The 57,671-nt window shown below is 73.6% G+C and carries 44 protein-coding genes (1 of these 44 running past the window's edge); 27 read left to right on the forward strand and 17 right to left on the reverse strand.

Features of this window, described 5'->3' with window-relative positions; all coding sequences use genetic code 11:
• Positions 1 to 280: 280 nt before the first annotated feature.
• The 14 genes from tssA (at position 281) to tssK (VF647_09880) (ending at position 22,626) form a co-directional block, all read left to right on the forward strand.
• Complete coding sequence (tssA, locus tag VF647_09815; GenBank protein ID HEX8452382.1) at positions 281 to 2,137, forward strand: type VI secretion system protein TssA; 1,857 nt, start codon at positions 281 to 283, stop codon at positions 2,135 to 2,137.
• The gene (gene tssE, locus VF647_09820) at positions 2,124 to 2,618 is read left to right on the forward strand and encodes a type VI secretion system baseplate subunit TssE (protein ID HEX8452383.1); all 495 of its coding nucleotides are present in this window, start codon (positions 2,124 to 2,126) and stop codon (positions 2,616 to 2,618) included. The genes tssA and tssE overlap by 14 nt, the downstream gene beginning before the upstream one ends.
• A complete protein-coding gene (gene tssF / locus VF647_09825; GenBank protein HEX8452384.1) occupies positions 2,611 to 4,446 on the forward strand; it encodes a type VI secretion system baseplate subunit TssF in 1,836 nt (611 codons plus the stop codon). Before tssE ends, tssF begins: the two co-directional genes overlap by 8 nt.
• Positions 4,428 to 5,534 carry a type VI secretion system baseplate subunit TssG gene (gene tssG, locus VF647_09830; GenBank protein ID HEX8452385.1) on the forward strand — a complete coding sequence of 369 codons (1,107 nt, stop codon included), beginning with the start codon at positions 4,428 to 4,430 and terminating at the stop codon, positions 5,532 to 5,534. Before tssF ends, tssG begins: the two co-directional genes overlap by 19 nt.
• A gap of 63 nt (positions 5,535 to 5,597) precedes the next feature.
• A complete protein-coding gene (tssH, locus tag VF647_09835) occupies positions 5,598 to 8,318 on the forward strand; it encodes a type VI secretion system ATPase TssH (GenBank protein HEX8452386.1) in 2,721 nt (906 codons plus the stop codon).
• A 26-nt stretch (positions 8,319 to 8,344) separates the two neighbouring features.
• Positions 8,345 to 8,803, forward strand: coding sequence for a hypothetical protein (locus tag VF647_09840; protein ID HEX8452387.1), 459 nt, complete (start codon positions 8,345 to 8,347; stop codon positions 8,801 to 8,803).
• 67 nt (positions 8,804 to 8,870) lie between these two features.
• Entirely contained in the window at positions 8,871 to 10,871 is a 2,001-nt protein-coding gene (gene tssI, locus VF647_09845) for a type VI secretion system tip protein TssI/VgrG (GenBank protein ID HEX8452388.1), read from the forward strand.
• A 52-nt stretch (positions 10,872 to 10,923) separates the two neighbouring features.
• Positions 10,924 to 12,222 (forward strand): hypothetical protein, encoded by a 1,299-nt coding sequence (locus VF647_09850; GenBank protein HEX8452389.1) that lies wholly within the window; start codon positions 10,924 to 10,926, stop codon positions 12,220 to 12,222.
• Positions 12,219 to 16,277, forward strand: coding sequence for a DUF6531 domain-containing protein (locus VF647_09855; GenBank protein HEX8452390.1), 4,059 nt, complete (start codon positions 12,219 to 12,221; stop codon positions 16,275 to 16,277). Before VF647_09850 ends, VF647_09855 begins: the two co-directional genes overlap by 4 nt.
• Position 16,278: 1 nt before the next feature.
• Positions 16,279 to 16,785, forward strand: coding sequence for a hypothetical protein (locus VF647_09860; protein ID HEX8452391.1), 507 nt, complete (start codon positions 16,279 to 16,281; stop codon positions 16,783 to 16,785).
• Positions 16,786 to 17,095: 310 nt separating this feature from the next.
• Complete coding sequence (locus VF647_09865; protein ID HEX8452392.1) at positions 17,096 to 18,415, forward strand: CsgG/HfaB family protein; 1,320 nt, start codon at positions 17,096 to 17,098, stop codon at positions 18,413 to 18,415.
• A gap of 18 nt (positions 18,416 to 18,433) precedes the next feature.
• Entirely contained in the window at positions 18,434 to 19,558 is a 1,125-nt protein-coding gene (locus VF647_09870) for a hypothetical protein (protein ID HEX8452393.1), read from the forward strand.
• Positions 19,559 to 19,560: 2 nt separating this feature from the next.
• Positions 19,561 to 21,192 (forward strand): carboxypeptidase regulatory-like domain-containing protein, encoded by a 1,632-nt coding sequence (locus VF647_09875; protein ID HEX8452394.1) that lies wholly within the window; start codon positions 19,561 to 19,563, stop codon positions 21,190 to 21,192.
• Between the two features lie 81 nt (positions 21,193 to 21,273).
• On the forward strand, positions 21,274 to 22,626 hold the full coding sequence (gene tssK, locus VF647_09880) for a type VI secretion system baseplate subunit TssK (GenBank protein HEX8452395.1): 1,353 nt from the start codon (positions 21,274 to 21,276) through the stop codon (positions 22,624 to 22,626).
• 9 nt (positions 22,627 to 22,635) lie between these two features.
• Here the strand turns inward: tssK (VF647_09880) and VF647_09885 are convergent, their stop codons facing one another.
• Positions 22,636 to 24,177 (reverse strand): hypothetical protein, encoded by a 1,542-nt coding sequence (locus VF647_09885; GenBank protein ID HEX8452396.1) that lies wholly within the window; start codon positions 24,175 to 24,177, stop codon positions 22,636 to 22,638.
• A 188-nt stretch (positions 24,178 to 24,365) separates the two neighbouring features.
• Between VF647_09885 and tssK (VF647_09890) the strand changes: the two genes are divergently transcribed.
• The 9 genes from tssK (VF647_09890) (at position 24,366) to VF647_09930 (ending at position 35,765) form a co-directional block, all read left to right on the forward strand.
• The gene (tssK, locus tag VF647_09890) at positions 24,366 to 25,712 is read left to right on the forward strand and encodes a type VI secretion system baseplate subunit TssK (protein HEX8452397.1); all 1,347 of its coding nucleotides are present in this window, start codon (positions 24,366 to 24,368) and stop codon (positions 25,710 to 25,712) included.
• An 80-nt stretch (positions 25,713 to 25,792) separates the two neighbouring features.
• On the forward strand, positions 25,793 to 26,170 hold the full coding sequence (locus tag VF647_09895) for a L,D-transpeptidase (protein HEX8452398.1): 378 nt from the start codon (positions 25,793 to 25,795) through the stop codon (positions 26,168 to 26,170).
• Positions 26,171 to 26,336: 166 nt separating this feature from the next.
• Complete coding sequence (locus VF647_09900) at positions 26,337 to 27,074, forward strand: DotU family type IV/VI secretion system protein (GenBank protein ID HEX8452399.1); 738 nt, start codon at positions 26,337 to 26,339, stop codon at positions 27,072 to 27,074.
• Between the two features lie 40 nt (positions 27,075 to 27,114).
• A complete protein-coding gene (locus VF647_09905; GenBank protein HEX8452400.1) occupies positions 27,115 to 30,609 on the forward strand; it encodes an ImcF-related family protein in 3,495 nt (1,164 codons plus the stop codon).
• Positions 30,606 to 31,127 carry a hypothetical protein gene (locus tag VF647_09910; GenBank protein ID HEX8452401.1) on the forward strand — a complete coding sequence of 174 codons (522 nt, stop codon included), beginning with the start codon at positions 30,606 to 30,608 and terminating at the stop codon, positions 31,125 to 31,127. Before VF647_09905 ends, VF647_09910 begins: the two co-directional genes overlap by 4 nt.
• Positions 31,120 to 32,880: a serine/threonine-protein kinase gene (locus VF647_09915; GenBank protein HEX8452402.1), complete on the forward strand. Its 1,761-nt coding sequence runs from the start codon at positions 31,120 to 31,122 to the stop codon at positions 32,878 to 32,880. Before VF647_09910 ends, VF647_09915 begins: the two co-directional genes overlap by 8 nt.
• Positions 32,877 to 33,794: a protein phosphatase 2C domain-containing protein gene (locus tag VF647_09920; GenBank protein ID HEX8452403.1), complete on the forward strand. Its 918-nt coding sequence runs from the start codon at positions 32,877 to 32,879 to the stop codon at positions 33,792 to 33,794. Before VF647_09915 ends, VF647_09920 begins: the two co-directional genes overlap by 4 nt.
• A gap of 145 nt (positions 33,795 to 33,939) precedes the next feature.
• Positions 33,940 to 34,467: a hypothetical protein gene (locus VF647_09925; protein ID HEX8452404.1), complete on the forward strand. Its 528-nt coding sequence runs from the start codon at positions 33,940 to 33,942 to the stop codon at positions 34,465 to 34,467.
• A gap of 14 nt (positions 34,468 to 34,481) precedes the next feature.
• Entirely contained in the window at positions 34,482 to 35,765 is a 1,284-nt protein-coding gene (locus tag VF647_09930) for a trypsin-like peptidase domain-containing protein (protein ID HEX8452405.1), read from the forward strand.
• 38 nt (positions 35,766 to 35,803) lie between these two features.
• Here VF647_09930 and VF647_09935 read toward each other — a convergent pair whose 3' ends face one another.
• Together VF647_09935 and VF647_09940 are read right to left on the reverse strand one after the other, a co-directional pair.
• Positions 35,804 to 36,067, reverse strand: a complete 264-nt coding sequence (locus tag VF647_09935) for a hypothetical protein (protein ID HEX8452406.1) — start codon at positions 36,065 to 36,067, stop codon at positions 35,804 to 35,806.
• A complete protein-coding gene (locus VF647_09940) occupies positions 36,064 to 36,813 on the reverse strand; it encodes a CsgG/HfaB family protein (protein ID HEX8452407.1) in 750 nt (249 codons plus the stop codon). The genes VF647_09935 and VF647_09940 overlap by 4 nt, the downstream gene beginning before the upstream one ends.
• A 289-nt stretch (positions 36,814 to 37,102) precedes the next feature.
• On the opposite strand from VF647_09940, the gene VF647_09945 reads away from it, so the two are divergent.
• Together VF647_09945 and VF647_09950 are read left to right on the forward strand one after the other, a co-directional pair.
• The gene (locus tag VF647_09945) at positions 37,103 to 37,366 is read left to right on the forward strand and encodes a hypothetical protein (GenBank protein ID HEX8452408.1); all 264 of its coding nucleotides are present in this window, start codon (positions 37,103 to 37,105) and stop codon (positions 37,364 to 37,366) included.
• A 183-nt stretch (positions 37,367 to 37,549) separates the two neighbouring features.
• The gene (locus VF647_09950; GenBank protein HEX8452409.1) at positions 37,550 to 37,678 is read left to right on the forward strand and encodes a hypothetical protein; all 129 of its coding nucleotides are present in this window, start codon (positions 37,550 to 37,552) and stop codon (positions 37,676 to 37,678) included.
• Between the two features lie 137 nt (positions 37,679 to 37,815).
• Here VF647_09950 and VF647_09955 read toward each other — a convergent pair whose 3' ends face one another.
• The 14 genes from VF647_09955 to VF647_10020 all read right to left on the reverse strand — a co-directional run bounded on the left by VF647_09955 (position 37,816) and on the right by VF647_10020 (position 56,139).
• Positions 37,816 to 38,910 (reverse strand): pyridoxal phosphate-dependent aminotransferase, encoded by a 1,095-nt coding sequence (locus VF647_09955; GenBank protein ID HEX8452410.1) that lies wholly within the window; start codon positions 38,908 to 38,910, stop codon positions 37,816 to 37,818.
• Positions 38,898 to 40,223 (reverse strand): amino acid permease, encoded by a 1,326-nt coding sequence (locus VF647_09960; protein ID HEX8452411.1) that lies wholly within the window; start codon positions 40,221 to 40,223, stop codon positions 38,898 to 38,900. Before VF647_09960 ends, VF647_09955 begins: the two co-directional genes overlap by 13 nt.
• 140 nt (positions 40,224 to 40,363) lie before the next feature.
• Entirely contained in the window at positions 40,364 to 41,092 is a 729-nt protein-coding gene (locus VF647_09965) for an ion transporter (protein HEX8452412.1), read from the reverse strand.
• Between the two features lie 35 nt (positions 41,093 to 41,127).
• Complete coding sequence (locus VF647_09970) at positions 41,128 to 43,182, reverse strand: hypothetical protein (protein ID HEX8452413.1); 2,055 nt, start codon at positions 43,180 to 43,182, stop codon at positions 41,128 to 41,130.
• The gene (locus VF647_09975; protein ID HEX8452414.1) at positions 43,179 to 43,841 is read right to left on the reverse strand and encodes an OmpA family protein; all 663 of its coding nucleotides are present in this window, start codon (positions 43,839 to 43,841) and stop codon (positions 43,179 to 43,181) included. The genes VF647_09970 and VF647_09975 overlap by 4 nt, the downstream gene beginning before the upstream one ends.
• Before the next feature lie 3 nt (positions 43,842 to 43,844).
• On the reverse strand, positions 43,845 to 45,641 hold the full coding sequence (locus tag VF647_09980) for a hypothetical protein (GenBank protein ID HEX8452415.1): 1,797 nt from the start codon (positions 45,639 to 45,641) through the stop codon (positions 43,845 to 43,847).
• The gene (locus tag VF647_09985) at positions 45,638 to 46,447 is read right to left on the reverse strand and encodes a hypothetical protein (GenBank protein HEX8452416.1); all 810 of its coding nucleotides are present in this window, start codon (positions 46,445 to 46,447) and stop codon (positions 45,638 to 45,640) included. Before VF647_09985 ends, VF647_09980 begins: the two co-directional genes overlap by 4 nt.
• Positions 46,444 to 49,851 (reverse strand): hypothetical protein, encoded by a 3,408-nt coding sequence (locus tag VF647_09990; protein HEX8452417.1) that lies wholly within the window; start codon positions 49,849 to 49,851, stop codon positions 46,444 to 46,446. Before VF647_09990 ends, VF647_09985 begins: the two co-directional genes overlap by 4 nt.
• A 1-nt stretch (position 49,852) precedes the next feature.
• Complete coding sequence (locus VF647_09995) at positions 49,853 to 51,415, reverse strand: hypothetical protein (GenBank protein HEX8452418.1); 1,563 nt, start codon at positions 51,413 to 51,415, stop codon at positions 49,853 to 49,855.
• A 5-nt stretch (positions 51,416 to 51,420) separates the two neighbouring features.
• Complete coding sequence (locus tag VF647_10000; protein ID HEX8452419.1) at positions 51,421 to 51,951, reverse strand: hypothetical protein; 531 nt, start codon at positions 51,949 to 51,951, stop codon at positions 51,421 to 51,423.
• 58 nt (positions 51,952 to 52,009) lie between these two features.
• Positions 52,010 to 53,293 (reverse strand): hypothetical protein, encoded by a 1,284-nt coding sequence (locus VF647_10005; GenBank protein HEX8452420.1) that lies wholly within the window; start codon positions 53,291 to 53,293, stop codon positions 52,010 to 52,012.
• A gap of 334 nt (positions 53,294 to 53,627) precedes the next feature.
• Positions 53,628 to 54,287, reverse strand: coding sequence for a hypothetical protein (locus VF647_10010; protein ID HEX8452421.1), 660 nt, complete (start codon positions 54,285 to 54,287; stop codon positions 53,628 to 53,630).
• 24 nt (positions 54,288 to 54,311) lie between these two features.
• Positions 54,312 to 55,166 carry a caspase family protein gene (locus VF647_10015; GenBank protein ID HEX8452422.1) on the reverse strand — a complete coding sequence of 285 codons (855 nt, stop codon included), beginning with the start codon at positions 55,164 to 55,166 and terminating at the stop codon, positions 54,312 to 54,314.
• Between the two features lie 64 nt (positions 55,167 to 55,230).
• Positions 55,231 to 56,139: a hypothetical protein gene (locus tag VF647_10020; GenBank protein ID HEX8452423.1), complete on the reverse strand. Its 909-nt coding sequence runs from the start codon at positions 56,137 to 56,139 to the stop codon at positions 55,231 to 55,233.
• Positions 56,140 to 56,282: 143 nt separating this feature from the next.
• On the opposite strand from VF647_10020, the gene VF647_10025 reads away from it, so the two are divergent.
• Both VF647_10025 and VF647_10030 read left to right on the forward strand, forming a co-directional pair.
• Positions 56,283 to 57,074, forward strand: coding sequence for a sigma-70 family RNA polymerase sigma factor (locus tag VF647_10025; GenBank protein ID HEX8452424.1), 792 nt, complete (start codon positions 56,283 to 56,285; stop codon positions 57,072 to 57,074).
• Positions 57,075 to 57,120: 46 nt separating this feature from the next.
• On the forward strand, positions 57,121 to 57,671 hold the 5' portion of the coding sequence (locus VF647_10030; GenBank protein HEX8452425.1) for a hypothetical protein. Its footprint extends 415 nt past the window's final position; the window shows 551 of its 966 coding nt (coding positions 1–551); its start codon is at positions 57,121 to 57,123; its stop codon lies off the right edge, out of view.

Genomic DNA, 57,671 nt, shown 5'->3' on the forward strand with positions numbered 1-57,671 from the left:
GCGCCACGCGGACGGCGAGGTGCGGCTGGGGCGGGTGACGGACTGGGACGAGGCGGCCGCCGCACCCGTCGGGCAGAAGCTGCTGCTGGTGGATGGCGAGCCGGTGCCCATTCTGGACGTCCGCGAGCTGGAGATCGACCCACCCCCGGCATAAGCCCGCAGTCTCAAAGGACAAAGATGTCACGCAAAGGCGCTGACACGCCAAGGAAAGACAGGGAAACACTTTCTTTGCGCCTTTGCGCCTTTGCGTGAGACCCTCTCCTCCGATGCCCACCGATTCGTGAGCAACGACATCGACCTCCTGGCCCCCATCGGCGGCGACAACCCCGCCGGCCCCAGCCTGCGCGCCGAGGCCGTGTACCAGCAGATCAAGCTGGCGCGCTTCGAGGAAGACGACGTTCCGCAGGGGGATTGGAAGCGCGAGCGCAAGGTCGCGGACTACGTGCAGGTGGTGCGGCTGGCGACGGACGTGCTGGCCCGCCAGTCCAAGGACCTGCAGGTGGCGGCGTGGCTCACCGAGGCGTGGACGCGCCGCGAGGGGTTCGCCGGGCTGGGGCGGGGGATCGAGCTGCTGCGCAACCTGCTGGACCGCTTCTGGGAGCACGTGCACCCGGAGCCGGAGGACGGCGACCTGGAGGTGCGCGCGGCCCCTCTGGAGTGGGTGGAGCTGTACCTGGGCCCGTGCGTACGCGCCGTGCCCCTGACGCTGGGCGGCCACGGCCTGGCCGCGTACCGCGAGTCGCGGTCCGTCGGCTCCGAGGAGGCCGTCAGGTCCGATTCCGCCCGGCACGCGGAGTGGCAGGCCGCCGTGGCCGCGGGCAAGGTGAGCGCCGACGCCTTCGACGCCGGGCTGGAGAAGACGTCGGTGAGCTGGCTGCGTGCCCGCTGCGCCGAGCTGGATGCCGCCATGGCCGGCCTGGATGCGCTCGCGGCGCTGTGCGAGGAGCGCTTCGGCGACGTGGCGCCGCGCTTCGTGAAGCTGCGCGAGACGCTGCAGGAGGTGCGGCACGCCGCCGGCCAGCTTCTGGCCCGCCGCCAGGATACCGCCGGCGCACCCGACGACTCCCCCGAAGCGTCCACCCCCGAAGCGGCGCCATCCGCCGAGCCCGCCGATCCGGAGGGAGCAGACGCGGCGAGTGGAAATCCCGAGATCCTCGGCGCGGACCACGCCCCGGTGGCGGATGGGGCCGCGCCGACCGCCATCGCCATGACCACGGACGCGCCGCGGAACGCCGGGCCGCCCGCCTCGCGCGAGGAGGCGGCGGCGCGTCTGGCGGAGCTGGCGCGCTGGCTTCGCGCGCAGCGTCCGGCGCACCCCGCGCCGTACCTGGTGCTGCGCGGGCTCCGCTGGGGCGAGCTGCGCGCCGGCGGCGCGGAGGTGGACCCGCGGCTGCTGGAGGCGCCGCCCACGGCGGAGCGCGTGCGGCTCAAGACGCTGGCTCTGGACGAGCGCTGGGCGGAGCTGCTGGAGGCCGCCGAAGAGGTGATGGCGGCGCCGTACGGGCGCGGCTGGCTGGACCTGCAGCGCTACGTGGCCGCCGCCTGCGCCGCCCTGGGCCCGGAGTACGACGCCGTGCGCGCGGCCGTCGCCGGCGCCCTGCGCGGCCTGCTGGCGGAGCTGCCGGCGCTCCCCGCGATGACGCTGATGGACGACACGCCCACCGCGAACGCCGAGACGCGCGCCTGGCTGGAGCAGGCCGGCATCGTGCCGGCGGACGGGGCGGAGCTCCCCGCGCCGGTGCTGCCGGCGGGAGCCGCGGAGGAGAGGGCACGCGCCCGGGCCGCCGCCGGCGAGCCCCACAAGGCGGTGGAGATCCTGTCGGCCGCCGCGGCGGGGGAGCGCAGCGCCCGCGCCCGCTTCCTCCTGCGCGCCCGCGCGGCCGAGGTGATGGTGGACGCGGAGATGGAGACGGTGGCGCTCCCCATTCTGCGCGAGCTGGCGGAGCAGTCACAGCGGCACGCGCTGGACGAGTGGGAGGCCGGCGACGTGGCGGCGCGCCCCCTCGCCACCCTGTACCGCTGCCTGGAAAAGACGGGCGACGGCGCCGGCGAGCGCGACGCGCTGTACCTGCGCATCTGCCGGCTGGACCCGCTGCTCGCCATCCGGCTGCGCGAGGAGGCCCATGCAGCCGCGTGACCCGGAGCGGACCGTCCGCCTGTCGGTGCTGGACCGGCTGCTGGAGGACGACGAGGCCGCCGGCGCCGCGGGCACGCCCTGGTCGCGCTCGGTGGAGCGTCTCAAGGCGTCGCTGCTGCGCGACGTGGAGTGGCTGCTGAACACGCGGCAGACCCTGGAGCCGGCCGGTCCCTCGCACCCCGAGGTGCAGCGCTCCGTGTACCATTACGGGCTGCCGGACCTCACCTCCCTCTCCGCCGGGTCGGACGGCACGCGGCGCCGGCTGCTGCGGCAGGTGGAGGACGCCATCCGCCTCTTTGAGCCGCGGCTTTCGCGCGTGCGGGTGTCGGCCCCTGAAGACACGCCGGCGGGCGGGCGAGACGTGCGCTTCGTGGTGGAGGCGCTGCTGGAGATGGATCCCGAGCCGCAGCGGGTGACCTTCGACACGGTGCTGGAGCCGGCCAGCGGCACTTTCCGGGTGAACGGAGGGTCCCGTGCGTGACCCGCTGCTGGACCTGTACGAGCGCGAGCTCACCTTTCTGCGCCGCACCGGGGCGGAGTTCGGCAGGCGGTACCCGCGCGTGGCGTCGCGGCTCATGCTGGAGCCCACCAAGTGCGACGACCCGCACGTGGAGCGGCTGCTGGAGGGGTTCGCCTTCCTGGCCGCGCGCGTGCACCTGCGCCTGGACGACGACGCGCCCGAAATGGCCGAGGCGCTGCTGGACGCGGCGTATCCGCAGTACGTGCGCCCCATCCCGTCCATGTCGCTGGTGCAGCTGCACCCCGACCCCGAGCGGGCCGTGGCCGGCGGGCACCCTGTGCCGCGCGGGTCGCTGCTGTATTCACGCGACGTGGGCGGCGCGCCGTGCAAGTTCCGCACGTGCTACGACACCGTGCTCTGGCCGGTGAGCGTGGCCGGCGCGAAGTGGATGGCGCCGTACGAGCTGAGCCCGCCCGTGCGCGCGGCGGACGCGGTCGCCGCGCTGCGGGTGGAGTTGCGCTGCCTTCCGGGCGCCACCTTCGCCCAGGTGGCGGCGGACACGCTGCGCTTTCACCTGAGCGCGGAGCCCAACCTGGCGGGAGCGCTGTACGAGCTGCTCTGCAACAGCTGCGCGCAGGTGCTGGTGCGCGACCTCGCGCCGGGGTCCCGCGCGGAGCCCGTGATCCTTCCCGGCTCGGCGGTCACGCCGGTGGGCTTCGGGGAGGACGAAGGGATGCTTCCGCTGCCGCGCCGCGCCTTCACGGGATACCGGCTGCTGCAGGAGTACTTCACCTTCCCGGAGAAGTTCTGGTTCGTGGACGTGGCCGGCTTCGACCGGGTGCGCGCGGCGGGGATGGGGTCCGCCGTGGAGCTCGTCTTCCTCGTCTCCCCCTTTGAGCGGCCGGAGCGGCGCCACGCCCTGGAAGCCGGCGTGACGGCCGACACCTTCCGGCTCGGCTGCACCCCCATCGTCAACCTCTTTCCGCAGACGTCGGAGCCCACGCCGGTCACGCAGCGCACGTGGGAGTACCGCATCGTCCCCGACGCGCACCGGCCCACCACGGGGATCTACTCGGTGGAGGAGGTGCTGGCCGTGTCGCCGGGGACGCCGGAGCCGGTGCGGATGGCGCCGCTGCACGCCTTCCGCGCCCGGATGGAGGGCGACGGGGCGGAGGTCTACTGGTACGCGCGCCGCCGTCCCTCCGGCTGGCGGCCTGACGAGGGCACGGACGTCTGCCTCCAGTTCGTGGACCGGCAGGCGCGCCTTGCCCGGCCGGGCCACAGCGCCGTGACGGCACGCCTGCTGTGCCACAACGGCGACCTTCCCTCGCGGCTGGAGCTGGGCCGCGCGGACGGTGACTTCTCCCTTCCGGGGGGCGGACCCGTGAACCGCGTGAGCATGCTCTCCAAGCCCACGCCCCTGGTGCACCCGCCGGCCGGCGGCGCGCAGCTCTGGCGGCTCGTCTCGCAGCTCTCGCTGAACTACGTGTCGCTCGCCGAGGGCGGCGCCGAGACGCTGCGAGCCCTGCTGCGCCTGCACAATTTCGCCGACGCGCGATCGGCGGAAAAGCACATCCTGGGGATCGAGTCGGTGAGCGGCACGCCCATGCACGCGCGCATCGGCAGCGAGGCGGGGGTGGCGTTCGCCCGCGGGCACCGGGTGGAGATCGTGTTCGACGAGGAGATGTACGCGGGCGGCGGCGTGTACCTGCTGGCCGCGGTGCTGGAGCGGTTCCTGGGGCTGTACGTGTCGATGAACAGCTTCTGCGTCCTGGCCGCGCGCACGCGGCAGCGCAAGGAGCCGCTGCGCGAGTGGGCGCCGAGGGCGGGATGGAAGCCGCTGCTCTAGCCGATCCTGTCGAGCCGCCGCCGATCTTCCCCGTCGTCGCCGCCGCCGCGGAGCCGGAGCGCGAGGAGGGGGCGGCGGCGGGGCCGGCGCCCCTGGAGGCGGCGGAGCGGGTGCTGGGGGACGCCCCCGCGTCGTTCGGCTTCTTCCAGGCGGTGCGGCTGCTGGAGCGGCTGCGCCCCGGCCGGGCGCGGGTGGGGCGCTTCGCGGACCCGGCGGACGAGGTGGTGCGATTTTCCGCCAACCCCAGCATCGCGTTTCCGCCGGGCGAGGTGCACGGGCTGGCGATGGGGGCGGACCGCCCCGCGCGGATGAGCGTGAACTTCATGGGCCTCACCGGCCCGCTGGGCGTGCTGCCGCTGCACTACACGCTGCTGGTGCGCCAGCGCAACCGGGCCCGCGACGAGGCCGCCGGCGAGTTCCTGGACCTGTTCCACCATCGCGCGCTCTCCCTGTTCTACCGCGCCTGGGAAAAGGCCCGCGTGACCATCGCGGCCGAGCGCGGAGAGAGCGACGCGCTTCGCCGCCACCTGCTGGACGCCACGGGCGAGGGACCGGGCGCCGCGGGTCCGCGCGCCGCGCCGGAAGAAGCGCTGGTCTTTTACGCCGGGCTGTTCGCGCCGCTGCCGCGCAGCGCCGCGGGGCTGGAGCAGCTGCTGGGCGAGGTGTTCGGCGTGGAGGCGCAAGTGGAGCAGTTCGTGGGCGGCTGGTATCCGCTGCCGGAAAGCGATCAGTGCCGCCTGGGCGAGGACGACTGCGGCGCGGCGGATCAGGTGGGGCTGGGCGCGGTGGTGGGCGACGGCGTGTGGCATCCGCAGTCCGGCATCCGCGTCCGCCTGGGCCCATTGGGCAAGCGCGAGTACGACCGCTTCCTCCCCACGGGCGACGCGTACCCCCTTCTGCGCCGTCTGGTGCGCTTCTACACGCACGACCAGTTCGAATGCGAGCTGCGGCTGGTGCTGGCGCGCGAGGAGGTCCCCGCGTGCGTGATCGGCGCGGAGGAGGGGCAGGGGCAGCCGCTTGGTTGGAGCACCTGGGCGCGGACGCGGGACTTTCCGCGAGACGCGGACGACACGCTGCTCCGGCTGTAGAAGGCGAACGGCGCCCGCGGTACCCGAATCACAGGCACTTCCTTTCATCCAGAGGCCCGTTGCATGAACGCCAACGTCCGCTCCCTGATCGCGAAGCTGAACCACCACACGCGCGCCGCCGTGGAATCGGCGGCGGGGCTGTGCCTGTCGCGCACGCACTACGACGTGGAGGTGGAGCACTACCTCCTGAAGCTGCTCGACGCGCCCGACGCCGACCTGGGCTTCATCCTGCGCCACTACGAGGTGGACCGCTCGCGCCTGTCGCGCGACCTGGCGGCGGGGCTGGACCGGCTCAAGACCGGCAACGCCCGCACGCCGTCGCTCAGCCCCAGGCTGGTGGAGATGCTGGCCGCGGCCTGGACCGCCGCCTCGCTGGACTACGGCGCGGGCGAGATCCGCAGCGGCCACACCCTCGTCGCCCTGCTGGCGGACGACGAGCTGGCCCGCCTGGCGCGCTCCATCAGCCGCGAGCTGGAAAAGATCCCCGCCGCCGATCTGCGCCGCGACCTGCCGCAGGTCGTCGCCGCCTCGGCCGAAGAGGCTGCCGCACCCGCGCGCGGCGGCGGCGCGGACGAGCCGGGGCCGGTGCCGGGAGGCCGAACGCCCAACCTGGACCAGTACACGGTGGACATCACGGAGCGCGCCCGCGGCGGCCAGCTGGACCCCGTGCTGGGGCGCGACGCGGAGGTGCGGCAGGTGGTGGACATCCTCACCCGCCGCAGGCAGAACAACCCCATCCTGGTGGGCGAGGCGGGCGTGGGAAAGACGGCGGTGGTGGAGGGTTTTGCCCTGCGCATCGCCCAGGGCGACGTGCCGCCCGTGCTGCGCAACGTAGCCGTCCGCACGCTGGACCTGGCGCTGCTGCAGGCGGGCGCGGGGATCAAGGGCGAGTTCGAGAACCGCCTCAAGGGGCTCATCGAGGAGGTGAAGAGCTCGCCCGTGCCCATCATCCTCTTCATCGACGAGGCGCACACCATGATCGGCGCCGGGGGGCAGGCGGGGCAGGGGGATGCCGCCAACCTGCTCAAGCCGGCGCTGGCCCGCGGCGAGCTGCGCACGCTGGCCGCCACCACCTGGTCGGAATACAAGAAGTACTTCGAAAAGGACCCGGCCCTCGCGCGGCGCTTCCAGGTAGTCAAGGTGGAGGAGCCGTCGGAAGACGCCTGCCTGGTGATGATGCGGGGCGTGGCCCCCGCCCTGGAGCGCCACCACGGCGTGCGCATCCTGGACGACGGGGTGCGCGCCGCCGTGCGCCTGTCGCACCGCTACCTGCCGGACCGCCAGCTCCCCGACAAGGCCGTGAGCGTGCTGGACACCGCCTGCGCGCGGCTGTCGCTGGGGCAGAACGCCACCCCCGGACCCGTGGAGGACGCGCGGCGGCGGCTGGACGACCTGGACGTGCAGGCGCGGGTGCTGGAGCGCGAGCAGGCCACCGGCGCCGACCACGCGGAGGCGCTGGCCGCCATCGCTTCCGCGCGGCTGCGGACGGAGACGGAGCTGGCCGCGCTGACGGAGCGCTGGGAGCGCGAGCGCGCCCTGGTGGCGGAGGTCCGCGCCGCCCGCGAACGGCTCGAGGCCCTCGCCGGCCACGGTCCCGCGCCGGACGGCGCCGCGCCCGCGGACGCCGCGGCGCTGCGGGCGGAGCTGGACCGGCGGAACGGCGAGCTGCAGGCGCTGCAGGGCGGGGCGCCGCTGGTGCCGGTGTGCGTGGACGCCGTGCTCGCCGGCGAGGTGATCAGCGGGTGGACGGGGATCCCCGTGGGCAAGATGCTGCGCGACGACCTGGGAATGGCGCTGGAGCTGGAGACGCACCTGGAGCGGCGCATCATCGGCCAGTCGCACGCGCTGGGGGCGATCAGCCAGCGCATCCGCACCTCCAGGGCGGGGATCGAGGACCCGGGCAAGCCCGTGGGCGTGTTCCTGCTCGTGGGCCCCAGCGGCGTGGGGAAGACGGAGACCGCGCTGGCGCTGAGCGACCTGCTGTACGGCGGCGAGCACAACCTGGTCACCATCAACATGTCCGAGTTCCAGGAGCCCCACACCGTGAGCACGCTCAAGGGCTCCCCCCCGGGCTACGTGGGCTACGGCGAGGGCGGGGTGCTCACCGAGGCCGTGCGGCGGCGCCCGTACAGCGTGGTGCTTCTGGACGAGATCGAAAAGGCGCACCCGGATGTGCTCGAGCTCTTCTTTCAGGTGTTCGACAAGGGGGTAATGGAGGATGGCGAGGGGCGGCAGGTGGACTTCCGCAACTGCATCCTGATCCTCACCACCAACGCGGGGACGGAGAGCATCATGAAGCTGTGCGCCGACCCCGAGACGCTGCCCTCGGCGGACGGGCTGGCCCGCGCCCTCAAGCCGGAGTTGGACGGCGTGTTCAAGCCCGCGTTCCTGGGCCGCACCGTCATCATCCCCTACTTCCCCATCCGCGACGAGGCGCTGCGCCGCATCATCGGCCTCAAGGTGGACAAGGTGCGCCGCCGCCTGCGCGAGACGCACCGCGTAGACCTGGTGCTGGACGAGGCGGTGTCGGAGGCCATCGCCGCGCGCTGCACCGAGGTGGAGAGCGGCGCCCGCAACGTGGACAACCTGCTCACCAACACGCTGCTGCCCGAGATCTCGCGCATCCTGCTGCGCGCCCTGGTGGACGGCACGCCCCCCGTGAGCATCCGCGTGGGCGTTGACGAGCGCGGCGCCTTCACCTACGCCGCGCACCCCGCCACTGTGCCCGTTCCGGGGACGTTGCTGGCGGAGACCGCGGACGTCGCGGAGGCTGCGGCCGCGTAAGAGGCGAGGACAGAAAGAGGCGACTCATGAAGGCATCGCTCACGTACTACATCTGGGAAGGGCTGCTCGTCGGGATGCTGAACGACGAGTTCATCCAGATGCCCGCAATCTGCGGGGGCGGTGGGGGAAGCACGAAAAACCCGTCGGCCAAATCCGTCAACAACCCCTATAGCACGGGGCTGAAGACCACAGGGAGCGGGGCGGGGCACGTGCACGGCGGGCCGCTGCCAACGGGCAAGTATGCCGTTGCCACGCCCTCGATCCACCCCAAGCTCAAGCTCTCGGCCCGGCTAACGCCAACCGGGGGCCAGCCGATGTTCACCCGCAGCGGCTTTCTGATCCACGGAGCCGGTCCGCACGGGAGCGACGGGTGCATCGTGCTCAAGGACCGCAATCAGCTCAAGACGTTGATGAATGCGCTGACTGCGTGCGGTGGGGGAACGCTGTTCGTGGAGGAGACGATGAGCGGCGGACGGTTCGTATGATGGTTTCGCAAACGTCCAGCGTCCGGCTGCGCGTCCGGGGCCGGCTACGCATCACCCGCACGACGCCATGAGCTACACGCAGGCCAACCGCCCCATACGGGTAGAGACGGTCCTGGGACCCGACGTGCTGCTGCTGGAGGGCGTGTCCGGCGTGGAGGGCGTTTCCACTCCGTTCTCCTTCGGGCTGGACCTCGTCTCGGAGGACGACGCCGTGGCCGCTGCCAGCCTCCTGCGCACCCCCGCCGTGGTCACGCTCACCCTCTCCACGGGCGAGGAGCGCGTCTTTCACGGGCTCATCCGCCGCTTCGTGCAGGAGGGGCGCGACGAGGAGCTGACCACGTACCAGGCCGAGATCGTTCCCTGGATCTGGTTCCTCTCCCTGTCGCGCGAGAGCCGCATCTACCAGAACCTGAGCGTCCCCGAGATCCTGGAGGAGCTGTTCCGCCGGCTGGGCCACGCCGACTTCGAGCTGCGCTGCACCCGCTCGTACCCCAAGCGCGAGTACTGCGTGCAGTATCGCGAGACGCACCTGGAGTTCGTTTCGCGGCTCATGGAGGAGGAGGGGATCTTTTACTTCTTCGAGCACACGCCCGAGCGGCACCTGCTGGTGGTGGCCGACGACAACGGCGCCGTGCAGCCCTGCCCCGTGATCCCCGCCGCGCGCTTCCTGGGCCACGAGGGCGGCGACGTCGTGGGGATGCTGCACAGCGAGGAGCAGGCGTGCACCGGCAAGGTGATGCTGCGGGACTACGACTTCCTGCAGCCCTCGCTCAAGCTGGAGAGCGCCATCGCCGCCGATGACCCCGAGGAGGACTACGACTACCCCGGCGACTTCGCCGCGCCGGACGACGGCGACCGCTACGCGCGCATCCGGCTGGAGGAGGCGGCCGCGCTGCGCCAGGTGGTGCGCGGGCAGAGCACCTGCCGCGCCTTCCAGAGCGGCTTCCGTTTCGAGCTGACGGACCACTTCCGCCCCGCGGCCAACCAGCCGTACATGCTGCTGCAGGTGCAGCACGTGGCCAGCGCCGGCGACTACCGGGCGTGGGAAGGCGCGCCCATGGAGTACCGCAACCACTTCCTCGCCATCCCCCACTCCGTCCCTTACCGCCCCCGCCGCGCCACGCCGCACCCCGTGATCCACGGCTCACAGACGGCGCTCGTGGTCGGCCCGGCCGGCGAGGAGGTGTGGGTGGATTCGCACGGGCGCATCAAGGTGCAGTTCTACTGGGACCGTGTGGGCCGCAAGGACGAGAACTCGTCGTGCTGGGTGCGGGTGGCGCAGCCGTGGGCGGGGAAGGGGTGGGGCGCCGTGCAGATCCCCCGCATCGGCAACGAGGTGGTCGTGGAGTTCCTGGAGGGCGACCCCGACCGCCCGCTGGTTACGGGGAGCGTGTACAACGCCGAGCAGACGCCTCCCTTCGACCTTCCCGGCGCCGGCATCCAGATGGGGATGAAGTCGCGGTCGTCGAAAGGCGGCGGCGGCTACAACGAGATCACCATGACGGACACCAAGGGCACGGAGCAGGTGACCATCCATGCCCAGTACGACATGGGAACCACGGTGGAGCACGACGACACCCAGACGGTGAACAACGACCGCACCATCACCGTGCAGGGCAAGCACACCGAGACGGTCACCGGCGACACCAGCATCACCGTAAGCAGCGGCAAGTACAGCCACGACGTGGCGGCGGGGACGGCGACGTACCACGTGGCCGGCGCCGTCTCCGAAACCTTTGACAGCACGCTCTCCACCACGGTGGCCAGCAAGGTCACGCTCGATTCCACCGGCTCCGAGATCGCCGTCACCGCGGCGACGAAGATCAGCATCCAGGTGGGCTCCAGCAGCCTGACCATGGACGCCGGCGGCAACATCGAGCTGAGCGGAGTCAACATCAAGATCAACGGCGTCACGATCGCCGTCAGCGGCGACGCCGAGGCGTCCATGGCCGTGGCCGCGTCGTCCGTGAAGTGCACGCCTGCCAGCATGGAAGTAGCGGGCGCCATGGTGAAGTCCGCCGCCACCGCCATTAACGAGATCACGGGCGCCACGGTCAAGCTGAACTGACCCTTCCCGCGCCTCGTCCCGCCCCCCGCTCCACCCTCCACCCCGAGTCTCCGTGAGCGCTGGAAAGAACGCCGTCGAGCGCCGCCTGGACCTGCTGCACGACCAGTGGAACGAGTTCGCGCAGGCGCCGGAGCCGCGGCTGCTGCGCTGGATGATCCGCGCCGACGAATGGCGGATGATCGAGGCGTTCCTGGCGGTGGAAAGCGACGAGCGCACGGGCGAGACGCCGGACCTGTTCGTTCGCCTGGCGGAGCCGTTCCGGGACGTAGACTCGTACGGGGCCGCCCTGCTGGACGAGCTGCGCCGGCAGTATGCCGAGGCCGCGGACGCGCTGGCCGAGGAGGGCGTGCCCGGCCACCCCTGGGAGCCACCCGCGCCCGCGCCCGGCACGCACTCGCTGCTGGCGTTCGCCGACGGCTGCGCGGCACTGCAGGCGCACTACACGGAGCTGATGGAGCGGCTCGCGCTGGTGCTGGCGCCGGCGGAGGTGGCGGATTACGCGGAGTGGAAGCGGTGGCTGCTCGCGGCGGCGGAACGGCTGCCCGAGGGCGTGCGGCTGGTGGTGGTGGACTCCGTGGAGGCGCCCGCGCTGGAAGGGCTGGCGGCGGCGGACCCGGAGCGCGTGCGCACGGTGGCCGCGGGGCTGGACATGCCCGCCGCCTACCAGGAGCTTGCGCGTGCCGGCGGCACGGCATCGCCCGGCGGGCAGTTCCGCGTCGCCTTCGCGGCTCTGGCGGCGGCGCTAGGCGCGGGCGATCTGGCGGGCGCGGAGCGGGCGGGGCAGGGCGCCGTGGCCGTGGCCACCGAGCACGGCTGGCCGCAGCTGTCGGCCGCCGTCCACATGGCGATGGGCGGCGGGTTCATGGGGGCGGGCCGCACGGCCGACGCCGTGGCCGCCTACGCCCGGGCGGACGCGGCCGGCGCCCAGGCCGAGGCGCACGGAGACGAGGCGGGCCCCGGGCTGCGGCTGCAGGCGGCGCTCGGCAGCGCCGGGGCGCGGTTTGCCGCGGGCGACTTCGCGGGGGCGGCGGCGGCCTACGAGGGCGCGCTCCCACTGGCGCAGCGCGCGGGCGACCGGCGCATGGCCATGGAGTGCTGGCGGATGTCCGCGTACTGCCACGAGCAGCACGGCGACGCCGAGCGGGCGTGGCTGCACGGCTCCCGCGCCCTGGACGCCGGCGAGGCGCTGCCGCCGGAGGAGCGCGCCCTCTCCACCCTTCCGTACGCGGGCGAGGGGATGCTGCGCCTTGCCCTGCACTCGCCCGCGCACGCGGAGGGCGTCGAGCGTCGGATGGCGGCGCTGCTGGGCACCCGGGCCTGGCGTCCGGCCGCCGCGGCGGGGGCCCCGTGATCGCCGCCAAGCAGTTCGACCCCGTGCTGGGGGTGGACATCCACATCGTCCAGCCCCCCGGACCCGTGCCGCCCATCCCCATCCCGCACCCGTTCATCGGGATGGTGCTGGACCCCATGGACTTCATCCCCGTCGTCGGCGGCACGGTGATGGTGAACGGGATCCCGCGCGCCACGGCGGGCTCGGCGGGGATCGCGGCGCCGCCGCACATCCCCATCGGCGGCATGTTCGTGAAGCCGCCGGGGAACGAGTGCGAGGTGTTCATGGGCTCCGCCACGGTGCTGGCGGACGACGAGCCCCTGAGCCGTCTGGGGATGCCCGCCCTCAGCTGCCACGACATCGGCATGCCGTCGCCGCCGCGGATCAAGAAGAAGAGCAAGGCAAGGTCCCTCTTCCTCCCCACCAGCGTCGTCCTCTCCATTCCCGCCGGCCCCCCCGTGCTGGTCGGCGGCCCGCCCACCGTGTCGATGATGGCGATCGGGATGCGGCTGGGGATGTCCGCCCTGGGCAAGGGGCTGAAGAAGCTGCGCAAGCTGCGGAAGAGCAGCCGGCGGATGAAGGCGCTGTCGAAAAAGGCGCACGCGGCCGCAAAGAAGGGGATGGACAAGCTGGGTGTGCCGCCCAGCGTGCGAAACCGGGTGCATCGCTCCATCTGCACCGTGACGGGCCACCCGGTGGACGTGGCGACAGGCAAGGTGCTGACGGAGGAGGTGGAGCTGGAGCTCGCCGGGCCCGTCCCCTTTCGCTGGGAGCGGGTGTGGTACAGCACCTCGGTGTATGACGGGCCCCTGGGGCACGGCTGGCACCACAGTTATGACCTGGCGCTGCTGGAGGAGGAAGGCGCCGTGGCCGTGCGCCTGGCCGACGGCCGCCCGTTGCCCTTTCTGCCGCTGGCGGAAGGCGAGGAGCACTTTGACCGGGGCGAAAAGCTCACCCTCTTTCGCGACGCCCGGGGGTACGCCCTGCGGGACGCGCACGGGCTTGCGTTCCGGTTCGCTTCCGCTCCCGCTGGCACCGTGTGCCCACTGGCGTCGGTGGAGGACCGTTGCGGCAACGCCATCCGCTTTCGGTACGACGCTCGAGGCCGCCTGGCCGGCATCACTGACAGCGCCGGGCGCGAGCTGTCCGTTGAGAGCGACGAGGAGGGGCATATCATCGCCCTTGTGGCGCCGCACCCCGACCGCCCGGGCGAGACCTTTCGCGCGGTGACCTACCGGTACGACGGCCACGGGGACCTGGTAGCGGCGCACGACGCGCACGCGCATTCCATCCGCTACGCCTGGCGCGAGCACCTGCTGGTATGCGAGACCGACCGTGCGGGGCTCAGCTTCCATTTCGAGTACGACGGGGCCACGCACGAGGCCCGCTGCCTCCGAACCTGGGGCGACGGAGGATTGTTCGGCCGCGAGCTCGCGTACGACCTCCCGGCCCGGCAGACCACCGTCACCGACACTCGCGGCGGCCGCACCCTGTACCAATGCGACGAGCTGGGGCTGGTCACGCGCATGGTGGACGCGCTGGGGAACGCGTGGCTGACGGAATGGAACGAGTACGGCGAGCACGTTTCGGAAACGGACCCCCTGGGCGGCGAGAGCCGCTACGTGCACGACGGACGCGGGAACCTGGTGGAGGTGCTGGACCCGGCGCGGTGCCGGCGGCGCATTGCTTACGACGCGGCCGACAACCCGGTGGAATTCGCGGACGAGCTGGGCAACTCCTGGAAGCACGAGTACGACGGGCGCGGCTGTCTGCTGGCCCTCACCGATCCCGCGGGCGCCACGTACCGGTACGAGCGCGACGCGCGCGGTCTGTTGCTGGCCGTTACCGATCCCCTGGGCCGCGAAAGCCGCATCGAGTGGGACGATCAGGGGAATCCCCGCTGGATAGTAGACCGCGCCGGTGCCGTCACGTACCTGGATCACGACGCGCTGGGGCGGATGGTACGCCGGACCGATGCCGAGGGCGGGGAAATGCGATTGTCCCGCGACCTGGTGGGCCGTGTGGTCGGGCTGCGGGACGAGGCCGGGGACACATGCGCCTTCACGTACGATGCGCGGGGCAACGTGGTGCGCGAGGTGGACGAGCTGGGGCGCGTGACGCGGAGCACCTACGGGATGCTGGACCGCCTGCTCGCGGAAACGGACGCGGAGGGCGCCACCTTCACCTGCGAATACGACGGCGAAGGCGAGTTGGCGCGGGTTCGGGATGCGACGGGGCGCGCGTGGACGCTGCACCGTGACCTGCTGGGGCGGGTGGTGGAGGAGCGGCAGTTCTCCGGCCGACGGCTGCGCTACGCGTACGACGAGTCGGGGGAGGTGGTGGGGCTGGAGAACGGAGCGGGGGAGGCGACTCGCCTGAGGCGCGACATGCTGGGGCGGCTCACCGGGCGTGTGCTCCCCGGCGGTAAGGAGGAGCGGTTCGCTTACGACGCCGCGGGCCAGTTGCTTTGCGCCGAGAACGCGGCCGCGCGGGTGGAGTTCGAGTACGACCCCGCCGGTCGGGTGGTGCGCGAGGCGCTCAACGGCACCGTGCTCACCAGCCGCTATGACCCGCTGGGTAACCGCGTGGAGCGCGCGGGCCCGTTCGGCCGCGTGCTGCGCATGGCGTACGACGCCGAAGAGCGGCTGGCCGAGGTGGCGGATCCCCAGGGCACTCTGCTGGAGTTCCGCTACGACCGCGTAGGGCGCGAGGTCCGCAGGGCACTCCCGGGGGACGTGGTGAGCGAGCGCGAGTACCTGCCCACCCACGACCTCCAAGCGCAGCGGACCTCCTCGCCCGTGGCCCGGCTGCTGGACCGGCGCTATCGCTGGGACGCCGCCGGACAGATGGTGCTCGCGGGGACCCCCGAACGGGGAGTGACGCGGTACGAACACGATGCGGCAGGGCGGCTGGTGGCTGCGCGCGCCCCCGACGGAACGGTCAGCCGGTACGCGTACGACCGGGCGGGCAACGTTCCCGCGGCGCCCCTGGACACCGGCCCGCAGTCCGCCGCGGCAGGGGGCGTGGATGGATGGACGCTTCGGTTTGACGCGGACGGCAACCTGGTGGAGAAGCGCGGTGTCCGACAGGCGTTCCACTACGGCTACGACGGGGCGGGGAACCTGGCGCGCGTGGAGCGCGGCGACGGGCAGGTGGTGGAGTTCGCGTACGATGCGTTGGGCCGCCGCGTGCAAAAGCGTGTCGGTGGGCGCGTGGTGGACCTGCTGTGGGACGAAGATGTGCCTCTGGGCGAGCGGGTGCGCGGGTCCGGGCCCGACGCTTCGCGCGGGGCGGCGGACGAGCGGGAGTTCGTGTTCTGGCCAGAGTCGTTCGAGCCGTTGGCGGTGCTGGAGGCGGGCCACACGCTGCTGCTGGAGGGTGACGCGCTCGGCACGCCGTGCCTTGCGGTGGATCGCGATGGGCGGTCGGTGTGGCGGGCCGGCTACGGGCCATTCGGCGAGCCGCCGGCGGGGAGCGGAACGGACGAGATCCCCTTCCGTTTTCCCGGCCAGTTGGAGGACCGAGAGACGGGGCTGTTCTACAACCGCTTTCGCTACTACGACCCGGAGCTGCGGATGTACACGCAGCCGGACCCCGTGGGGCTGTGTGGCGGGCTCAACCTCTACAACTACGTTCCTGGCCCCACGGAGTGGATCGACCCGTTCGGCTTGGCCGGGACTGAGGGCGCGGGGACGCAGCGGTGGAAGAACAAGGTCACCAAGTCGGGGCGGCCGTACCGCAAGCCGGGTCCCAAGACCAGTGCCAACGCCGCCCACAACAAGAAGATCCGGCAGATCATCCGTCAAGAACGGGCGGCGGGGCTGGAGCACATCGGGGGTGGGAGCAAGACCGAGATCGTCATCAAGACGCCCGGCGGCGACAAGCCTTATCGGCGGGCCGACGCATCCTTCAGGGATCCCGCGACTGGCAAGATCACGCACCACAACGTGGGGCTGCAGAACCTGAACGGCACCCCCATTGCACGCGAGCGGCGAGCGCTCGACGACATCCGCGACTACGCGGCCAGAAAGCATCGCAGCATCAAGTTCCACCCGTACAAGAAACCGTGCCGTTGACATGGCCGAAACCAGCTTTTTCCTTCACCCCGACACCCTCTGCGGAATCCTGCGGGACGAAGCCGAGTCGCGTGGCTTGCGTGTGATCGTACGCCGCTGGGGCCACCCCGGGGAATGCCGCGAGGTGGCGCCCGGGGAACTCTGCGAAATCCTGCGGGAGCACAAGTACGACGAGATCTACCTTTCGGTTGGCGCCGTCCCGCGGCGGGCGGGCGACACGTCCTTCCTGGACAGCGGCGAAGAAGACATCCTGGTGGTGTCTGGCGGTCGAATGCGCGGCACCGTGCTGGAACAGGGGACGCTGCGGGAACTCGCAAAGAACACACGGGCCCGCCCAGCCTACAGCGCTTTGCGAAAGTCAATCAGCCAGCGCAGCGCCGGGCAGGGGGTCACCGCCAGGGGCAGCCGGTACGCCGGCGTGTTCTACGACGAGCCCGCGCGCGGAATGGAGCTGCGCGAGGACCTCGACGACGATTCCATCGTCTACCAGGTGGAACCCGGCGGCTGACGGCACCGGTGCGTGAGGTAACTCCGCGTACCTCGAAGGGTCTTCCCACCAGGCCAGCAGAGCCAGCAGAGGACGGACGTCCTCTGCTGGCTCTGCTGACTCGTTGTGTGGAGTCTTCGTCCTCCCGGTTTGCGCTCGCCCAAGATGGGCAGAACTGCCCATGTCCCGCCCCTGATCCCCCTTTAGAGTGCCAGCCGGAGCCCGGGCAGCCTCCACGGACAACGGTCCCCGCCCGCTCCCGCCTTCCCCTTTGATCGCGCCGGCCACACGGCCGGCCCGCACGGCAGCAATCCTCCTCCGGAGACTCCCCGTGTCGCAGACGCAGCCCCCTCGCGCGCCCGCCCACCCCGCGGGCACCCCGCCGCGCCCAGCCCGCCGCGCGCGCGCCGCGCTGCTGGCCGGGCTCGTCACCGCCGGCGCGTGCGCCGGGGCCACGCCGCCGCAGGCCGGGCCCACCGCGGAGATCCCCGCGCTGGAAGCGCGCGTGCAGCGCCAGCCGGACGACGTGCAGTCGGCCGTGCGGCTGGGGGCGGCGTACCGCGAGGCCGGGCGCCTGGACGACGCGCGGCGAGTGCTGGACGACGCCCACGTCCGCGCCCCCCGCGACGACGGCGCCACCCTCTTCCTGGGGCTCACCTGCGAGGACCAGGGCGACCTGGACTGCGCGCGCCGCGTCTACGAATCGTACGCGCGCACCGGCGCCTCGCGGCGGATGCGCACGGAGCTTCGCGGACGGCTGGCGCTGCTGGACCGGCGGGCTCGCGAGGCGGAGGTGCGCCAGGCCGTCACCCGCGAGGGAGCGCTGGCCGGCGCTGAGCCGCGGCCGAACAGCGTGGCCGTGTTCCCCTTCCGCGCCGACTCCGCGGACAGGAGCCTGCGGCCGCTGGAGCGCGCCCTGGCGGAGTTCCTCTCCACCGACCTGGCCGTCACGGGGCGGCTGGAGGTGCTGGAGCGCGCCCGCGTGCAGCAGCTTCTTGACGAGATCGGCCTGGCGGAGTCCGGACGCGTGGATCCCGCCACCGCCGCGCGCGGCGGGCGGCTTCTGGGGGCCGGCAGCGTGGTGCAGGGGCACATCGGCGGGACTCAGGAGGCGCTGGAGCTGGAGGTGCGCGTGGCGCGGGTGACCGCAGGCGGTGCGCAGCCGGCCGGCGAGCCCATGGGGCAGCGTGGCGGCGCGCAGGGGCTGTTCGAGATGCAAAAGGGGCTGGCGCTCTCCATCCACCGGCAGCTGGGGGTGGAGCTGACCCCCGCGGAGCGCGAGCGGGTGCTGAGCCGGCCCACGGAGAACCTGCAGGCGGTACTGGCCTACGGGCGCGGGCTGGAGGCGGCGGACGCGGGCGACTTCGCCCAGGCGGCCACCCACTTCATGCAGGCGGCCACACTGGACCCCGGCTTCGCGGCCGCGCAGCAGCAGGCCCAGGCCTCCGCCGCGGCCGCACGCGCGGGGGGCGTGACCACCACGCAGCTCGCCCGCATGGCCGGCGCGGAGCTGTCGCCCGACGCGGCGCTGGTGCAGGTGGAGCGGCTGGTACCCGGCGCCGGCACGCGCGACGCCGCCGCCGAGGCGACCGGAAGGGAGGGCTTCCGCGATGCGGCGGCCCGTGTGGAGTTCATCATTCGACGTCCATAGAGGTGCGGGATGACGATCATGCGCAAGACGACAATGGCTGGTTGGCCGGTTTCCCTGTTCTTGATGGCGCTGGCGGCCGCCCCCCCGGCCGCGGCGCAGGGCGCGGACGGGCCTCCCTGGACGGCGGGGGGCGGCGTGCGGATTGAAAGCTACGGCTTCGGCGAGGCGGGCGCGGTGGGGATCGACCGCGTGTCGCTCGTCACGGTGCCGCTCTGGGCCGAGGCGCGGGTGGCGGGGCGGGTGCGCCTCACCCTCTCCGGCGCCTTCGCCGCGGCGGCCGTGCGGCGCGCGGACGGCTCGGACGCCTCGCTCGAGGGGCTGACGGACACGGAGCTGCGCGTCGCGGTGCCCGTGGTGGGGGAGTGGATGACGGTCACCGGGGTGGCCGTGCTCCCCACGGGCCGCGCGCGGCTCTCGGCGGAGGAGCTGGAGGTGGCGGCGGTCGTCGCCTCGGACCTGCTCCCCTTCGCCGTCTCCAACTGGGGGAGCGGCGGCGGGATCGGGGGCAACGTGTCGGCGGCGCGGCGCTTCGGGGCGGTGGGGGTGGGCGCGGCCGGCGGGTTCCGCGCCAGCCGCGAGTACCAGGCGTTCGACGAAGAAGGCCCCGCCTATCGCCCCGGCGACGAAACCTTTGTGCGCCTCGCCGTCGACCGCTCGTTCGGGGCGGGGAAGGCGACGCTGCAGGCCAGCGGGCACCGGTTCGCGCACGACCGGCTGGGCGGCGGCAACCTCTACCGCTCCGGCAACCGCCAGCAGCTCATCGGCTCGTACGCGTTCGCGCGCGGGCGGCGCTCCGGCGTGGTGTACGCCGGCGTGCTGCACCGGGAGAACGGGTCCAGCCTGGTGGATGCGTCGGCGGAGCTCCCCGCGCAGAACCTCTTTCTTCTCGGCGCCGGGGCGCGCCTGGCGCTGGGGCGCGCCGCGCTGCTCCCCAGCGTGGACGGGCGTATCTTCCGGAGCGCGGACGGGGTGGGGCAAGGGTACGGCGTGGGCGTAGGCGCGTCGGCCGAGGTGCCGTCCGGCGTCGTGGTGCTGATGCCCTCGGCCCGGCTGCGGCTGGGGAGCGTGCTGGTGCGCGAGGGGGCGGAGAGTCCGTTCACCGGGATCGAGCTGGGCTTCACCCTTCGCCGGGGGAGGCCGTAGCCATGCGCGCATCCATCTTTTTTCGCGCGCGCATCGCGGCCGCGGCGGCGCTGCTGGCCGCCGGCGCGGCGGCGTGCGCCGACTTCCTGGCCGCCCCCGCCGATTCCCCCGCGCGGCTCTCCGTCTCGTATTCCCTGTCCCCGGCGCTGCAGGCGAACGGCCCCGGCCGCGCCTTCGACCGCGTGGACGCGGTGCACGTGCGCCTGCTGCGCGGCGAAACCGTGGTGCTGGCGGATTCCTTTGCCGCCGCCCCCGCCGACTCCGGCGTGATCCGCGGCAGCCTGACCCTGGGCCTGGAGCAGGCGGAAGAGCAGCTGAGGCTGGCGGTGGAGCTGCGCTGGCACGGGCGCGCGGTCTTCACCGGCGCGGAGGACATCCGCCTGACGCGCGGCGCCAACACCGCGGCCGAGGTGGCGCTGCTTCCCGTGCCGGCGGAGGTGTCCTTCGCCGCGGTGCCGTCGTTCCGCTCCCTGGGCGACACCCTCCAGGCCGCCGCCGTGGTGACCTTTGCGACCGGGGACACGGTGCCTGCCCCCGCGCTGTCCTGGTCCGGGCCGGACGGGGCGGTGCTCGAGGTGCTCCCCGACGGGCGCATGGTGGCGCGGGCGGAGGGGCAGGGACGGGTGGTGGTGATGGCGGGAGCGGCCCGCGCGGAGGCGGTGGTGACGGTCCGCGCCGTGGTGGCCTCCGTCGCGATGACGCCCGACACGGCCACCGTGATGCGCGCGGACAGCCTCGCCTTCCGGGCGACGGCGCGCGACGCCCGGGGGAACGCGCTGGCGCGGACGCTGGCCTGGAGCACGGGGAACGCGTCCGTCGCCGCAGTGGGCCCGTCGGGGACCGCGCGCGGAGTGGCGCCCGGGCAGGCGCAGGTCCGCGCCGCGGTCGAGGGGGTGACGGGGGCCGGGCAGCTGACCGTGGTGCCCCGCCGCGGCGCGATGAGGGTGGACGTGGAGAACGCGCTGAACAGTCAGCCCGTGGCGGGCGCGACCGTCACCGCCCGGCAGGGCGCCAACGCGGGGGAGTCCGCACCCGTGGCGGGGATGGCGACCAGCTCCGCGGCGGGCCAGGCGCGCCTCGCCGCGCTGGACGAGGGAGTGTACACCCTGTTCGTCTCCGCGCCCGGCATGATCACGGCGATCGTGCCGAACGTCATCGTGCTGCCCGATGCGGAGGGGCGGCAGCGTGCCGTCATCAGCCCCGTGCTCCCCGCCGGCCAGACCCGCATCGTGCTCACCTGGGGCGCGGAGCCGCACGACCTGGACTCGCACCTCACCGGCCCGGACGGGTCCGGCGGCCGATTCCACGTCTACTACGCGTCACGCCGCTTCACCGTGGATACCACCACGGCGGTGGAGCTGGACGTGGACGAGACCGGCGGCTTCGGCCCGGAGACCATCACCATCCATCGGCAGTTCACGGGCAGCTACTGCTTCAGCGTGCACCTGTACGCCGGAAGCGGCAGCCTGGGGACGTCGGGCGCGCAGGTGCGGGTCTTCCGCGGCAGCCAGCAGGTGGCGGCGTTCCCCGCGCCAAACACCACCAACCGCGTGTGGACGGTGTTCGCGCTCAACGCGTCCACCATCACGCCCGTGAACACCACCGGCTCCACGGTCCCCGGGGTCTGCCCGTAGAGGGCACACCCAGGTCCACCGCTCCCCGGGCGCGCGGCCAGGCAGCGCCGCGTGCCCCTCACCGCCCGGGCAAGGACCTCCATGCGGCAGATGCAAAAGGTGCTGTGGACGCGGGGCACGCTCCTGACCCCGCAGCACCTGCAGGCGCAGGACCGCTTCCTGGAAGAGCTGGTGGGCTTCCAGCTCTCGTCGCTCACCTTCTTTCCCTGGGGCTTCAGCCGGCTGGGGGTGGACGCGGAGGCGCTGGCGGGGGGCACGGTGGCGCTCACCGACGCCGCGGGGATCTTTCCCGACGGCCTGGGCTTCGACCTTCCCGCCGCCGGCCCGCTCCCCCCGCCCAAGCCGCTCAAGGAGGCGTGGCGCACGGACGCGGCTTCGCTGGACGTCTACCTGGCCATCCCCGAGCACCGCCCCGGGGGCCAGAACGTCTCGCTGCACGGGGGTGACGGCGCGGTGCGCTACACGGCGGAGGTGGCGCTGCGGCGCGACGACAACACGGGACTGGCCGAAAAGCCCATCCAGCTCGCGCGCCAGAACGTGCGCCTGCTGGCCGAGGGGGAGGCGCTGGCGGGACACTCGGTGCTGCGGGTGGCGCGGGTGGTCCGCGCGCCCACGGGCACCTTTCAGCTCGACCCCCGTTTCGTGCCGCCGCTGCTGGACCTGGGCGCAAGCGGCTACCTGCTGGCGGTGGCGCGCCGGTTGGTGGAGCTGCTCTCCGCGCGCAGCAACGCGCTCTCGGCCACGCGGCGGCAGCGCACGCGCGGCCTGGCGGAGTTCGGAGGGGCGGACGCCGCGCACTTCTGGCTGCTGTACGCCGTCAACACGCACCTGCCCCGCTTCCGCCACCTGCTGGAGGTGCGCCGCGGGCACCCGGGCGAGCTGTGGACGGCCATGGCCGAGCTCGCGGGCGCGCTCACCACCTTTTCGCCCTCCATCCACCCGCGCGACCTGCCGGCGTACGACCACGGCGAGCTGTCGGAGTGCTTCACCCGGCTCGACGAGACGCTGCGGCGGCTGCTGGAGACGGCGGTGCCGGAGAACGCCGTCACGCTCCCCCTGCGCCCCAGCGGGCGGATGGTGTACGCGACCGCCGTGGAGGAGGACCGCTACCTGTCCGCCCCCGAGCTGTACCTGGGGATCCGCGCGGAGATGAAGCAGGACGAGCTGCTGCGCAGGGCGCCGCAGCTGCTCAAGGTGAGCTCGGCGGACCAGATCGACCGGCTGATCCTGCGGGCGCTGCCGGGGATCGCCGTGCGGCACGCGGCGTCGCCGCCCTCCAGCCTCCCCGCCAAGCTGGGGTGGTCGTACTTCCACCTGGAGCGCTCCGGCGAGGACTGGGACGCCGTCCGCCGGGCGCGCAACCTGGCGGTCTACGCGCCCGCGGAGCTTCCCTCGCCGGAGATGGACCTGGTGGTCCTGCTGCCGGAGCGCTGACGTCGCCGGTCAGCGCAGGGCGAAGAAGGCTACCAGCGCCAGCGCGAGCACCACCACCAGGATCAGGCCCACGATCAGCGGCGTGGTGGAGCGCGCCGGTGCTCCGGTGGGGAGCGGCGCGGCGGGCGGGGGCATCGGCGCCGGCGCGGAGGGAGCGGCCGGCGAGGGGTGCGGCGGCCCGGCGGGGATGTGCGGCGCGGAGAACGCGGGCATCAGCAGCGAGCTCGCGGAATCGGCCGGGGGCTCCGCCGTTGGGCCATCGTGCAGGCGCGGCGACGGGCTGAGCAGGCGGTCCACGTAGTCGTCGTCCGGCTGCGGCAGCGGCTCCGGCGCGTGCTCCAGGCGCAGCGGCTCCGGCGCGGGCGGCGGAGAGGCGGGACGGTCCTGCGCGGGGAGGGCCCACGCGGGCAGGTCCAGCCGCTGGAAGAGCTGGCTGAACTCGCCGCGCCCGCCCGCGTCCGCGGGGGCGGCACCGGCCGGGCCGGAGTCCGGGACCGGAGCGGAGAACACGCCCGTCGCGCCGCCCGTGCCGGTGCCCGCCGGCGGGGGTGTGGGGAACGCCGCGGCCGCCGGGTCGGCGGGGGCGCGCGGCGGATCGGCGGGGGGAATGGTGGCGGCGCGGAAGCTGGCGAGCTCGTCCGTCCGGCTCCGGCTCTCGGCCGCTGGGGCGAACCCCGCAGCCGGGTCCGCCGGCCGCGGCGCCGTCGCCCCAGTCTCCGGCGCGGCGGGAGGGGAAGGCGCCGCCTCCTCCGCGGCGGGAGCCGGCGGGTTTGCCGGGGCGGCTGCGCGCGATGCCGCATCGCTGGCGAGCGGCGCGCGGAACAGCCGCGTGAAGTCGCCCGGCTCCGCGGCCGGTGCGGCGGGCGGCGGGACGGGCGGTGCAGGCGCGGCGGAGGATGCGGGCGGCGGTGCGGGGGCGGGGTCCGTCTCCGCGCGGAGCGAAGCCGCGTCGAGTGAAGGTGCTGAGTCGGCACCGGCCGGCGGGACGGGCCCTGAGAAGGCGGGCGCGCCGGTCAGGTCGGCGGCCATGAAGAGGCGGGTGAACTCGCCGGGCTCCTTTCGCGGCGCATCCACTTCCCCCGGGAGCGCTGGCGCAGCATCCGTATCGCGCCCGGCGACGGGCGACTCCGCCGGGTCCGCGGCGGGCGGATCGGATGGAATGGCGGCCGGCTGCGCGGGCGGAGCGGAACCCGCTGGACCATCCGGCGTGGCGTGCGCGGAATCGGGCGTGGCGGGGGCGGGGGATGCGGGCGCCGGTTCGGCTTCGTCGAGGCCCAGCCAGGCCGGCAGGGATCGGAAGCCGGCGAGCAGCTCCGTGACCACCGTGATGGAGCCGTCCACCGCCGTGACCTCGCGGACGCGGGCGCGGCGCTCCGGCTCCAGCCGCTCCAGCGCACTCAGCAGCGCCAGGTTGTACGGCGTGATCCCCCCGTCCACGAAGTGCACCATGGCCACGCCCGCCGTGGGTGTGACCGCGTGAAAGGTGCGCACGCCGCCGCCGGCGACCTGGTCCAGGAGGGCGTACCGGGCGCGGAACTCGTCTGCGGTCATGATGGGGCCTCGCGGCGGGATGAAAGTGGATTTCGATGAAGGAGAGGGTCCTGGTGCGGCGAAGGGCCCGGGCAATAGTAATCCGCCGCGCCACCGGGGCGCAAAACAAATTCTGACGCGGAGAGGGTCATGCCGAAGGGAAGCCGGGGAGAGCTGCGGGGCGCGGCGCGCGCGTGGCGAGGCGCACCATGAGCGCGCTGTCGCCCGTGGTGTGGAGCGAGGGGATGCACCTCGCGCAGCACCACTTCCAGGCCCAGGCCCGCTGGTTCGAGGAGGTCGCCGCCTTTTCGCTCTCGCAGCTCTTCTTCAAGCCGTACGGCCTGGCCGGCATCGAGCTGGACGCCGAGGCCCTGCTGAACGGCACCGTGGCCGTGCGCCACGCCCGCGGCATCATGCCCGACGGGCTGGCGTTCCGCTTTCCCGAGGACCCGCCGCCGGAGCCGCTGGACGTCCGCGAGCGCTTCTCGCCCGTGCACGACAGCCACGCCGTGCTGCTCTCCCTGCCGCGCGAGCGCCCCGACCGCCCGTCGTTCGGCGAGGCGGAGCGGCTGAACGGCGGCCGCGACGCGGTGCGGTACCTCGCCGAGCCCCGCCGCCTCCCCGACGAGGCCACCGGCGGCGACGCGAAGCCCGTGCTGGTGGGGCGCAAGAATTTTCGCCTGTCGCTGGACGCCGAGCCCATGGACGGGGACGACCGGGTGTGGATGCCCATCGCGCGGGTGCGGCGCGACGGGGCGGGGCACTTCGTCTACGATCCGGACTACGTGCCGCCCTGCCTGCAGATCGGCGCCAGCGAGCGGCTGCTGGGGCTGGCCGCGCGCGTGGTGGAGATGCTGGACGCCAAGATGGACGCGCTTCGGGCGGAGCTGCCGGGGGGCGCGGCGACCGGCGCGGGGCCGCGGCTGTGGCTGGCGCACGCGCTGCACTCCAGCCGCGCGCCGCTGCACCACCTGCACCAGGCGCGGGGGGCGCACCCCGAACGGCTGTTCTCGGAGCTTTCGCGCCTGGCGGGTGCCCTGTGCACCTTTGCGCTGGACAGCGATCCGCGCGCCCTGCCGCTGTACGACCACGACGCCGCGGACCGCTGCTTCGGCGCGCTGGAGCGCCACGTCCGCGAGCACCTGGAGATCGTCCTTCCCACGAGCCACGTCGTGGTGCCCCTGGCGCGGACGCGCGACTGGTACCACCTGGGCACCGTGGCGGACCGGCGCTGCCTGGAGCGCGCGCACTGGTTTCTGGGCGTACGCAGCACGGCGGCGGCGGGCGTGGTCATCGGCGAGGTGCCGCGGCGGGTGAAGCTGTGCTCCGCGCAGCACATCGAGCGGCTGGTACGCGAGGCGTATCCCGGCCTGGTGCTGGAGCACGAGCCGACGCCCCCCGCCGCGCTCTCTCCGCGGCTGGGGACGCACTACTTCCGCGTGCGCACCCAGGGCCCGTGCTGGGCCGCCATCCGCGAGGCGGGCGAGGTGGGCGCCTACGCCCCCGAGTCCATCCCCGGCGCCGAGCTGGAGCTGTCCATCGTCATGGAGGGGTGAGCGCAGGAAGAAAGGGAGCACCGACAGGGAGGATTCAGGCCGACCATCCGGCTGAACTTCAATGAGGAGTGATGGTGACCATGGCGAAGAAAAAGATCGTGGTAAACCTGGCCCTGCAGTCTGTCACCGCGTACGAGGGGGACAAAGTGGTCCGAGAGTGTGAGTGCGTCACGGGCGATTCGGATCATCCCACGCCCAAGGGGGGGTTCTCGGTGAAGCTCAAATACAGGAAGTACACGAGCAGGAAGTACAAGGCACCGATGGACTATGCCATGTTCTTCACCAACAACGGCGAGGCGCTGCACAAGTACCACGGCCGCGCGCCGTGGTGGATGCTGCGGGCCGGGAGAGCCCTGACCGACCAGGTGGGCTCGCACGGGTGCGTGCGGCTGCAGGAAGAAGATGCCATGGCGCTCTTCGAGTGGGCGGCGGAGGGCACTCCGGTCGAAGTGTTCTAGGCCGATCGCCAGCAGCCGCGCCGATCCGCGGACGGCAAAGAAATAGGCAATACTGCCCATCCCGGTGCCACGCGCGGCCGGTAGACTGGCCTGCGAAGCGCGCGCTCGCGCCGCCCTGGACCGCGCCCGCGGCCCCGGCGCCATCCCTCCCGCGGCAGGCCCCCTGATGGTCACCACGCTCGATCCTCCCGTCCGCGCCGCCCCCTCGCCCGTACGCCCGCGCCGGGGCGAGCTGGCGCTGGCGCTGCAGGAGGCGTTCACGGCGGCCGTGCGCCTGCGCACCCACCGCCAGCGCCCCAGCGACGCCGACACCTTTCGCGCACAGGTCAAGCACCTGCTAGCCCTGGCCAACCGCGACGCCACGCAGGCCGGCTACGACCCGCGATCCGTGAAGCTGGCGCTGTACGCGTACGCCGCCTTCCTGGACGAGTCCGTCCTGGGCTCCGGCGAGCCCGCGCTGGCCGGGTGGGCGCGCCAGTCGCTGCAGGAGGAGGTGTTCGGCGAGCACATGGCCGGCGAGACCTTTTTCGCGCACCTGGACGACCTGCTGGCGCGGCAGGACAGCGACGAGACGGCGGACGTGCTGGAGGTCTTTCTCCTCTGCCTGCTGCTCGGCTTCCGCGGCCGCTACGCGGGCACCAACGGGGGCGCGCTGGACGCGCACGTGCGCGCGGCGCGGGAAAAGGTGGAGCGCATCCGCGGCGGGCGCGAGCCGCTGTCTTCCCTGTGGCCGCTCCCGGCGGACGAGGCCGTGCCGCTGGACCACGATCCCTGGGTGCCGCGGCTGTGGCGTGCCGCGGCCGTGGCGTGTGCCGTCGCCGTGCTCCTGTTCCTGGCCTACCGGCTGTCGCTGGGCTCGTGGGTGGGCGAGATCCGCTCGCTCGCGGCGCTCTCCGCCCGCTGACCACCATCCTCCGCTCCCCACAACCCGCGCGGCCGTGCCCATGAACCAGAACCGGCCCTGGCTCGTCGCCTCCGGCGTCTTCGTCTTCTTCGCCATGCTCGCAAGCTGGGCCGGCCGGCTGACGGGGGCCACGGGGCGTGACCTGTGGATCCTGCGCATCGGCCTGGCCCTGCTGGGCGCGGCGGCGGCCGTGCTGGCCGGGATGTTCCTGGCCGCCCGCGCCCGCCGCGAGCCCGCCCCGGCGGAGAGGGAGGCCGACGACGTGGGCGAGGCGCTCGCCGCCGCGCAGCAGCGGCTGGCCGGCAGCGCGCTGGCGGGGGGATCGCGGATCTCGGGGCTCCCCGTGGTGCTGGTGCTGGGGCCCGCCGGGAGCGCCAAGACCTCCGCCGTCGTCCACTCGGGCGTGGAGCCGGAGCTCCTGGCGGGCGAGGTGGAGCGGGCTGGCGCCGTGGCACCCACGCGGACGCTGAACGTGTGGTACGGGCGCGAGACCGTGTTCCTGGAGGCCGGCGGCGCCATGCTGGACGACGAGCCGCGCTGGGCCCGCCTCGTGCGCCACCTGCAGCCCACCCGCATGGCCGCCGCGCTGGGGCGGGGGACGCAGGCGCCGCGCGTGGCCGTGGTCTGCTTTCCCTGCGACGCGTTCCATCAGCCCGGCGCCGTGGACGCCGTCCCCGCCGCGGCCAGGCGGATGCGGGCGCGGCTGGCGGAGCTGGCCGGGGCGCTCGGGGTGCGGCTTCCCGTGTACGTGCTCTTCACCCGCGCGGACCGGCTGCCGTACTTCGCCGAGTACGTGCGCGGGCTGTCGCGCGACGAGGCGCAGGCGGTGCTGGGCGCCACCTTTCCCGCGGCGGACCCGCCGGGCGCCGGGCTGTACGCCGAGTTCGCCGCGCGCCGCGCCGGCGACGCGCTGCGCTCCCTGGCCCGCTCGCTCTCCGTCGCGCAGCTGGACCTGCTCCCGCGCGAGCCCCGCGAGCCGGCGCGCGCCGGGGCGTACGAGTTTCCGCGCGAGCTGCGCAAGGTGTCTGACCTCGCCACGCAGTTCCTGGTGGAGCTGTGCCGCCCCAGCCAGCTGAACGTGAGCCCGTTTCTGCGCGGCTTCTACTTCACGGGGGTGCGGACGGTGGTGGCGGAGGACGGGCCCGCGCCGTCCGCCACCGCCGCGTCGGTGGGAGGGCAGGTGGCGCTGGGCGCTACCTCCGTCTTCGACCCCCGCCGCCTGCGCGAGATGGCGTCCGCGCCGGCGCCCGCCCGCGGCGCCGCGCGCGAGGTGCCGGAGTGGGCGTTCGCGCGGCGCATCTTCAACGACGTGATCCTGCGCGACCGCGTGGCCATGGCGGCCACGGGGGGCGGCACGCGCGTCAACGCCCTGCGCCGCGGGCTGGCGGCGGCTGCGCTGGCCGCGTGCGTGATCTTCGCGGGCGGGTTCACCGTTTCGTACCGGAACAACCGCGTGATGCTCTCCGGCGCCCTGGCCGCCGCGCGCGAGGCCCGCGATGCCCCCGCGGATCCCGCGTCGCTGGCGCAGGCGGAAGCCCTGCGGCGGCTGGACGCGCTCCGCGCGGGCGCGGCGACGATGGCGGCGTACGAGCGCGAGGGCGCGCCCCTGCGGATGCGCTGGGGGCTGTACGCGGGCCACCGGGCGTTCCCGTCGCTGCGGCGCGTGTACTTCGAGAGCTTCGACCGGCAGCTCTGGGCGCGCACCCGGCCGCGCCTGGTGCAGACGCTGCGCGCGCTGCCGGAGGCCCCCACCGACGCCAGCCAGTACGGCGCTACGTACGACGACCTCAAGGCCTACCTGGTGACGACCACGCATCCGCGGTACGGCAGCGCCGCATTCCTGGGGCCGGTGCTGGACCGGCACTGGGCGGACCGGGGAGAGGCGGACCCGGAGCGGCGGGCGCTGGCGCGGCGGCAGTTCGAGTTCTTTGGGGCGGAGCTCCCCCACGGCAACCCCTTCGCTCCCGCGCCGGACGAGGCGCTGATCGTGGAGAGCCGCGCCTTCCTGGGCCGCTTCGCGCAGGCGGAGCGCTTTTACCGCGCGATGCTGGACGAGGCGGGCCGCCACGCCCGCGCCGTCGACTTCGGCGCGCTGTACCCGGCGGCGGCCCCGGTGGCTGCGGCGCCGCACGTGGTGCCCGGCGCCTTTACCCGCGAGGGATGGGCGTACGTGCGCGGCAACGCCCGCGCGGTGGAGCGGCTGTTCGCCCGCGAAGACTGGGTGCTGGGACCCCAGGCCGTGGGCGCGGAGGACCGCGTGCGCATCGGCCGCGAGCTGCAGGCGCGCTACGTGGCGGACTACGTGGCCCACTGGCGCACCTTTCTGGAGGCGGCGCGGGTGCACCCGTTCGGCGGATTGTCCGATGCGGCGGCAAGGCTCGGCCCCCTTTCGGGGAACGACTCTCCCGTGCTGCAGATCCTCTCCCTTGCCTCGCGCCACACCTCCATGGACTCCGTGCGGCTGGGCCCCGCATTCCAGCCCGTGCACCAGGTGGCCCCGGCCGCGGCGGACCGGGTGGCGGCGGAGGGGACGGCGGCGTACGTGGTGGCGCTGGGCGGGCTGCGCAGCGCCCTGCAGCTGGCCGCCGCCACGCCGCCGGAGCTGCGCGGCCCGCCGCTGTCGCAGGCCGCGCAGGCCGCGGGGCAGGCGGACGGAGAGGTTCGTAAGCTGGCGCAGGGGTTCCGCATCGACGGCGAGGCCGCGGCGGTGGGCGCCGCGGTGCAGCGGCTGCTGCGCACCCCCATCGACGGCGCACAGCGGGTGGTGACCGGCGCGGTGGGCGCCCTGCCGCAGCCAGGCGACCAGGCCGCCGCCGCCGCGGCAGCGGCGGCGGACGCGGCCGCTGCCCCCGTCGCCGCCGCGGCCCGGGACTTCTGCTCCGCGCTCAACCGGCTGCGCGCGGGCTTCCCCTTCCGCGGCGGCGGGCGCGACGCGGCGGTGGACGATCTGGCCGGCGTGTTCCAGCCGGGCGCCAGCGCCCTGGCGGAGCTGCAGCAGGCCGTGCAGCCGCTGGTCTCGCGCCAGGGGCCGCGCTACGTGGCCCGCACCGGCGCGTCGCCGCGCCCGGGGAGCGGATTCCTGGGCTCCCTGGGCCGCGCGGCGGAGCTGTCACGCGCCCTGTACGGCGACGACGGGTCCGCGCCCCGGGCGGACTTCACCCTGCGCGCGCACACCTCCGCCGCGGTGCCGGAGGTCACGGTGGTGCTGGATGGAAAGACGCGCCGCTTCACGCGCACCCTGGCCGCGTCGGAGTCGTTCACCTGGCGCGCCTCGGACGCGGGCGGCGCCCGCCTGGTGGCGCAGGTGAACGGCGAGGACGTGGTGCTCGCCGAGGCGAGCGGACCGTGGGCCGCCTTCCGCCTGTTCCGCGGCGCGTCGTGGCAGGACGCAGGCGACGGGCGGTACGTGGTGCGCTGGCCCCTCCCCGGGCAGCCGTCGCCCCTGTCCGCCGACGTGGTGTTCGCCGGCGGCGTCCCCGTCTTCAACCCGGACTACCTCGCCCGGGTCACCTGCGTCCCCCGGATCGGCCAATGAACGCCCTTCGCTCCCTCCGCGCCCCGTTCCTGGCGCTGCTCTGCGCGGCCGCGTGCGGCGGCCCGCCTCCGTCCCCGCAGGCGCCCCCGCCTCTGGGCCTCGTCCCCGCGGCCTCGCTGCTGTACGACGACGACGCGGGCGGGCTGCGCGACTCGCTGCGGCTGGTGGTGCGTGCCCCCGCCGGGCTGGACAGCCTGTGGCGCCGCGCCACCGCCGGCCAGCCCGCGCCCCCGCCGCCGCCCGCCGTGGACTTCGGCCGCGAGATGGTGCTCGCGGTGGCCGCGGGGCGGATGACGCCCAACGACCGCATCCGCGTGGACAGCGTGGGCGTGCGGCGCCTGCCCGGCGCGGATGGGCGCATGCGCGAGGTGCTGGCCGTCCTGGTGCGGACCGTCGAGGCGTGCGAGCGCTACACCGCCGCCGCGTATCCCAGCCAGGTGGTGCGGCTGCGGCGCTTCGACGGCCCCGTGGTCTTCGTGGAGCGGCGCGAGCGCGCGGAGGGCTGCGCGCGTGAGTGAGTCGGGCGTGCTGGGCCCGGGCGCGGCGGACGCGGGTCTGGTGGGCACGGTGCTGGCCGGGCGGTACCGCATCGTCCGGAAGCTCGGCGAGGGCGCCATGGGCGCCGTGTACCTGGGCGAGCACCTGCGCATCGGCCGGCGCGACGCCATCAAGGTGCTGCGCCCGTCGCTGGCCGCGGACCCGGAGGCGATGGCCCGCTTCGCCCGCGGCGCCCGAAACGTGTGCGCCATCCAGCATCCCAACGTCTGCACCGTGTACGACTTCAGCGACACGGAAGACGGGCGGCGCTTCCTGGCGATGGAGTTCGTCCCCGGCGAGACGCTCCAGGACCTGCTGGCGCGCGAGGGGCGGCTCTCTCCGGTCCGCGCCGTGGCCATCGCCGCGCAGGTGGCGGGGGCGCTGCAGGCCGCGCACGACGCGGGGATCGTGCACCGCGACCTCAAGCCGGGCAACGTGATGGTGAGCCCCGGGCGCGGCGGCGCGGACGCGGTCAAGGTGGTGGACTTCGACATCGCCAAGGGCTCGGCCGAGGGGCAGGGCGGGGAGGTGACCCGGCTGGGCTTCGTCATCGGCACCCCGGAGTACATGAGCCCCGAGCAGCTGCTGGGGATGACGCTGGACGGGCGCAGCGACGTGTACTCGCTGGCCCTGGTGCTCTTTCGCATGCTGGCGGGGGCGCTCCCCTTTCGCGCGCAGGACACGCAGGAGCTGATGGTGCAGCGGCTTACGGGAACTCCCCTGCGGCTGCACGAGGTGCTCCCCGCGCTGCGCGTGCCCCCGGCGCTGCAGGACGCCCTGGACCGCGGGCTGCAGCGCCGCGCGGAAGACCGTGTTGCCAGCGCGGCCGAGTTCTCCGCCGCCATCACCGCCGCCGTGGCGGACGCGCCGTCCCACGCCGCTCCGCCGGCCCCCGTGCCGGACGCGGGGCGCGGGGCGTGGGGATTCACGCGGGGCGGTGTCGCCGCGACGGTGCTCACCCCCGACGGCGCACCATCGCCCGCGACGACGCAGGCGCGCCGCGCGGTCCCTCTCGCTGCGGGCCGCGGGGCGGCGGGGGTGCTCGCCCTGGCGCTGCTGCTGGGCGGCGCCTGGGGGATCAGCCGCTTTCTCGGTCCCCCGGACGCGGACGCCGCCGCCTCCGGAACACCCGCGCCCGGCGCCGCGTCGGCTGCCGTGGCGGGCCTCACCGATCCCACGGCGCATCCCGTTTCGGCGGCGCCAGTCGATTCCGCCGCCACCGCCCCCCGCATGAGCGACTCGACGCGTATCGGCCCATCCAGCGCCGCCGCGGCGCCCCTCCTCGATCCGCCCGCGACGAACGGCCAGAGGGAGCGGACGGCGAATGGGCAGAAGGCAGCGAATCGGGTGGCGGAGGAGGAGCAGGGACTCGCGGTGGACGATCCGCGCGCCGAGGTGCCGGCGCCGGAGCCGCCGGCGCCGCGCGAAGGAGGGCTGGCGGCGGAGAACGCGCCCGCCGTGCTGGGCCGTCTCTCCGTGCGGATGGGTGACCTGTCACTCTCCGGGGGGCGGCTGCGCGCGGTGGCGGACTCGGCGAGCGCGGTGTGGCGGCTGGGCGATGCGCTTCCTGACCGGCAGCGCGCCAACGCCGCCTACCTGCTGGGGACGATCGCCTTTCGCGAGCAGGACTGGGGCGGGTGCGTGCAGTGGCTGGAGCGCTCGCTGCAGCTCAACCCCGGCTCGGCCGGCCGCGCCCGCATGATGCTGGACCGCTGCCGGGAACGGGGCGGGTGAGCGCACAGGCGGCGGTCCGGCCCACGGTGCGCGCCACCCTGTTCGCCCTGACGCATCCGGGGCTCCGGCGCGGCGAGAACCAGGACAGCTTCCTGGTGGCGGACCTGGGCGTCCCCACGGGGGAGGGGCCGTGGTGGGTGAGCACCGACCGGGACGAGGTCTCGGGGGCGCGACGCTTCGAAGTAGGCCCGCGCGGGCTGCTGGCGGTGGTCGCGGATGGAATGGGCGGGGCGGCGGCCGGCGCGCTGGCCAGCCGGCTCGCCGTCGCGGAGATCTACGGCGCCATGGCCACGCGCTGGACGGCGGACCCGGACCACTCGCCCGGCCGGTTCGCGCGATGCCTGTGCGATGCGGTGCATGCCGCCAACGCCGTGCTGCACGCCCACGCCCGGCGCGAGCCGGAGTGCGAGGGGATGGGCACCACGGCCACCGTGGCCGGGATCCTGGACGGGTGCGTGTACCTGGCCCAGGTGGGCGACTCGCGCGCGTACCTGGTGCGCGGCGGGCGCGCGGTGCAGCTCACCCGCGACCAGTCGCTGGTGCAGCAGCTGATGGACCGCGGGGCGATGACGGCGGAGCAGGCGGAGGCCAGCGGGCTGGGAAGCGTCCTGCTCCAGGCGCTTGGGCCCGAGCCGCGCGTGGAGGTGGACGTCACCCGCCAGCCCGTGCGCCGCGGAGACGTGCTGGTGCTGTGCTCCGATGGCCTTTTCCGCGTCGTCGGCCCGGAGGCGCTGGCCGAGGCGGCGGCTCGAGAGCCGGACCCCGCCGCGTTCTGCGCCGCACTGCTGGACGCGGCGCTGGCCGGCGGCGCGCCCGACAACGTGACGGTGATCGCCGCCGTCCTGGATGGCCCCGGCCTGGACGACGCGGCGGACGGTGACCCGGCCGGATGGCTGCCGTATTCCCTCGCCTGACTCCCTGCAACTCACTGCCGCCCGCTATCCAGGTACTGCTGCCGCTGCGGTCAGCCATTGGTAAAGACGACGCGGCTGTGCGGCTGCGTACTAAACGTCCACACGTAATCCCGGAAGGTCACTCATGCCAGCTAAGATACAGATCGTGATCACCGGAAAGGGCAAGGGCAACACGTTCGTCGTTCCGTATAGCCATACGGCGGGACTGCAGATGGATGCAAACACTGGGAAGCCGGTCATCTACAAGGTTCCATGGTATGAGGTGAGGATCGGCGGAGGAGGTGCCTACCGCGCGGTTCGCTTCGGGCTCCAGAACAAGGGCCATGCGCCGCCTCCCGCTTTGCGCGCCTGCGACGCGGGACTTTCGTCGGGCCGCATCTGCACTCCCATGTGGGTTCCCGGGTACAGCCCGCACAGCTTCGCGGGCGGGTCCAGGACTGGCGCGTGGCGCCTGCTGCCAGGCAAAGGCTTTCTCATCCACGAGGGCGCCGATGGCGCCAAGGGGCAAGTTGGGGGTTCGCTGGGATGCGTGGAGATCCTGGACGGGGGGTGGAACGCGTTTCTGGGCGAGCTCGAGAAACTCGGCGGCGACTCGTGCGCGTCCCTCGGCGCGGCGGGAAAGGTGAGTGTTAAGATCGAGGCGGCGTCGTTCCCGGTCGCTACCCTCGTCTAGGCACTGCGTTGACAATGCCCGCCGAGCTCCACGTCCTGAACGGAAACCGTGCCGGGCTGGTGCTGGCGCTGGACACCGCCGGCTGCACCGTGGGCCGGCACCCCGGCTGCTCGCTGCGCTTCGGCGCGGACGCGGACGGGGTTTCCGCCCGACACGCGCGCCTCCTGCCGGATGGCGCGGGGTGGATCGTGCGGGACCTGGGGAGCACCAACGGCACCTGGCTCAACGGCCGGCGCGTCCGCGGCGACGCCGTGCTGCGCGACGGAGACCGCATCGCGTTCGGGAAGTCCGGGCCGTCGGTGGAGCTTCGCCTGCCAGGCGCCGTCCGCGTAGCGACCCCGGTTAAGCCGGAGCCCCGCGCCGTCCGTCCGCGGCACCCGTGGGCCGTGGGCGCAGGAGCCGCCTGCGTGCTGCTGGCTGGCACCGCCGCCGTGCTCGTGGCCCGCCGCCCCCCGGCGGCCGCGATGGCCGAGGCACGCGCCTCCGCCGTCGGGACCGGGCTGCGCCCCGCGCTGTCTTCCGCTGCGCCGGCCGCGCCCCGGCCATCCGCCCCGCGCCCTGCACCGGCTGTTTCCGCATCCGCCGCGCCCCGTCCATCCCTTCCATCATCGCCTGGCGCAACCGCACGCCACCCTTCGGCGAAGCGTGCGCCAGCGGCAGTCATCAGGGCGCGGCCGGAATCAGCCTCTGTGCAGGCGCAGGCGCCCCGCCGTGCGCTCCTGGTGGACCGGCTGAATCGGCTGGCGGTGGCGCGCATCTACGTCGAGTCGGAAGACGGTGAGGTGGCGACGGGGACGGCGTTCGCCGTGCGCGCGGACGGAACGCTGGCCACCAACCGCCACGTGGTGGGGGGCAGTCCGCGGCGCATCGCCGTGCAGTTCACCGGGTCCACGCAGGTGTGGCGCGCGCGCGTGGTGGCCGTCTCCGGCGCATGGGACCTGGCCCTCGTCAAGGTGGACGACGTCGAGGGCGCCGTCCCCATCGTGCGCGGCCTGAACCTGCGTCCGGACACTCTGGCGGCGGGCGCCCCCGTGGCGCTGGCCGGCTTTCCGCGCGGCGGGGAGCCGGTGGAGGGCGCCGTGATCCGGGCGACCGTGGTGCAGGCGGAGCTGGCGGGCGTGCGGGGCGGGCGGGTGGAGGTCTTCGCGCGTTCCGGCGTGGGGGCCAGCGGAAGCCCCCTCTTCGATGCGGACGGCCGGGTGATCGGCATCCTGTTCGGCGGAAGCCCCGGCGCCGCGCGTCCCATCCTCTACGCCGTACCCGCCTCCGCCCTGTCGCAGCTGCTGGCCGAACGCTGAACGCCCCGGCTCCGATGGACGGGGCCGGGGCGTTCGAATCAGGAGTCCCGCTTTGAAGTGTCGAAGGGATACTTCGCCAGGATACGCTTCTGCACCTTCTCCAGTGCGTCGTGGTTCCCGTGCGCATCCACGATCTCGTCGAGCACGTCCAGGAACCACTCCTTCGGCTCGAGTTCGTGAATTCCGCGGAGAAGAAACATCAACTCGTGCTTCGCGCCGGGAATCGCCATCTCGTTGCTGGCGGCGGCATGGAGCTGCACGAGGGCGCTGCTCACGGGGTCCCAACCGGGGCGGCCGCTCATCCTTCCTCGATCTGCCGAAGTGCCTCGCGGGCCTCGGTGTAGTCGGGAAAGCGCTGCACGAGCTGCCGGTACAGCTCCACGGCCTCCGTCTGGCGGCCGTTGTCCTGGTGGTCCATGGCAAGCGACAGCAGCATCACCGCCTCGTCGGGCATGTTGCGCTCGCGGCGCTCCCGCTGCGTGGCCTGGGCGAGGGGCGGCAGGTCCACCCCGCGGACGATGCGGTCGGCCAGGTCCACCATCAGCCGGTACAGGTTCTCGCGGCGCTGGTTGTCGATGCGGACGGTGCGGAGGATCTCGCCCGTCTCCACGTCCACGATGCGCCCGTCCAGCCTGAAGTTGCCGTACAGGTCCATGAACGTGCCGGTGATGGCGTACCGCGCGCCCACCAGCCGCCCCACGCGTGCCGCCGTCCCGGGGTCCACCCGGCCCGCCGTGCCCAGGTCCTGCTCGGCCAGCGTTTCGCGCAGGATGCCGCGCTCCACGATGCGCAGCTGCGGGTTCTGCTGCAGCTCGGTGAGCAGCATCCCCTGGATACCCACCTCCAGCGCCGACATGTCCTCTCGCCCCGGCCCGTACGACCCGCCGTTGGTGAAGGGGAACACGGCGATCCCCGGCGGCGCCTGTGCAGGCACGCGGGTGGACGCTGGCTGCGCCGCGGAGATTCCTGCCGCATCCACGACGTGCGGCGACGTGGCGGGAGCCTGCAGACAGCCGGCGAGCGCGAGCGCGATGAGTGGCTTGAGCATGGCGAAAGATCCTCGGAAGGCGGGACGCGGCAGAGGGGAATGGCGGCGATCCGCGCGCGGGCGCGGAGTGCTAGGGATGGATAGGCGGGATGGCGGCGCGGGGGATGGGCAGTTCTGCCCATTTCGTGTATCCGGCGCGGTCGCCTCGATTTACGGCACGTACCGGGAGCAGGGTAGCTCGTTTCCGCCCCCGTTCTGCACCCCTGGCGGTTCTCGGCTCCGGATGCGCCCAAACCTTGCTGGGGCAGGGAACAGGCGGTGAGGAGCCCGAACCGATGGAGGTGCCCGTATGAGTGACCCGCACGCCCTTTCGCCCGAGCAGCGCCGGGTGGCGGCCGACACCCTGTGCGCGCAGATCCGTGCGTGGATGGAGGACCCGGAGAGCACCTTTCAGCTTTCGGTACGCCGCGGAATGGATTCGCGGATGAACCTTGCCGCCGGCGCGCGCGACCTGCACCCCAACGGGACGGCGACGGTGGTGCTGGAGATCAACGGCGGCGCCAGCCACACGGAGCGGCCCGACGCGATCCCCGTTCCCGCCATCCTGCGTTAGCCGCCGCGGCCCACGGGGGTACGGCGCGGCGATTGCGCGGACTTGCAGGCGCTCCCCGAGCCCGACACGAGCAAGCCGCTACTGGTCTCCACATGGGCGACGCGCTCACCCGCTGTGTGGACGACCGGGAGTTCGCCCCTCCTGCGCCAGATCGTCCAGCAGACCCTCCGCACCGAGCTGCCCGTGACCGCTGACAGCGCCGTCGACGAGGGACTCGGAGCGCTGGGACGGCTGCTGGAGCAGGCGGAGCGAGTCAGCCCGCGCGGCTGGCGCAAGGCGAGATCAGAGGCGATGGAGGGGCGGCGGCCTTAGCGCGGATCGAGTGCGGAGAACGGCAAACGCATGGCTCACGCGGAGACGCGGAGACGCCGACAGAACCGCTCGACGACACGTTCCCGCCGATCCCGGAGCTACCGACCAACTCTCTCGATCTCTGATGGAATCGAGGCTCAGCCGAGATGGCGGCGACGCTCCTCCAGCGCACTCTTCAGGCGGTCGAGCCCCGCGCGAAACGTCGCTGGATCCACACCGAGGCCGATGCGCAGGTGGTCCGGCATGCCGAAGAAGCGGCCGGGCACGACGGCCGTCTCGTAGCGCGCGGTCAACAGGTCGCAGAGCGCGTCCGCGTCGCCGGTGCGCAGGCGGGGGAAGGAGACGGTGCCGTGCGCGTGCGCCTGGGCGTGCAGGTGGTCGGCGTGCGCGGCGTAGAACTCGTTGAGGGCGGCGGCGTTGGCGTGGAGCAGCGCGCGCGAGCGGAGGGCGATGGCGTCGAGGTTCCGGAAAGCGGCTAGGCTCAGCCGCTCCGCCGCGTGGACGCCGATGTTGTTGAACAGCTCGGTCAGCCGCCAGGCACGGTCGATGATGTCCGGCGCGGCGACGATCCAGCCGCAGCGCAGGCCGTTGAGGCCGTAGACCTTGGTGAGGCTGTTCGTCGCGATGAACGTCTCGCCGAGGTGGAAGCAGGTGCGCGGCGTGGGCTCCCAGAGCGCGTCGAGGTAGACCTCGTCCACGATGACGCGCGCGCCGATGCGCGCCGCGATCTCGCCGATCTGGCGCAGGGTGTCGTCGTCCGCGAGGGCGCTGCTGGGGTTGTGGAGGTTGGTGATGACGACGGCGCGCGTGCGCTCCGTCATCCGCCGCTCCACCTCCGCGGGGTCCAGCCGGAAGCCATCTTCGGCGGGGCGCGGAAAGGAGCGCACCTCCGCGCCGAGCCAGCGCGCCGCGGCGATCAACGGCTCGTACGTGGGATGCTCGATGAGCACCTCGTCCCCCGGCCGCACGACGGCCGCGAGCGCAAGGAGGTTGGCCATCGACGCGCCCATCGCCGAGCAGACGCACGACTCGTCCACCCGGTACCGCGCGGCGATGGCCTGCTGGAGCGGCTTGTAGCCGTACGCGCCCGTACCACTGATCTCCAGGTCGTCGACGGTGACGGGGAGGTCGCGGAGCGGGAGGTAGGGGACGCCGCTGGAGGTGAGGTCGAAGCGGGCCGGCGGGCGCGTCTTGGCCCACCGCAGGTACTCGGAGCCCGTCACGCCGCCCATCGCCGCCAGAGCGCGTAGACGGGAAGGCCTGCGAGCATGATCCCGAGCCCGACCGCGCTGTTCACCGGCGCGTCCAGCACGGTGCTGACCACGATGAGCGCCGCCGCGGCCACGAAGAGCGCCGTCGTCAGCGGGTGGCCAGGGACGCGCGCGCCCTCATCGCCATCACCCTCACGGCGGCGGAAGACGAAGAGCGCGGCGCCGGTCAACGCAAAGAAGACCCAGTCCACCGCCACGACGTAGCCCAGGATCTGCTCGTACGTGCCGGTAAGGGCGATGAGCAGCGACAGCACGCCCTGCAGCGCCACGGCCACCACAGGCGCCCGCGTGCGCGGCGACACCCTCGCGACGGAACGAAAGAAGACTCCGTCCGCCGCCATGGCGAAGTACACGCGCGGGGCCGTGAGCATCCCCTGGCTCAGGAAGCCGAGCGTGCTGATGGCGATCCCCGCCGCGATCAGCGCCGCGCCGCGCTCGCCGAACGCCAGGCGCATCACGCTGGAAGCGGGCGTGGTGGTCGCCGCCAGCCCGTCAGCCCCGAGCGCATGGACGCACGCCAGCGTGACCCCCACGTACAGCGCGATCACCCCCGCCACGCCGATCAGCAGCCCGCGCGCGAGGTCCCGCCGCGGGTCGCGCATCTCGCCGGCCACGAAGCTGGCCGTCTGCCACCCGCCGTACGAGAACATGACGGGCGTCATCGCCGCGCCGAAGGCAAGCAGCAGGCTCCCCGACGGCACGGTGGCGGGGGCCGTCGCGGCGCCCGCGTCCGGCGCCACGAAGACGAGACCGGCCGCGATCAGCCCGACGATCGCCACGATCTTGAGGATCATCAGCCCGTTCTGCACGGTGCCGCCGGAGCGCACGCCCATGCAGTTGACAGCCACCAGCAGCGCAATCCCAAGCGCCGCGACGACGGGCTCCGCCAGCGGGAGGTGCGTGACCTCGCGGAAGTAACGCGCGAACGTCACGGCCACGGCCGCCATCCCGCCCGTCTGGATCACCAGCAGCAGCGCCCAGCCGTAGACGAACGCGACGGCGGGATGGAATGCGTCGCGCAGATACGCGTACTGCCCGCCCACGTGCGGCCGCCGCGCCGCGAGCTCCGCGTACACGAACGCGCCCGCCAGCGCGACCAGCCCGCCCGCCAGCCACGCGCCCACGATGAGCGCGGGCGTGTGCACCTGCCGCGCGACCACGTACGGCGTCACGAAGATGCCGCTCCCCACGATGCCGCCCATCACGATCATCGTGGCGTCGAACAGCCCCAGCCTGCGCGCCAGCGCGGGCCCTGCGTGCGGTGTGGGATCCACGGGGCGCGGAATGGCGGAGGGGGAGGGGATCTGCCGGGACGCGCACAAGGTCGATGGGATCGGCGTGCGCGGCAAGAGGCTGGGATACACCCGAGGCGGGGGTCCGCGTTATCGAGTTCTAAGCCTCCGCGCGGGGAGAATCACTCGTGCAGGCAGGATGCGACGCCCTCCAGCCGCTCTACCCGCCGTTCCAGCGCCCGGACGACGCTCGCATCCGCGCTGTCGGCGGGTTGCAGGAACGACTTCGCGATGTAGCCGGTAAAGGTTCCGAACAGCCCGACGCCCACCGTCATGAGGAGCGCGGCGATTACGCGGCCTTCGGTGGTCACCGGCACCCGATCGCCGTAGCCCACCGTCGCGATGGTGGCGTACGCCCACCAAACCGCGTCCGCGGCGGTCCGGATGCTGGCCCCGGGCGCGTCCCGCTCCACGTGAAGGATCGCGACCGACGAGAACACCAGCACCAGAAACGTCAGCAGCGCCATCCCCCAGAACGCCGCGCCCGCACGGGTGCTGCGGATGAAGGCGCCGAGATGCCGCGCGGACCTGCAGCCCCGGAGCACGCGGACGACGCGGACCATCCGCGCCACACGCGCGAACCGCAGCGCGTCCAGCATGGGGATGCTCGCGACCAGGTCCAGCCACCCCCACCGAAGGTACTCCATCTTCCGGTCCGCGCGGATCAGGTTCCGGAAGAAATCCAGGAGGAACACCAGACAGATCACGTTGTCCGCCGTGTCCAGCACCTTTCTGCTCTCCGGGTCCAGCGGGAGCACCGTGGACGCCACCAGCGCGGCCAGCACGTACACGCTGAGCCCGAGCGTGAACAGGTCGTACAGCGCGAGCCTTTCGGGCTCGGAAGCAGTCATCGCTGATGCTGAAGCTCGGCGGACGGAGTGCCGGTTCATCCACCGTCGGCCAGCGCCGCGATCTTGAGCACGAGGTCGTCCGACGATCCCGCGGCGAGGCCTTGGACGAGTCCGGCTGCCAACTCGGGTTCACGGAACGCCCGCTGCGGGGCAGCGAGCCAGGCGACGAAGTCGTCCCATTCCCGCGGCGCGCCTTCCGTGGGCGACACGGCGAGCAGATCCAGGGCGTACATCGCGAACAGTGCCGCCTCGGTTTCGCGGCTGGAGGGCGTTTCGGAGGTTTGGGACGGGTGCGGCGGGACGCGGCCGAGGCGGTCCAGCGGGGGGATGCCGGGAGGCAGGAGGCGGTACGGCCTTCCGAGCAGGGTGCCCAGCGGGGCGGCCAACGCCACCGCGTGCAGTGCGCCAGGCTCGGCCACGCGGTAGCCGATGGTGGCGGGGTGGTATAGACCCAGGCCGAGATCGAAGGCCGAGAGATCGCGCCAGAGCCGCGCGGCGGCGACGACCAGCGCGCGGGGATCGTGGTCGCGCCAGGCGCGCAACGGGGCGGAGGACGCGAGGGGGAGGGCGGTCGGCGGCGCGTAGAGATAGCCGGTCCCCTGCATGGAGCGGCCGAGGCAGCGCGGCGAGCGGGCCGTCGTGCGGGTTTCCAGGGCGCGGAAGAAGGCGTGCTCGTGCCGCACCGCGCGCTCTCCGGCCTCGGTGGTGGCGGTGCGCAGCCAGCCGTGCGTCAGGTCGCTCAGGGGGAGCGGCACCACCCGTGTCTCCCAGCCGAACGCCTTGTCGGTCCGCACCGGCTTTCCGGCCGCGAGCACCGCGTCGGAGGCGGCGGTGGCGGAGGGGGAGAGGATGCGGAGGGACGACCGCTTGTGGCGCGGCAGGCGCTCCCAGGCGGGTGAGCTTCCCACACGCAGCGCGCCCCGCGACACGACCTCGGCCAGCCACCGGTCGGTGGTGATGCGGGCGAAGGGGACGATGAACGCCGGGGTGGCGGTCTCCAGCCAGTGGCCGCCTACGTCGGCGGGGAGGTCGAAGAGAGGGCCCGCCCAGGCGTCGGGCGCAAGGGTCACCGCGTCGGCGCCGGGCGGGATGGCGGCCACGCATTCGGCCCGAGCGCCGACGCGCACGCCGCGCCCCCGCACCTGCACGGGCCATCCTTCGCCCATGCGGATGAGGACGTAGGGGCCGAAGAGCGGGACGACGTACAGGGTGGATGCGGGCGCGGTGTTGCGAGTCTCCGCTGGTTGTGGCGGGGCGGGGGAGGGAGCCCGGTTGCGCGATGCGTGGCGGAGCAGGACGCCCCACGCATCGAGATCGGCGACGGCGGGCGCGTGTCCCTCGTCCACCAGCGCCACGGACTCGCGCGCGGCCATCTCGTCCAGCGCGGGGGCCGGGCGCGCCGCTCCCGAGTGGCCGCGCAGACGCTCCAGGTGACGCGCGGAAAGCATCCGCAGCGCTCCAGGCTCGGAGGGGGCCGGGCCTTCCGCACGGCTGGCCTCCTCCACCGCCGCGGCGAGCTCCGCACGCGACACGCCTTCGGGCCAGCGCTTCACCTCCAGCGGCTCGTCCAGGTGCGCGGGCAGGCGGCGCTCGGCGGCGGCGAGATCTTCCTCCACCCGTTCGAGTCGCGCGCGGTGGGCCCGCACCCACGCCGTTTCGCGGGTGCGGAGTCCGCCCTGGTCCACGCCGGCCGTTTCCAGGGCGCGCGCCAGGTGCCAGGGCAGGCGCTCGGCGAAGCGGTCGCGGAGGCGGCGCAGCACGCGTTCGAACTCGGCCGCCGAGTCGTGGCGCTCGATGGCGCGGGTGGCGCGCCCTCGCACCGCGTTCCAGGCGTGGTCGAGCGACCTGCGCGCCAGCCCGCCGGCGGCGAGATCGGCGCCCCGCCGCGTCAGCGCGCGTCGCAGCGGGCTCCTGGCGCCGTCCAGGAAGCCGGTGAGGGCCGCGGCCGATGCGGCGAGCGCGGGGTCGGCGCCGCCGCGCTCGCCGATCCCGGCCAGGAGCGCGCGGGCCTCCGACTCCACGCGAAGAAGGTGGCGGCGCGCCTCGTCGGACACGTCGAGGCGGCCGCGCAGGGCGGTGTCGGTGGTCACCGGCGCATCTCCACGCAGGCGTCGCGGCGGCGGCGCTGCACGCTGTCGCCGGGAAGCTGCGGGCGGATCTCCAGCTCGATGCGGCGGTCCGCGGGGTCGGCCTCGGCGCCGGCGCGGGCGCGGTCGGGACGCACCGGGTAGTAATGGCTGCGCCCCAGCGCCGACACGCGGCAGGCGGGGACGCCGGCGCTGTCGATCAGAAAGAGCGCCACGGTGGCGGCGCGCGCCGCGCTCAGCTCCCAGTTTCGCTCGTCGCTCCCCTCGCTGCTGGTATGCCCGACCACCTGCACCTGGTCGATCTCGTTCACCAGGCCCCCGTGCAGGAAGCGCCCGAAGTCGTGGAGGATCGCCCTTCCTTCGGGCTTGAGGCGGGCGAGCGCGTACTCGTTGCGGGGAAAGGTGGCCTCCTCGGCGATGCGCACCAGCACGTAGTCTCCCACGCGCTGCACGGCTACGCGCCGGTCCGCGGCCCCGGCGAGCGCGGCTTCGATGCGCGCCAGGTTCGACGCCTGTGCATCCGCCTGGCCCGCGCGCTGGATGGCCGGCACCGCGAGCGCCGCGAAGAGGATCAGGAAGAGGAGGGTGGTGGCGGCCAGCAGGTCGGCGAACGCCGGCCACGGGCCGCCATCGCCCTCCTCTTCTCCCATGCCGTATCGCATCCGCTAGCTCCCGAAGCCGAGGAGTGGGAGCAGGGCCCGGACGCCCACGTAGAGCCCGTACGCCAGCCCCAGCGCGGCGAGGGTGCCCGCGGCCTGCGACAGGGCGAGCTGCACCCGCGTGGGGCCGCTCTCCCGCTCCAGCGTCCCCGCGATGCGGCGCAGCAGGGCGCTCACCTCCGGATCGCGCCCGTCGCCCTGGTACGCGGTTACGGGGGCGCGCTCCGAGGCGCGGGCGGCGGCTTCCCGCAGCGCCTCGACGGCCGCGGAGAGGCGGCCGTTGACGCTCTCCGCCGCATGGGCCCACGAGGCGGCGGCGCGCTCGTCCACGCCGGTCACGCGGTCGGCCACCTGCTGCAGCACCTGCTCCACGGTGCCGATGGCGGGCTGCGCGCGGCCTACCGCTTCGGCGACGGCTTCCATGCGCGCTACCACGGCTTCGCTGCCCTCGCGCAGCGCGGCGATCGTCTGCTGGACGCCGGCGGCCGTGCGCTCGGCGCCGGCCTGGTATCCGCTCAGGGAGCCGAGCGCATCGTGCAGCGTGACGGCGCTCTGCCGCATCAGCTCGATGCCCTGCTCCGAGGTGCGGGAGCGCTCCTCCACCGTGTCCACGATCCCGTGGTAGGCCCGCGCGACGCCCTCCACCGTCCCGGCGAGGTCGCCCACGCGGCGCTGCAGCTCGCGCAGCTCGCTCCCGGTCTTCTCGTGCAGCGCCTCGTCCTGCTGCGCGGTCAGCTCCACCAGGCGCTCGTTCAGCCGTTCGAACGCCTCGTGGAAGCTCTCCGACAGCCCATTCATCCCCGACTCGAGCCCCTCGATGGCGCGCCCCGTGTCTCGGACGGACGAGGCGGTCTCGCGCAGCTCGCGGACGGCTTCGGTGAGCGGATCGACCGAGCCGCCGCCGTGCAGCCCACCGTAAAGGAACTCGGTGGAGACCAGCTCCAGCCGCTCCAGCAGGTTGCGGCGCCCGGTGGCCAGCCCCTGCGCCATCAGCCCCACGGCGATGGCGCCCACCAGCGCCAGCGCATTGCCCCCGAAGGCATCGGCCACCGCGCGCAGCGGCGCGGCGATGTCGGCGCCGCCCGGCTGCGCCCCGCCCGTCTGCGACACCGCGTCGATCAGCCCGGGGAGCGCCGTCTTTACGCCGGCGAAGGTGCCCAGCACGGCCAGCAGCAGGAGGAGCGACGAGGCGTAGCGCGCGAACACGCCGTACCGCGCCGTGCGCGTCTCCGCGATCCCGCGCAGCTCGTCGGGCGAGACGCGGAGATAGGGGTCGTGTGCTTTCTCCAGGATGCGCCGCACGCGGTCGTCGATCAGCGTCTCTACCTGCCCGCCCGCCTCGGCCGTGTACTCGCGCTCGCCGCCGCGGAAGAGCGACTCGCGCCGCGACGCGGGGGCAAACACCAGCCCGAGCCCCTCGCGGCCGTGCAGGTGGACCCACTCGACGTCCTCCTCCTCGCGGGCCATCTCGGCGCGGTCCTGGTGCACGGTCCACAGGGCCCCGCCGAACAGCAGGATGCCGAGCGCGATCAGCCCGGTGAGGGCGTAGTTCGGTTCCGGGCCGAGGCCCATGAGCTCGCCGATCGCCCCCAGCAGCGTCCCCCTGGCGCGTGCGAGGAGCACCCCGAACAGGGCCGTGCTCGCGACCAGGTAGAAGATGACCCCCAACCATTCGTAGACGGCGGCCGACCGGTTCCCGCGCGGCGGCAGGGCCAGCCGCCCCAGCGTCTTGGGCGGCGCGGTGGGGAGCGGCGGCGGAGCTGGCGTCGTGTCGGGCGGCGGGGCGGAGATCGTATCGGTCATAGCGGCCTCGCCGTCCCTTTGCGCAGCACGGTGCCGGCCGAGGCCACCACCGCGGGCTGGGTGGCCTGGTACCGGGCCCCCGGCTCGCGGCGCTCCCATCCGAAGAAGGTGCTCCAGCGCTGCAGCGCCGCGTCGCTGAGCGGCACTCGCGGGTTCAGCCACACCTCGCGCTCGCCGCCCCTGTGCTCCAGCCACGCTTCGGGCGGGTGGCGGTCGCTGGGGACGACCGCGTCGTTGCGGGCCTCCACGGGCGCCGCGGTGGACGACGGCTCGTAGGGCTGCGCGGCGGCCGGCGGGGTCACGACCGAATCGAAGGCGAAGGGGGCGGGATCGGACCCCCGGGTGTGCTCGTCGCGCCCGGAGCGCAGGCCCAGTTGGCGTGCATCATCCTGCCACGCGCCGCCGTAGACGGGCGACGGGTCCCGCCTGGCGTCCCGGACCGGGTCGCGGTATGCGTCGCGCGCCGTTCCGCCCATCGGCTCGGGGCGCGACGGGCTCACGCGCGGCTGTTCGGCCGCGAGCGCCCCGGAGAGGCCCTGCTGGAGCAGGTCGGCGACGTGCCGGATGTCGTCGCGGAGCACGTGCAGCCCGCGGATCTCTTCGCGGATCGACCTGAGGTCGTCGCCGTGCAGGCGCACGGTGGCCCCGTCCTCCGCACCCGCGCGATTCACCATCCGCATGACGGGGCTCGGCGGCGGCACGTACTCCGCGGCGCGCGGACCCTCCCGCATCCGCCAGGCACGGGCCAGCAGCAGCGCCCCCGCGAGGACGCCCACGCCCGCCAGGGACCAGAGGAGAGCGTTCATCCGTCACCTCGCGCGTAGGCGGCGACGAACGCGTCCATCAGATGCTCCAGTACCGCCCCGGCCTCCACCATGAACAGCGAGCCGGGAAGGCCGTGCGTCTCCCGCAGCAGCCTTTCCAGCCGCCCCCGCGCGGCCTGCTGGATCCCCTCGGCGCCCATCTCCCGCAGCGCCGCCTCCAGGTGATCGGGGAAGGCGGCCCAGGGTCCGCCCACCCCCGCCAGCCGCTCCCGCGCGACCGCCGCCAGCGTGGTGTGGAAGCGGTCGATCTCCATGGGGCCGCTCTCCCAGCGGATGCCGCTGATGGTGTCGCCGGTCGCCTTGAGGTGCGGCGCGATGCGCGAGGTGGCGGCGTAGCGCACCGCGTCGGCGCCGGCGCGCTCGATGGTCACGGACTCGCCGACCACCGAGCGCTGGGCATCTGCGGCCAGGGTGAGCTTCGTGGCGTCGACTCCCGCCACGAGCCCCAGCGCCACTTCGTGCTTGGGCGCGCGGCTCGGCACCACGCGCGGCGGCTTCGACTGCGGCACCCCGCGCGCGGAGGCAAGCACCGAGAGCAGCACCTCGCGAAACGGATTCGACACGGTGTCGCCCCACTCGCGCTGCAGCCACTCCAGGAAGCGGCTTCCGTTCCCCGCAAGCACCACGGCGTCCAGGCGCAGGTCGGGGTGCGTGGCGTCGAGGGCGCGCAGCAGCAGCCCCGTGTGGTGGAAGGCGGCCGCGAAGAAGTAGAGCACCGCGCCCCGGAATGCGCCGTACGCGGGTGTCTCGCGAAAGCGGAGCGCGCCGTCGCCGCGGTACCATGGGGTGCGCAGCAGGTAGCCGAGCGCCAGCGCGTCGTGCCCCTCGCTCTCGAACTTGCGCAGCGGCTCCAGCTGCGACTCGGGGAGCCCGTTCGCCCTGGCCCACGCGGCGAACGCGCGCACGAAGGGGTTGGTGAAGCCCCTGGTGTCGCCGTGGCGCACGCGCGAGCTCACCAGGTCGCGCCCGCCCCAGCGCAGCGAGTCCAGCACCAGCGCCGTGCCGCGCGCGTACACGGCCAGGTCGGTGGTGCCCCCGCCCACGTCCATGATCACGGACGCGTCGCCGGCCACCGTCACGGCGCCGCGGCCCACGAAGTACTGGAGCGCGCTCTGCCCCTCGTCCACGGCGCGGGCCAGCCGCGGGCGGCCGGGTGCGTCCGCCGCGCCCTCGGCGGAGGCTCCCAGCACGCCGCGCCAGCGCGCCTGCAGGTCGCTGAGCCGATCGGCCTCGAAAGCGCGCGGGTAGGCGTACGAAAAGGTGACGTTCTCCGGCCGCACCCCCGCCTCGCGGGCGCTGGCCAGGGCAAGCGCCGCCACGTTGCGCAGGAAGACGGAGGCCAGGAACTCCTCGCGCTCGCTGGTGGACCACTTCAGGTCGTCGGCCACGCGGTTGCGCCCGTCGTCCTTCACCCACCCCGCGAAGGGAACGTTCACCCGCAGCGCCACCGGCTCGCGCCCCGCGTCGGTGTACGACGGGATCCCGGTGACGTGCACGACCGCGCTGTTGAACGGCTCGGGCGCGATCTTCTCGGGGAAGAAGAACGAGTCGGCGGAGAAGGGCAGGTCGCCTTCCGCCCGCGTGACGGCCAGGAGGAGCCTGTCGTGCTGGAGCACCGCCGGGTCCGGTACCCCGTCCTTGCGGATGGCCAGCACGGTGTTGGAGGTGCCGAAGTCCACGCCCACCGTCCAGCGGTCGGCGGAGGGCGCGGGGGCGGGGCGGTAGCGGGGAAGGAGCACGCCGAGCCCCTGCGGCGCCAGGCCGGGACCGCGGTCGGCCTCGAAGGCCAGCACGGTGGGGGCGCGCTCGAAGGCGTAGGTGGACGCCTCTCCGGACCGCTGCACGTGCCCAGCGCCGGGGAGCTCCGCGCCGTCAGCGAACGCCGTCAGCCGCAGCGTCGTCGAAGGGTGGATCGGCCCCGCGGCGGGGTCCAGGCGGAACACCGCGTAGTGGCGCCAGTCGTCGGCCTCGAAGGCGGGCCACACCACCACCTGCGGCCCCCCCTGTTCCTCCCGGATCTGGGCCCCGGTGTAGCGCCGTGTGATCCGGATCTCCTCCGGGTGCTCGGTCCCCACGGGGATGGTGAGCGTCACGCGCACCTCGCCGGGGCGCGGCACGTCTATGCGCAGCCAGCGCTCCACCTCCGCGGGCTGGAACCAGCGGAAGAAGTCGGGCTTGAGCGGAAGCGCGATCTGCGGCTGCGCGAACGGCCCCTGGGTCACCGAGGGGTCGGCGTGGTAGCACTCGTGCCCATACGCGCCCTGCGAGTCCATCGGGTAGCTGAGGATCACCAGCGCGTCGGCCAGCCAGTCCGTCTCGGGAAGGACCCAGCGGCGCCGGTGCGAGGTGCCGGGAAGAACCTCGCGCTCGCGGGTCCGCTCCAGCCCCGCGGGAAGCTCCGTGCGGGGCAGCCCTTCGCCGTAGATGCCGTCGAAGGTGCCGGGAACCAGCACCAGGGGCCGCGGCTCAGGTCCGGTGGTGGCGCGCAGCTCCCAGCGGCTGGGGGGATGGTCCGCGCCGCCCGTGTGGAGCACGACCCCCGCGAAGGCCTGCTCGCCGGCGGGGCGCAGCGCCAGCTTGCGGATCTGCGCGTCGAGGTTCTCGGGGCGCGCCAGCTCACCCTGCCGGTGCCCGGCGGCCCGCCGCGCGTCGTCCACGGAGTCGGCGAGCCACTTGGCCACCCCGCGGCGCACCGCCTCCACGTCCACGTACTCCGAGGGCGCGGGCCGCGGAGCCAGCATCTGCGGGAGCACCACCGTGGCCACGTAGCGCTGGAACGAGAACTCGCGGTCGCGCAGGGGGCGGGCCGGCATCCCCGCCGCGTAGCGGAAGAGGTCGGGATAGTCCTCGTGCGCGGCGTCCTCGGCCGTGAACAGCACGGTGTAGGGCGAAGACGCGAAGACGGGCCGTCCGTCGACCGTGGCGAGGGTGATGACGGGGAGCGCGCTGGCCTCGCGCGTCTCGTGCTGCGCGGTGCGCGGCGCCAGGTCCACCAGCGCGGACGCGTAGTCGCGCACCCGCGCGGTCACGTCGCTCTCCGCCGCCAGCTCGGGTACGCGCACCCGCGTCGTCTCCAGCCGCAGCGTCTGCGGCCCGCACACCCAGGCCAGCTGCAGCGCGTCGAGCATCTCGTTCTCCACCAGCGCGCGGGCCGGGTGCTGGGGGTCGAGCATGGCGTCGCGGAACAGGTAGAGCCGCGCCCACGGGCTGGGCACGGACTGGACGCGCGTGCGGAACGCGCCGCCGTCGTCGTCGCGGGGCACCTCCAGCTTGCCCAGCTCGGCGGGGCCCTCCACCACGCTCCAGCGGCCGGGCGGAAGGTCGGGAACGTTGGTCTGCGGGCGGAACCGCGGCAGAAGCCGGCGGGCGCGTGAAGGCGTGGCCATCTCAGTCCTCCTCCTGGCCGGGCTGTTCGGCTTCGGGGAAACGGTCTTCGGAAAAACGCTCGCTTCCGGCGCGCAGCACCTCCATGAACGCGCCGAACCCGCCGTTCCTGCGGCGCGCGGCCTCGGTGTTCCAGGCGCGGAAGACGTTGAACACGTCGTCCGAGCGCCGCCCCCGCTCGCCGCCGCGGCCGAAGCCCTCGATCAGCGCGTGGGTCGGCACCCGGCTGGGCTGGTCCTCGGTGGCGGCGGCCAGGCGCAGCGCCGGGGTGGAGCGCCGCAGCTCGCGGAGCCACTCCCAGGTGCTCATCCAGCTCTGCCCCACGGCGTCCAGCGCGTCGGAGCGGTCGGACCAGGTGGCGGGCGGCAGGCGCAGGAGCTCCGCCCAGGTCACGCCGTGAAGCTGCGCCGCCAGGTCGGACGGAGACCTGCCGTCGGGGCGAAAGAAGGTGAGAAAAGTGTGCAGGGCCACCAGCGCCCCCTTGAGCGCGCGCCGCGTCCCACGGTCCACCGGGAGGTCGCCCCACCCGGGTTCGTCGCTCCCCACGCCGGTCGCGCGGTAGATGGGGAGCCGGTCCTCGCGCTCCTCGCCTCCGCGCGCCGTGAAGTCGAGCGCGGCCAGCGCCGCGAAGAGCTCCACGTAGTGCGGCGCGTTGGCCTGCGCCTCGCCGCCCAGCTCGTTGCGCGCCTGCTCGCGCGGAACGCCGTCGCCCACCAGGTAATAGGCGCCATAGCCGGGGTCGCGCGCGCGGTCCAGGTAGGTGGGAAGCGCGCCCGCCGCGTTGTGCGCGAAGAGCGCGTTCTCCGGCCGGGGTCCGCCGTCGGCCGGGGCGCCGCCCGGGGTGGGGAGGGTGAAGTAGGGGAGGAGGAGCGCCGCGCCCAGCCTCGCCCGCGCCGCGCCGCGGATGGCGGACGCGCCGGGCCGCTGCTGCACCCCGTCGCGCAGCGCCCTTCCCACGACGGGGAGCGCGGCCGCCCCGGTGCCGCCGAAGACGGAGCCCGCCGCAAAGAACACGGTGGCGCCCGCGGCTCCGTGGTACTGCGACAAGAGCTGCGCGAAGAACGCCTGGTCGCGCAGGCGGTTCATGAAGATGGTGCCCACCGAGGGGACGCCGCGGAAGCCCATCGACAGGTCCATCTCCCGCACGCGGCGCGAGTTGAGCAGGTCGAAGAGCACGCCCAGCTCGGGCGCGTCGGCGTCCATCACCTGCCGGTCGACTCCCGCGGCGAAGCGGGTGTCCGGCATGTAGCCGTCGTCCGCGATGGGCGACCAGACGCGCGACTCGGGGAGGGCGTCCACCACCTCGGTGCGAAAGAAGCCGGTCGCGGCACCGGCGTCCGCCAGCCGCGCGCGCGCCTCTCGATACTGGTCGAGGACGCGGCCCACGCGTGTGATGGCGGCGTTCCCCTGGTCGGGGTCCACCAGCAGAACCCGGAGCTGCGCCGGACCCAGCCCCAGCGCGCAGAGGTGAAGCAGCGGCTCCAGCGCGCGGGCGCCGCTGCCGCCCAGCGCCAGGTACACCAGCGTCCGCTGGCGGTATTCGGGGGAGAGAAGGTTCGCGCTCATCTCGCTCACCCCTGTCCCGGGATCCACCGCGGCCACGGGCAGCCGCGGTAGTGGAAGAAGCCACCCGTGGCAGGCCACCGGCCCAGGAGCCGCGTGGCGAGCAGCGAGACGGCGGCGAAGGCGAGCGCGCCCCAGAACAGCCCCGCCACCATTCGCGGGAGAAGCAGATCCAGCGGGATATCGACGGGGAACGCCGCGGGGCGCGTGCTGCAGCTTCCGGCGCGCGCGTGCACGGGCGAGAACTGGCCCACCGCCAGCGGCACGAAGAGGCAGAGGAGTCCCGCGAGCCCGAGGGCGCCCCACCAGCGCAGCACGAAGCCGCGGTTGAGGCTGGCGCGCGGGAGCAGATAGCACCCCAGCAGGATCGCCACGACCAGCGCGATGGAGACGGCCGCCATCAGCTGCCAGCGCGCCGCGATCTCGGCCGCGTTGTAGAGCCCGCCGGGATCGGCGGGGTCGCCCGCGCGCGGCGGGGGGCAGTCGAGGCGCGCGCCGACCGGCGGAAGCGCCCACAGGTGAAGGAGCCAGAGCAGCATGGGATCTCGTGGCGGATGGAAGTGGATGCCGGCCCGCACGGTGCGGCGGCGGCCTCGGTCAACGGACCAGCAGGTAGCTCCTGGCCAGCGGCGGCGCGGCGGCCGCCAGCGGGATGAACGGCTCGAACAGCCGCCCCAGCCCAAAGGTGCGCTCCGCGTCGGCCGCCTCGCGCGCCTCGAAGTCGGCCAGCCACGGGGGCGCCCCCGGTGCGCGTGCCTCGATGCGGTACAGCGTGCCGCAGGGCTCGCCCTCGCCCGCGGAGACGCAGTCGTCGCCGCCGGGGCTGAACACCTCGACCCCCGTTCCGCCCGCCGCCGCGCGCACGGCACCCGTGCCGCCCTGGCGCCTCCATGGCGACGCGGCGGAGTCTGCCGTCACCGGCCGCGCGAACAGCTCCAGCCGCGCCCCGGCGAGCAGGCGGTCGAGCAGCCTCCCCGCCGGGGTGGCGCCGTCGGTCGGAGCCAGCTTCGCGCGAAAGGGGCGGGTGGCGGGTGACGCCGCTTCGAGCTTGGGGACGGTCGCGGGGGCGGTGAGCCAGGAGGCGTCGTATTCCACGCCCTCCTCCTGCGCCGCCCCATCGGGCCGCAGCTCGGCCGCGGCGAGCGGAGCGGTGGGAAGCGGATGGCCCCACACGTGCTCGAAGAGGCCGGCGAGCTCCGCCGCGATCCGCACCCCATCCCCCGGCGCCGCGAAGACGAAGGCGTAGAGCGGGCACTGGCGCGCGGTCTGGCCCTCGCCACCCGCGGAGGCGGCGTGGCAGCCGGACGGGTCGCCCTCGACGGGACGGAACGGCGCGCGCGACACCGCGACGAAAAAGGTCCCGCGCGCCTGCCCCCACCGCAGTGCGAGCTCGCGCATCCTGACGAACTGGCGGTGGGCGAAATCGGGGTTGCCGCGCCGAGCGTCGCCGATCACCACGTGGCTCCAGGCGAGCAGCGTGTCGCGGGCGACGCTGTCCAGCGCATCCTCCATCTCGGTGTCCCGGTCGCCGTAGAACTCGCGGTTCCCGAGGACGTCGATCCCCGCGTTCGGCTCCAGGCGCACGCTGCTCCCGAACCCGTACACGCGCCGCGGCCCCAGCCGTGCCTGCAGCCCGTCGATCACCGAGCGGTAGTCGACCCGCGTGGGGTACGCCGGATCGAGGAAGCCGCGCATGCTGCGGCTGCGGTCCGCGTAGACGGCCACGGGATGCGCGAGCGGACCCATCCCCCACCCGGCGCTGTCCGGCGCCTCCACCCATCCGCGGACGACCTCCTGCGTGACCGCCTCGCGATCGGCCGGCGTTCCGCACGCGGCCATCGCCACCACGCAGGCGAAGGTCAGGCGCGAGCTGGACTGCATTCTCAGAGAAGCCACGTTCACCATTACGCCACGTGTGGAGCGATCCCAAGACGATCCGATGCGGCGCCTCGCTCGCGCCGCCGAGATCCTTTGTCGGCACCGCCTCCGCGTTTTCCCCAGACCGTCTCGACAGAAGTTCCGTGCAGTCTCAAGGGTGGAGATCTCACGCAAAGGCGCGAAGACGCGAAGGAAAGACACGGAAGCCCTTTCTTTGCGCCTTTGCGCCTTCGCGTGAGACCATTCCCTTTTTGCCGGGCACGACGAACAGCGGCAGCAGGAGCACGCGGCCGATGCCGGTGCTCTACTGTCGAGTTGAAGATGGACGAAGGGAGGTTCAGCGTGCCGCCGGGCGGCTCCATCGCCTTGCGGCGTCCGGCGGGGCAGGGGGGCCGGCGGGCGCGACGAGCGGCACCGCCGGGTCCACGCCGGGGCGGATGCGCAGCACGGGGATTGCGGACGCGGCGAGCGCCTCGCTTTCCAGCCGGCCGACGGCCAGGTCGAACGACGCCTGCACCGGCTTCCCCATCCCCAACGCGCCGTAGAACGCCTCCGCGAAGACGATGGACGCTGCGTCGCCGAGGGGCTGCTCCATCCCGATGGCGTAGTCCACGACGACGCCGAGGGCCTCGACCATCGGAAGGGTGTCGCACCCGTTCAGGATCACGACCTTGATCCACTCGCTCAGGAACCCGAACAGCTTCGCCAGCGCCTCCTTCTCCACCACGCCCCGTCGCCCGTACGCGTCGGCCAGGTGGATGGCGCCGCGGCCCTCGCCGGGGCCGGCGAAGTGCACGATGCGCGGGTCGTGCAGCAGCAGCGCATCCTGCAGGTCGCGGGTGCGCGGCGCGAAGCAGGGCACCAGCTTCACCCGGTCGCGCGCGCAGCCCCTGCGGATGGCGCGCTCCACCCCGCGCACCTCCGTGTGGAGCCGCAGCGACGCGCCGTCACAGAACGGGTCCGACGCCAGGAACAGCGCTTCGACGGTGTCTTGCATCGGGTTTCTTCCGGGTGAACCGTATCAGCCGCGCATCACGCCGCGCATCACCGGAGCTCCGCCGTCGCGCATCACCGGGATGTCCAGGTGAAACGCGGTCTGCAGCGGGAACTCGGTGTCCTCCCTGCCCAGCATGATGATCTGTGGCTCCTGCGCGGGGTTCTCGTCACGGACGCTCACGCAGAGCCGCTGGTGCAGATCGCAGAAGGTGCCGCGGAACGCCCCTCCGTCCCAGATCTTCAGCAGGTGCTCGAGGTAGAGCCCCTCGCGCGCCCTCTGCCTTTCGCCCGCGCCCGCCATCAACAGCACGCTGGCCTGGATGCCCTCTTCGTCGAGAGTCTCGCGTGAGATGCACGACGACGGCACCTCCTGCACGTACTGCTTCACCCCCCGTAGCGGGCCGCCGGAGCGGTATACCGGGCGGCGTAAACGCGGCGGACGCTCGGCCAGCAGCTCGTCGCCGTAGCGCATGCCGCCCGCGAAGCAGCTCTCGCTCACCACCAGCACGCGCGTCCCGGCCGCCGCCTTCCTCCAGATGTCCATGAGGTCGTCGTCCACGAGGTTCCCGTCGTACAGGCACCACGTCTCGTCCAGGTCGTCCCGCTCGTCGCCGTTCTCGTCGGTGACCTGCGAGCCGTGGCCGGAAAAGGAGACGAAGAGGGTGTCGCGGGGCCTCAGCGCCGCCGCCGCGGCCGAAAGGAGAGCGTGGACGGCGCCGCGGGTGGCTTCCGCGCCGCACAGCATGTGGATGGCGCCGTACCCCGCCTGGTGCGAGAGCTCCGCCATCTTCCATGCGAACCTTTCGCTCATCGACAGCCGGCCGTGGCGGTTCGAGGCCGGATCGTTCACTCCGATGTGGATCGCGATTCCGCGTGCCATGTCCGCTCTCCGGCGTGGGGTACGGGCGCCGCCACGGATGCGGCGGCGCCTTGTCGTCGTGGGATCAGTCCCCTCCGCCGCCCCCCGTCCCACCGCCGCCGCCGGTCCCGCCGCCGCCCGCGCCGTCATCGCCCCCGCCGCCGTCGCCGCCGGAGCCGGCCACCAGGCAGGTGAACGGAAGCCCGCCCATCTCGGGGGGAATGGTCACGCACCCGTCGGCGAGTGGCGGCGCCTCGCTCGCCGGTCCGCGGTACCTCGGGAGCAGGGTGGGCACCGGGCCGCTGAAGAGGCCGTAGAAGGCGGCGAAGTGCGGGGGCGTGAAGCCGCGCGCGGGCACCGGCTGGTGCTCCACGGGGAGCGGCTCCGGCGGCAGGTCTTGCGGGGGCTCGTGATACACGATCAGATTCACCCTGCCGTTCATGGGGAACAATGTCCCCAGCGCCTTCTGCCCGCCCCCTCCGCCGATGAGCTCCGACACCAGCGTGAGCTGCTCCCCTTCCACGTCGGCGATCTCCCACTCCACGCGGTTCGCGATCGGGCGGAGCTCGCCCGGGCGCCATTCCCAGCACACACCGGGCGATACCCGCGTGATCTGCCCCGCGCCCAGCGTGACGCGCGCCGCCAGCTTCTTGGAGGTGTCGGCGCCCAGGTGGTCGGCATCCACCTGCTGTCCCGTGATCTCGCGCAGGTTCGGGATGTGGCCGCACAGCGTGAGGTTGGCCTCCTCGCCGGCCACGGGAATCAGCTGCCGGCCAGTGAGCGGGGCCATGGCGGTGAGGCCGGTGGGCGTGCCGCCCGGCGCCAGGTGCCCGGTGTCGTACGCCAGCGCCGCCACGTGCCGGTCCTCGCCATGGTGGTGGTGGCCGGACATGCCAGGCATCAGCACGTGCATGCGGCCGCCGGTTCCGCTGGCGGCGGGCTCGGGCACGAAGAGGCAGAGTCCCGAGAAGGTGATTCGTAGTGTGAACGCCATCGTCGTTGCGGCCCCGTCTGTGGGTGGTCGTTCCGTTCCGCCTGGCACGGGCCCCGGCTGTCTTCCGGGTGCCTCCCATTCGTCGGACGCGTTTCCAGCGTTTCCCACCCGCGGTGCTTGGGGAACCATTTGTGGGGCCGCACATGCTTGAGCCCGATACCGTCGAAGCCGCCAGGGCACTCTTCCTCGAGCACCTGACGTGGATCGACAGAGCCGCCGCGATCGCCTGCGTCAGAAAGGGGATCCACGGCGCCGACGCCGAAGATTTCGCGGGAAGGGTGCGAATGGCGCTGATCGAGGACGACTATGGTATCGTGCGCGGCTTCGACGGCGGCTCCGAATTCAAGACATACCTTTCGACCGTGATCGCGCGCCTGCTCGTCAACTTCCAGCGCGAGGTGGGCGGACGCTGGCGCGGTTCGATGGCTGCCCAGCGGCTGGGGCCGCCCGCCGACGAGCTGGAGAGGCTCGTGCACCGGGAAGGGTTCACGCTGCTGCAGGCGGGGGAGAAGCTGCGCACAGAGGGGCGCACCACCCTTTCCGATGCCGAGCTTGCGCGCCTTTTCGGCCAGTTACCAGCGCGCACGCCGTTGCGTCCCGAGGTTCAGGAGCCGGTGACGGGGCTCGAAGGGCAAGATGACTCACGGGCGGATGACCGGGTGATGGAGGCCGAAGCTGACAGCCGGCGCGTGGAGATCGTGCGTGCGCTCGACGCGGCCATGGGACAGCTCGATCCGGAAGAGCGGATGATCGTGAAGCTGCGCTACGCCGATGGAAACACCCTGGCAGACGTGGCGCGTACCCTGCGCCTGGATCAGAAACCGCTCTACCGTCGCGCACCGCGCCTTCTCGCCCGCCTGCTCCAGCTCCTGGAGAGCGCCGGGTTGCGCCGGGACGACGTGCGCGGCTTCCTTAATGACGACGACGAATCATGAGCACGCAAAAGCGCGGGCGTCGAGAGCCCCTGGCAGGAGGTTGCCGGTGAGCGATCACGAGAGCCGAAACAAGCGGGTAGCCGCCTTCCTGGACGGCCGCATGGACGCGCGTAGCCGCGAGGACATGCTGGTCCACCTCGCCGGGAGCGACGAGGACCGCGAGGTTGCCGTTGGCGCTGCGGCCATCCTGCGCCAGCTGGAAGAGGAGGACGCCGCCGCGGCTGCTTCCGTGGAGGAACCCGACTCTCGCGAGACGGCGGTGATCCCCCTTGACACGCGCCGAGCCGAGCCCGCTCGCGAGCTCCGCCGACGCGCGCCCGTCTTGCAGTGGCTCGCGGCGGCGGCGGTGCTGGCGGGGATCGCGCTGTTCAGCGGCCGTGCGCTGCAGGACCGCGCCGCCGGCGAGCCGGTGCGCATCGCCGCGCGGCTGGAGCACGGCGCCGAGGGCCTCCCCGCGGGATGGACCGAGCGGCGCCCGTGGACCTCCGCCCGCGGAGACGACCCCGGCCGCGCCCTCACGCCCGGCGCGCGGCGGGCGAGCTCCGCGCGTGCCGGCGCGATGCTGGTGGACCTCTCGGTGGCGGTGCAGGCGCGCGA

The sequence above is a fragment of the Longimicrobium sp. genome (genome assembly GCA_036387335.1).
Classification (GTDB): Bacteria; Gemmatimonadota; Gemmatimonadetes; order Longimicrobiales; family Longimicrobiaceae; genus Longimicrobium.

Excerpts from the sequence above, each read along its gene's own strand:
- tssE (HEX8452383.1), top strand. The coding sequence starts at position 2,124 with ATGCAGCCGCGTGACCCGGAGCGGACCGTCCGCCTGTCGGTGCTGGAC.
- tssG (HEX8452385.1), top strand. The coding sequence starts at position 4,428 with ATGGAAGCCGCTGCTCTAGCCGATCCTGTCGAGCCGCCGCCGATCTTC.
- tssH (HEX8452386.1), top strand. The coding sequence starts at position 5,598 with ATGAACGCCAACGTCCGCTCCCTGATCGCGAAGCTGAACCACCACACG.
- VF647_09840 (HEX8452387.1), top strand. The coding sequence starts at position 8,345 with ATGAAGGCATCGCTCACGTACTACATCTGGGAAGGGCTGCTCGTCGGG.
- tssI (HEX8452388.1), top strand. The coding sequence starts at position 8,871 with ATGAGCTACACGCAGGCCAACCGCCCCATACGGGTAGAGACGGTCCTG.
- VF647_09860 (HEX8452391.1), top strand. The coding sequence starts at position 16,279 with ATGGCCGAAACCAGCTTTTTCCTTCACCCCGACACCCTCTGCGGAATC.
- VF647_09870 (HEX8452393.1), top strand. The coding sequence starts at position 18,434 with ATGCGCAAGACGACAATGGCTGGTTGGCCGGTTTCCCTGTTCTTGATG.
- VF647_09875 (HEX8452394.1), top strand. The coding sequence starts at position 19,561 with ATGCGCGCATCCATCTTTTTTCGCGCGCGCATCGCGGCCGCGGCGGCG.
- tssK (HEX8452395.1), top strand. The coding sequence starts at position 21,274 with ATGCGGCAGATGCAAAAGGTGCTGTGGACGCGGGGCACGCTCCTGACC.
- VF647_09885 (HEX8452396.1), bottom strand. The coding sequence starts at position 24,177 with ATGACCGCAGACGAGTTCCGCGCCCGGTACGCCCTCCTGGACCAGGTC.
- tssK (HEX8452397.1), top strand. The coding sequence starts at position 24,366 with ATGAGCGCGCTGTCGCCCGTGGTGTGGAGCGAGGGGATGCACCTCGCG.
- VF647_09895 (HEX8452398.1), top strand. The coding sequence starts at position 25,793 with ATGGCGAAGAAAAAGATCGTGGTAAACCTGGCCCTGCAGTCTGTCACC.
- VF647_09900 (HEX8452399.1), top strand. The coding sequence starts at position 26,337 with ATGGTCACCACGCTCGATCCTCCCGTCCGCGCCGCCCCCTCGCCCGTA.
- VF647_09905 (HEX8452400.1), top strand. The coding sequence starts at position 27,115 with ATGAACCAGAACCGGCCCTGGCTCGTCGCCTCCGGCGTCTTCGTCTTC.
- VF647_09910 (HEX8452401.1), top strand. The coding sequence starts at position 30,606 with ATGAACGCCCTTCGCTCCCTCCGCGCCCCGTTCCTGGCGCTGCTCTGC.
- VF647_09930 (HEX8452405.1), top strand. The coding sequence starts at position 34,482 with ATGCCCGCCGAGCTCCACGTCCTGAACGGAAACCGTGCCGGGCTGGTG.
- VF647_09935 (HEX8452406.1), bottom strand. The coding sequence starts at position 36,067 with ATGAGCGGCCGCCCCGGTTGGGACCCCGTGAGCAGCGCCCTCGTGCAG.
- VF647_09940 (HEX8452407.1), bottom strand. The coding sequence starts at position 36,813 with ATGCTCAAGCCACTCATCGCGCTCGCGCTCGCCGGCTGTCTGCAGGCT.
- VF647_09945 (HEX8452408.1), top strand. The coding sequence starts at position 37,103 with ATGAGTGACCCGCACGCCCTTTCGCCCGAGCAGCGCCGGGTGGCGGCC.
- VF647_09955 (HEX8452410.1), bottom strand. The coding sequence starts at position 38,910 with ATGGGCGGCGTGACGGGCTCCGAGTACCTGCGGTGGGCCAAGACGCGC.
- VF647_09965 (HEX8452412.1), bottom strand. The coding sequence starts at position 41,092 with ATGACTGCTTCCGAGCCCGAAAGGCTCGCGCTGTACGACCTGTTCACG.
- VF647_09975 (HEX8452414.1), bottom strand. The coding sequence starts at position 43,841 with ATGCGATACGGCATGGGAGAAGAGGAGGGCGATGGCGGCCCGTGGCCG.
- VF647_09980 (HEX8452415.1), bottom strand. The coding sequence starts at position 45,641 with ATGACCGATACGATCTCCGCCCCGCCGCCCGACACGACGCCAGCTCCG.
- VF647_09985 (HEX8452416.1), bottom strand. The coding sequence starts at position 46,447 with ATGAACGCTCTCCTCTGGTCCCTGGCGGGCGTGGGCGTCCTCGCGGGG.
- VF647_09990 (HEX8452417.1), bottom strand. The coding sequence starts at position 49,851 with ATGGCCACGCCTTCACGCGCCCGCCGGCTTCTGCCGCGGTTCCGCCCG.
- VF647_09995 (HEX8452418.1), bottom strand. The coding sequence starts at position 51,415 with ATGAGCGCGAACCTTCTCTCCCCCGAATACCGCCAGCGGACGCTGGTG.
- VF647_10000 (HEX8452419.1), bottom strand. The coding sequence starts at position 51,951 with ATGCTGCTCTGGCTCCTTCACCTGTGGGCGCTTCCGCCGGTCGGCGCG.
- VF647_10005 (HEX8452420.1), bottom strand. The coding sequence starts at position 53,293 with ATGCAGTCCAGCTCGCGCCTGACCTTCGCCTGCGTGGTGGCGATGGCC.
- VF647_10010 (HEX8452421.1), bottom strand. The coding sequence starts at position 54,287 with ATGCAAGACACCGTCGAAGCGCTGTTCCTGGCGTCGGACCCGTTCTGT.
- VF647_10015 (HEX8452422.1), bottom strand. The coding sequence starts at position 55,166 with ATGGCACGCGGAATCGCGATCCACATCGGAGTGAACGATCCGGCCTCG.
- VF647_10020 (HEX8452423.1), bottom strand. The coding sequence starts at position 56,139 with ATGGCGTTCACACTACGAATCACCTTCTCGGGACTCTGCCTCTTCGTG.
- VF647_10025 (HEX8452424.1), top strand. The coding sequence starts at position 56,283 with ATGCTTGAGCCCGATACCGTCGAAGCCGCCAGGGCACTCTTCCTCGAG.